Annotated in this window: 52 protein-coding genes and 1 tRNA gene (1 of these 53 running past the window's edge); 42 read left to right on the forward strand and 11 right to left on the reverse strand. The window is 56.0% G+C overall.

Annotated elements, in window-relative coordinates; all coding sequences use genetic code 11:
• The 5 genes from Q8R39_03800 to greA form a co-directional block, all read left to right on the forward strand.
• On the forward strand, window positions 1–646 hold a 646-nt coding region (locus Q8R39_03800), incomplete at its 5' end, for a hypothetical protein (GenBank protein ID MDP3735523.1).
• Window positions 647–735: 89 nt separating this feature from the next.
• Window positions 736–1,452 carry a DUF3105 domain-containing protein gene (locus tag Q8R39_03805; GenBank protein ID MDP3735524.1) on the forward strand — a complete coding sequence of 239 codons (717 nt, stop codon included), beginning with the start codon at window positions 736–738 and terminating at the stop codon, window positions 1,450–1,452.
• A gap of 194 nt (window positions 1,453–1,646) precedes the next feature.
• Window positions 1,647–2,594 (forward strand): trypsin-like peptidase domain-containing protein, encoded by a 948-nt coding sequence (locus Q8R39_03810; GenBank protein MDP3735525.1) that lies wholly within the window; start codon window positions 1,647–1,649, stop codon window positions 2,592–2,594.
• A 469-nt stretch (window positions 2,595–3,063) separates the two neighbouring features.
• The gene (locus Q8R39_03815; GenBank protein ID MDP3735526.1) at window positions 3,064–5,763 is read left to right on the forward strand and encodes an AAA family ATPase; all 2,700 of its coding nucleotides are present in this window, start codon (window positions 3,064–3,066) and stop codon (window positions 5,761–5,763) included.
• Between the two features lie 74 nt (window positions 5,764–5,837).
• Window positions 5,838–6,299, forward strand: a complete 462-nt coding sequence (gene greA, locus Q8R39_03820) for a transcription elongation factor GreA (protein ID MDP3735527.1) — start codon at window positions 5,838–5,840, stop codon at window positions 6,297–6,299.
• Between the two features lie 93 nt (window positions 6,300–6,392).
• Here greA and Q8R39_03825 read toward each other — a convergent pair whose 3' ends face one another.
• Window positions 6,393–7,682 carry a PLP-dependent aspartate aminotransferase family protein gene (locus Q8R39_03825; protein MDP3735528.1) on the reverse strand — a complete coding sequence of 430 codons (1,290 nt, stop codon included), beginning with the start codon at window positions 7,680–7,682 and terminating at the stop codon, window positions 6,393–6,395.
• Between the two features lie 106 nt (window positions 7,683–7,788).
• Here Q8R39_03825 and Q8R39_03830 point away from each other — a divergent pair, with 106 nt between their 5' ends.
• From Q8R39_03830 to Q8R39_03850, 5 genes are all read left to right on the forward strand, one after another.
• A complete protein-coding gene (locus Q8R39_03830; GenBank protein MDP3735529.1) occupies window positions 7,789–8,772 on the forward strand; it encodes a D-2-hydroxyacid dehydrogenase in 984 nt (327 codons plus the stop codon).
• Window positions 8,773–9,050: 278 nt separating this feature from the next.
• Window positions 9,051–9,401, forward strand: coding sequence for a hypothetical protein (locus tag Q8R39_03835; protein ID MDP3735530.1), 351 nt, complete (start codon window positions 9,051–9,053; stop codon window positions 9,399–9,401).
• A gap of 141 nt (window positions 9,402–9,542) precedes the next feature.
• The gene (lysS, locus tag Q8R39_03840) at window positions 9,543–11,183 is read left to right on the forward strand and encodes a lysine--tRNA ligase (GenBank protein ID MDP3735531.1); all 1,641 of its coding nucleotides are present in this window, start codon (window positions 9,543–9,545) and stop codon (window positions 11,181–11,183) included.
• A gap of 31 nt (window positions 11,184–11,214) precedes the next feature.
• The gene (locus Q8R39_03845) at window positions 11,215–12,591 is read left to right on the forward strand and encodes a S8 family peptidase (GenBank protein ID MDP3735532.1); all 1,377 of its coding nucleotides are present in this window, start codon (window positions 11,215–11,217) and stop codon (window positions 12,589–12,591) included.
• Between the two features lie 146 nt (window positions 12,592–12,737).
• The gene (locus Q8R39_03850; protein ID MDP3735533.1) at window positions 12,738–13,091 is read left to right on the forward strand and encodes a hypothetical protein; all 354 of its coding nucleotides are present in this window, start codon (window positions 12,738–12,740) and stop codon (window positions 13,089–13,091) included.
• 201 nt (window positions 13,092–13,292) lie between these two features.
• Here Q8R39_03850 and tsaD read toward each other — a convergent pair whose 3' ends face one another.
• Window positions 13,293–14,585 carry a tRNA (adenosine(37)-N6)-threonylcarbamoyltransferase complex transferase subunit TsaD gene (tsaD, locus tag Q8R39_03855; protein ID MDP3735534.1) on the reverse strand — a complete coding sequence of 431 codons (1,293 nt, stop codon included), beginning with the start codon at window positions 14,583–14,585 and terminating at the stop codon, window positions 13,293–13,295.
• Window positions 14,586–15,272: 687 nt separating this feature from the next.
• Between tsaD and Q8R39_03860 the strand changes: the two genes are divergently transcribed.
• Both Q8R39_03860 and Q8R39_03865 read left to right on the forward strand, forming a co-directional pair.
• Window positions 15,273–17,987 carry a cation-transporting P-type ATPase gene (locus Q8R39_03860; protein ID MDP3735535.1) on the forward strand — a complete coding sequence of 905 codons (2,715 nt, stop codon included), beginning with the start codon at window positions 15,273–15,275 and terminating at the stop codon, window positions 17,985–17,987.
• Window positions 17,988–18,065: 78 nt separating this feature from the next.
• Window positions 18,066–18,497 carry an HIT domain-containing protein gene (locus Q8R39_03865; protein ID MDP3735536.1) on the forward strand — a complete coding sequence of 144 codons (432 nt, stop codon included), beginning with the start codon at window positions 18,066–18,068 and terminating at the stop codon, window positions 18,495–18,497.
• A gap of 60 nt (window positions 18,498–18,557) precedes the next feature.
• Here Q8R39_03865 and Q8R39_03870 read toward each other — a convergent pair whose 3' ends face one another.
• Window positions 18,558–20,681, reverse strand: a complete 2,124-nt coding sequence (locus Q8R39_03870; protein ID MDP3735537.1) for a hypothetical protein — start codon at window positions 20,679–20,681, stop codon at window positions 18,558–18,560.
• 41 nt (window positions 20,682–20,722) lie between these two features.
• Entirely contained in the window at window positions 20,723–21,556 is an 834-nt protein-coding gene (locus tag Q8R39_03875; GenBank protein ID MDP3735538.1) for a hypothetical protein, read from the reverse strand.
• 148 nt (window positions 21,557–21,704) lie between these two features.
• On the opposite strand from Q8R39_03875, the gene Q8R39_03880 reads away from it, so the two are divergent.
• The 5 genes from Q8R39_03880 (at window position 21,705) to Q8R39_03900 (ending at window position 25,292) form a co-directional block, all read left to right on the forward strand.
• The gene (locus Q8R39_03880; GenBank protein MDP3735539.1) at window positions 21,705–22,478 is read left to right on the forward strand and encodes a hypothetical protein; all 774 of its coding nucleotides are present in this window, start codon (window positions 21,705–21,707) and stop codon (window positions 22,476–22,478) included.
• A 56-nt stretch (window positions 22,479–22,534) separates the two neighbouring features.
• Window positions 22,535–22,852: a hypothetical protein gene (locus Q8R39_03885; protein ID MDP3735540.1), complete on the forward strand. Its 318-nt coding sequence runs from the start codon at window positions 22,535–22,537 to the stop codon at window positions 22,850–22,852.
• Window positions 22,803–24,290 carry a S41 family peptidase gene (locus Q8R39_03890; GenBank protein MDP3735541.1) on the forward strand — a complete coding sequence of 496 codons (1,488 nt, stop codon included), beginning with the start codon at window positions 22,803–22,805 and terminating at the stop codon, window positions 24,288–24,290. The genes Q8R39_03885 and Q8R39_03890 overlap by 50 nt, the downstream gene beginning before the upstream one ends.
• A 36-nt stretch (window positions 24,291–24,326) precedes the next feature.
• Window positions 24,327–24,842, forward strand: a complete 516-nt coding sequence (rplI, locus tag Q8R39_03895; protein MDP3735542.1) for a 50S ribosomal protein L9 — start codon at window positions 24,327–24,329, stop codon at window positions 24,840–24,842.
• Between the two features lie 75 nt (window positions 24,843–24,917).
• Complete coding sequence (locus Q8R39_03900; GenBank protein MDP3735543.1) at window positions 24,918–25,292, forward strand: hypothetical protein; 375 nt, start codon at window positions 24,918–24,920, stop codon at window positions 25,290–25,292.
• 51 nt (window positions 25,293–25,343) lie between these two features.
• Here the strand turns inward: Q8R39_03900 and rpmA are convergent, their stop codons facing one another.
• Window positions 25,344–25,616, reverse strand: a complete 273-nt coding sequence (gene rpmA, locus Q8R39_03905) for a 50S ribosomal protein L27 (GenBank protein ID MDP3735544.1) — start codon at window positions 25,614–25,616, stop codon at window positions 25,344–25,346.
• Window positions 25,617–25,723: 107 nt separating this feature from the next.
• On the opposite strand from rpmA, the gene Q8R39_03910 reads away from it, so the two are divergent.
• Window positions 25,724–26,149 carry a hypothetical protein gene (locus Q8R39_03910; GenBank protein MDP3735545.1) on the forward strand — a complete coding sequence of 142 codons (426 nt, stop codon included), beginning with the start codon at window positions 25,724–25,726 and terminating at the stop codon, window positions 26,147–26,149.
• Between the two features lie 95 nt (window positions 26,150–26,244).
• Complete coding sequence (locus Q8R39_03915) at window positions 26,245–27,078, forward strand: aminotransferase class IV (GenBank protein ID MDP3735546.1); 834 nt, start codon at window positions 26,245–26,247, stop codon at window positions 27,076–27,078.
• 410 nt (window positions 27,079–27,488) lie between these two features.
• Here the strand turns inward: Q8R39_03915 and Q8R39_03920 are convergent, their stop codons facing one another.
• The 4 genes from Q8R39_03920 to Q8R39_03935 all read right to left on the reverse strand — a co-directional run bounded on the left by Q8R39_03920 (window position 27,489) and on the right by Q8R39_03935 (window position 31,167).
• Window positions 27,489–29,072, reverse strand: a complete 1,584-nt coding sequence (locus Q8R39_03920) for a hypothetical protein (protein MDP3735547.1) — start codon at window positions 29,070–29,072, stop codon at window positions 27,489–27,491.
• Between the two features lie 32 nt (window positions 29,073–29,104).
• Window positions 29,105–29,869 (reverse strand): hypothetical protein, encoded by a 765-nt coding sequence (locus tag Q8R39_03925; protein ID MDP3735548.1) that lies wholly within the window; start codon window positions 29,867–29,869, stop codon window positions 29,105–29,107.
• A gap of 107 nt (window positions 29,870–29,976) precedes the next feature.
• Window positions 29,977–30,705 (reverse strand): M15 family metallopeptidase, encoded by a 729-nt coding sequence (locus Q8R39_03930; GenBank protein ID MDP3735549.1) that lies wholly within the window; start codon window positions 30,703–30,705, stop codon window positions 29,977–29,979.
• A 312-nt stretch (window positions 30,706–31,017) separates the two neighbouring features.
• Complete coding sequence (locus tag Q8R39_03935; GenBank protein MDP3735550.1) at window positions 31,018–31,167, reverse strand: hypothetical protein; 150 nt, start codon at window positions 31,165–31,167, stop codon at window positions 31,018–31,020.
• Window positions 31,168–31,185: 18 nt separating this feature from the next.
• Between Q8R39_03935 and Q8R39_03940 the strand changes: the two genes are divergently transcribed.
• The 4 genes from Q8R39_03940 to ychF all read left to right on the forward strand — a co-directional run bounded on the left by Q8R39_03940 (window position 31,186) and on the right by ychF (window position 34,211).
• Window positions 31,186–31,256: transfer RNA gene (locus Q8R39_03940), tRNA-Pro, on the forward strand.
• A gap of 366 nt (window positions 31,257–31,622) precedes the next feature.
• Window positions 31,623–32,543 carry a magnesium transporter CorA family protein gene (locus tag Q8R39_03945; protein MDP3735551.1) on the forward strand — a complete coding sequence of 307 codons (921 nt, stop codon included), beginning with the start codon at window positions 31,623–31,625 and terminating at the stop codon, window positions 32,541–32,543.
• Window positions 32,544–32,762: 219 nt separating this feature from the next.
• Window positions 32,763–33,062: a hypothetical protein gene (locus tag Q8R39_03950; protein MDP3735552.1), complete on the forward strand. Its 300-nt coding sequence runs from the start codon at window positions 32,763–32,765 to the stop codon at window positions 33,060–33,062.
• Between the two features lie 72 nt (window positions 33,063–33,134).
• The gene (ychF, locus tag Q8R39_03955) at window positions 33,135–34,211 is read left to right on the forward strand and encodes a redox-regulated ATPase YchF (GenBank protein MDP3735553.1); all 1,077 of its coding nucleotides are present in this window, start codon (window positions 33,135–33,137) and stop codon (window positions 34,209–34,211) included.
• Window positions 34,212–34,353: 142 nt separating this feature from the next.
• Here the strand turns inward: ychF and Q8R39_03960 are convergent, their stop codons facing one another.
• Window positions 34,354–34,680 (reverse strand): hypothetical protein, encoded by a 327-nt coding sequence (locus Q8R39_03960; GenBank protein MDP3735554.1) that lies wholly within the window; start codon window positions 34,678–34,680, stop codon window positions 34,354–34,356.
• A 102-nt stretch (window positions 34,681–34,782) separates the two neighbouring features.
• On the opposite strand from Q8R39_03960, the gene Q8R39_03965 reads away from it, so the two are divergent.
• From Q8R39_03965 to neuC, 15 genes are all read left to right on the forward strand, one after another.
• Window positions 34,783–35,766, forward strand: coding sequence for a DUF5671 domain-containing protein (locus tag Q8R39_03965; GenBank protein ID MDP3735555.1), 984 nt, complete (start codon window positions 34,783–34,785; stop codon window positions 35,764–35,766).
• A 6-nt stretch (window positions 35,767–35,772) separates the two neighbouring features.
• Entirely contained in the window at window positions 35,773–38,394 is a 2,622-nt protein-coding gene (leuS, locus tag Q8R39_03970) for a leucine--tRNA ligase (GenBank protein ID MDP3735556.1), read from the forward strand.
• Window positions 38,395–38,681: 287 nt separating this feature from the next.
• On the forward strand, window positions 38,682–39,728 hold the full coding sequence (locus Q8R39_03975; GenBank protein MDP3735557.1) for a sigma factor-like helix-turn-helix DNA-binding protein: 1,047 nt from the start codon (window positions 38,682–38,684) through the stop codon (window positions 39,726–39,728).
• A gap of 254 nt (window positions 39,729–39,982) precedes the next feature.
• A complete protein-coding gene (locus Q8R39_03980; GenBank protein ID MDP3735558.1) occupies window positions 39,983–41,248 on the forward strand; it encodes a hypothetical protein in 1,266 nt (421 codons plus the stop codon).
• Between the two features lie 243 nt (window positions 41,249–41,491).
• On the forward strand, window positions 41,492–42,502 hold the full coding sequence (mltG, locus tag Q8R39_03985; GenBank protein ID MDP3735559.1) for an endolytic transglycosylase MltG: 1,011 nt from the start codon (window positions 41,492–41,494) through the stop codon (window positions 42,500–42,502).
• A gap of 214 nt (window positions 42,503–42,716) precedes the next feature.
• Window positions 42,717–43,550, forward strand: coding sequence for a prepilin peptidase (locus Q8R39_03990; protein MDP3735560.1), 834 nt, complete (start codon window positions 42,717–42,719; stop codon window positions 43,548–43,550).
• Window positions 43,551–43,696: 146 nt separating this feature from the next.
• Entirely contained in the window at window positions 43,697–44,353 is a 657-nt protein-coding gene (locus Q8R39_03995) for a type II secretion system protein (protein MDP3735561.1), read from the forward strand.
• Between the two features lie 256 nt (window positions 44,354–44,609).
• On the forward strand, window positions 44,610–45,200 hold the full coding sequence (locus Q8R39_04000) for a type II secretion system protein (GenBank protein MDP3735562.1): 591 nt from the start codon (window positions 44,610–44,612) through the stop codon (window positions 45,198–45,200).
• Between the two features lie 2 nt (window positions 45,201–45,202).
• Complete coding sequence (locus tag Q8R39_04005; GenBank protein MDP3735563.1) at window positions 45,203–45,727, forward strand: type II secretion system protein; 525 nt, start codon at window positions 45,203–45,205, stop codon at window positions 45,725–45,727.
• A gap of 151 nt (window positions 45,728–45,878) precedes the next feature.
• Window positions 45,879–46,379 (forward strand): hypothetical protein, encoded by a 501-nt coding sequence (locus Q8R39_04010; GenBank protein MDP3735564.1) that lies wholly within the window; start codon window positions 45,879–45,881, stop codon window positions 46,377–46,379.
• Window positions 46,380–46,665: 286 nt separating this feature from the next.
• Window positions 46,666–46,950: an Asp-tRNA(Asn)/Glu-tRNA(Gln) amidotransferase subunit GatC gene (gene gatC, locus Q8R39_04015; protein ID MDP3735565.1), complete on the forward strand. Its 285-nt coding sequence runs from the start codon at window positions 46,666–46,668 to the stop codon at window positions 46,948–46,950.
• Window positions 46,951–47,042: 92 nt separating this feature from the next.
• Window positions 47,043–48,476, forward strand: coding sequence for an Asp-tRNA(Asn)/Glu-tRNA(Gln) amidotransferase subunit GatA (gene gatA / locus Q8R39_04020; GenBank protein ID MDP3735566.1), 1,434 nt, complete (start codon window positions 47,043–47,045; stop codon window positions 48,474–48,476).
• A gap of 231 nt (window positions 48,477–48,707) precedes the next feature.
• A complete protein-coding gene (locus Q8R39_04025; GenBank protein MDP3735567.1) occupies window positions 48,708–49,262 on the forward strand; it encodes a hypothetical protein in 555 nt (184 codons plus the stop codon).
• Between the two features lie 103 nt (window positions 49,263–49,365).
• A complete protein-coding gene (locus Q8R39_04030) occupies window positions 49,366–50,472 on the forward strand; it encodes an N-acetylneuraminate synthase family protein (protein MDP3735568.1) in 1,107 nt (368 codons plus the stop codon).
• Window positions 50,473–50,649: 177 nt separating this feature from the next.
• Window positions 50,650–51,816, forward strand: a complete 1,167-nt coding sequence (gene neuC / locus Q8R39_04035; protein ID MDP3735569.1) for a UDP-N-acetylglucosamine 2-epimerase — start codon at window positions 50,650–50,652, stop codon at window positions 51,814–51,816.
• 99 nt (window positions 51,817–51,915) lie between these two features.
• Here the strand turns inward: neuC and Q8R39_04040 are convergent, their stop codons facing one another.
• Window positions 51,916–53,109: a hypothetical protein gene (locus Q8R39_04040; GenBank protein ID MDP3735570.1), complete on the reverse strand. Its 1,194-nt coding sequence runs from the start codon at window positions 53,107–53,109 to the stop codon at window positions 51,916–51,918.
• A 224-nt stretch (window positions 53,110–53,333) separates the two neighbouring features.
• On the opposite strand from Q8R39_04040, the gene Q8R39_04045 reads away from it, so the two are divergent.
• The 4 genes from Q8R39_04045 to Q8R39_04060 form a co-directional block, all read left to right on the forward strand.
• A complete protein-coding gene (locus Q8R39_04045; GenBank protein MDP3735571.1) occupies window positions 53,334–54,479 on the forward strand; it encodes an HAD-IIB family hydrolase in 1,146 nt (381 codons plus the stop codon).
• A gap of 182 nt (window positions 54,480–54,661) precedes the next feature.
• Window positions 54,662–55,234 (forward strand): redoxin domain-containing protein, encoded by a 573-nt coding sequence (locus tag Q8R39_04050; GenBank protein ID MDP3735572.1) that lies wholly within the window; start codon window positions 54,662–54,664, stop codon window positions 55,232–55,234.
• 172 nt (window positions 55,235–55,406) lie between these two features.
• Window positions 55,407–56,717 carry an aminoacyl--tRNA ligase-related protein gene (locus Q8R39_04055; GenBank protein MDP3735573.1) on the forward strand — a complete coding sequence of 437 codons (1,311 nt, stop codon included), beginning with the start codon at window positions 55,407–55,409 and terminating at the stop codon, window positions 56,715–56,717.
• A 182-nt stretch (window positions 56,718–56,899) separates the two neighbouring features.
• Window positions 56,900–57,671 carry the 5' portion of a rod shape-determining protein gene (locus Q8R39_04060; GenBank protein ID MDP3735574.1) on the forward strand. It continues 293 nt past the right edge of the window, so 772 of the gene's 1,065 nt are visible here — the first part of the coding sequence; its start codon is at window positions 56,900–56,902; the stop codon falls past the right edge of the window.

Below are 57,671 nucleotides of genomic sequence, written 5' to 3' on the forward strand. Positions count from 1 at the left end.
CGTTGATCTCATCCTCCGCACGTTCACCGGGCAGAACCTGAATTTTTGGACTACTGATAAGTACGATGTGTCCAAATGCGAGGCGGCGCAGGTGGGAGGGACGACACCGCCGCCACCGACCGAATCCCCGCCGCCTCCGCCACCACCACCGGCAGGAGATCCATTTCAGCAAAACAAAGAGACGCTCGCCCTGTTAAGCACCCTTCCTGCGGCACAATGGCAGGGCGCTACCAGTGGTAGTTGTTTTAACGCGGCTGGAGCGCAGGTGAGCGCTGTTACGAATCGTTCAGAATTGAGCGCCGGCGTGCCTCTGACGGTCTGCAGCAGTGGCTGCAATACGAGCCCGATAGCATGCAAGTCAGGCACGGCCACGCTCAACCCGAATGCGCTCAATACCCTTCTATTTCTTGCCCAGGAAGGCGTCGGTTTTACTGTTACTAGTATCTCCACCGGAAGTCATAGTCCAACATCGCAGCATTATGCCTTGAGAGCGGTGGACATAAGCGCTCCTTCGGTGAGTTATTCGGCCCTCTCTGCAAAACTTCAGACCATACCCGCGGTCAGTAAAGTGATCTGCGAGAACAGCAGCGGAGAAACGGCATGTACAGACTCGAGCGTCAATCATATTCATTTTGAGGTACGGTAAGGAGGTATCGCTTTTGTTTTTCTTGCGGGATAATGGCACGCGTGCGATACTAGTGGTACGGTGCCATGAGCCAGCCCTGTATACACCCTATGCCAGAAGAAGCGCAGCAACAAAATGGAGCGTTCGAGTCGACAGTTCAACCTCCCGTTGTCGAAAGTGCTAAACAAGTTTACGAGCGGCGCAGAGAGGCGAAGCGCGCTTCGCAGGCGGTAGGTGGCGGTCGCGATCTATCTGCCGCGAAACCAAAGCGCTCGATGCGCGTGTTCGTCTGGATCGTTGTGCTCATCGTCGTCGGCTACGGCCTGTATGTGCTCGTTTCGAATACTACGCCGCAGACCGAGGACATGAGCCGCACCATACCGGATCAGGGACGCCAGCATATCAGTGCTGGGGCAGAGCACGTGCCTTACAACTCAAACCCGCCGACCTCAGGGCCACACTATGACACGCCGGCCCATCCCGGATTTCGCGAAGAGGCGATTGCCGATGAAAATTTGGTACATTCTCTTGAGCACGGGCTGGTTTGGGTCTCTTATGATCCGCGCGTCGGGGAGAGTGTGCGCGAGGGGCTCCGTAAGTTTGGGAGCGAGTGGGTCGTCGTTACCGCGCGTGAGGCAAATGAGACCGATATTGCGCTTGCCGCGTGGGGCCGACTCGACGCGTTCAATCTCGAGCCTCGCGATGCATCGAACCTCGCGGATAGTGGGCTCGACGCAGTCACCGAGCAGCGCATCCGCGACTTTATCGCGCGGTACCGCGGCCGCGGCCCGGAGAAAATTCCCGCCGGGCAGCATGGAGGAATCTAACACGGCAGTGGCTGTACATGTGGAAGGTAGGCGGTATAGATTTTTGCTGTATTGACACGCGGTGCAGTATTCAATTTTCAATGAGCAATTTTCAATAAATTTTCAATGTTTCAATGACGCAATGACGGACGACGTCGTGTTTGAAAATTGAGTCATTGCAAAATTGATTGAAAATTGATAATTGAAAATTTTCGATGGAAGACCTCACTAAGACCCAACTCATTCTCCTCGCGCTCCTGGTATCCTTCGTAACCTCGATGGCAACTGGCATTGTTGCGGTAACGCTGATGGAACAGGCGCCGGAGCCGGTGGTGCAGACGATCAACCGGATTGTGGAGCGCACGGTTGAGACCGTGCGCGAGGCGGTGCCCGTTTCCGAGAAGAGCCAACGACAAGCCACGACAAACACAATAAAAGAAACGACGGTCGTGGTGAAGGAAGAGGATTTGATCACGAGCACGATCGCAAAAAACTCAGCGACACTGGTGCGCATCAGCGCGCGCCTGGGAGTCGCACGCGAGGATGAGTTCGTCGGCCTCGGCGTCGTTGTCGGAGAGTCCGGCATCGTGGCCACCGACGCCGCCCTGCTCCCACCTGCGCCGAGTGCGCTCCGCGCAACCTTAAGCGACGGTACGTCCTACTCGCTCATTGCTTTTCCTGGTACGGGCGATACAGGCATTGCTCTCCTCAAACTCAGCGAAACCGCGACGAGCTCGGAGAGCGTCCCGACGCCTGACCGAAAATTTGCCGCAGCCGTGTTTGCGGACGCCACAGCGCTCAAGCTTGGCCAAACCGTGATCGCCCTCGGCGGCGCGAGGCGCACCTCGGTCGCGATCGGCATTATCTCGGCATTAGTGACCGACGAAAATCAGAACGGCGTTTCGGGCGAGAATGAAACCGCTGCAGGGGGCACGACACCGGTGCGTCCCGTCGCTCCCGCGGTCGAGCGCATTGAGACCACACTCACCACGGGCGATATGCTCCCGGGCACGCCGGTCTTTAATATCTTCGGCGAGTTCGTCGCGCTCGCGGTTACCTCCCCGTCCGGCCCCGACACACGGGAATATATTGCGGGAGAGGGGCTTGCACGTTTGCTTGCCGCCGTCTCACCGGCCGTCCCGCGTTCGCTTGACAGGCGATAGTTCATGTTGCTACAATAAAGAGCGATAGACGTCATGAGTCCTAAATATTTAAAATTTATTCTGATAGTAATTTCTGGACTGATTATAGTACCTGCGGTTTGGGTACTAATAAACGGTTCGACTTCAACCAATTTGCAATCAAGTATAGCGTTACTTATTGCGCAAACACTTCTTGCGGTTATGCTTTTAATAAATGGGGCGATATTTCTAGAGAAGGGAAGAAATAAAAATCTCGGTTGGTTTTTATTTTTCGCGGCCGTGTTTTCTATAGCAGGTATTATCGCATCGTTCTTCAGCATAAGCGCAAGGGTCGATTCAATGCTCCCATGAAAAAGTTGCTCATTAAATATCCGCATTTCCAAACACGACTGTTGCTGCGCAGGCCAGGTCGTCGTGTTTGAAATTTTAAACTTTGGAAATTGGAATTTCATTGGGAATTGGTTATTGGTAATTAGAAATTGTGTACACCGTGCCTCCCGCATTTAACAACTTCACCCAAAAGGCCCGCGACGCGATCAAGCGCGCGCATGAGCTCGCGATCGAGCGTGGACAGAACCACGTGACGCCGATGCACCTTCTGGTCGCGCTCGTCTTGCAGGAAGAGAGCGTGATTTTCTCGATCCTCGAGAAGCTCGAGGTGGATATCATGCACCTCACCGACACGCTTACCGACTCGCTCGAGGGCCATGAGCAGGGCGCAGTGCTCGCGCCATCCTACCAGCTCTACCTCACGCCCGAGTTCGCGCAGATTCTCGAGCGCTCGGTGAAGCTCGCGGGGAGCCTCGGCGACGAGCTCGTCTCGACCGAGCACCTCTTCATCGGGGTACTCGAGGTGCCCTCGAAAGCGCGCGAGATCCTCCAGCGTTTCAACCTCTCTCAAGAGCAGGTGCTGCGGATCTTAAAAGACCTTCGCTCGAGCAAAACCCCGGAGGCGGCCTCGAGCGCAAAACAGCTCCGCGCAATCCAGAAATTTACGCGCTCGCTGACCCAGCTCGCGCGCGAGAACAAGCTCGACCCCGTCATCGGCCGCGACAATGAAATCGCCCGTCTGATTCAAATCCTCTCGCGCCGCACGAAGAACAATCCGGTGCTGATCGGCGAGGCAGGCGTCGGCAAGACCGCGATCGCCGAGGGGCTTGCGATCCGGATGGCAGCGGGCGACGTGCCGGATATGCTCAAAGACAAAGAGCTTGTCTCGCTCGACTTGGGGCTCCTCATTGCCGGTACCAAGTACCGCGGCGAGTTTGAAGAGCGCCTGAAGAGCATCATGCGCGACGTCGAGCGCTCCGAGGGCAAGGTCATTCTCTTTATAGACGAGCTTCATACCATTGTCGGCGCCGGGGCCGCCGAGGGCTCGATGGACGCCTCGAACATGCTGAAGCCCGCGCTCGCGCGCGGGGAGCTTCGGGTGATCGGCGCGACGACAACCCGCGAGTACCACCGCTACATAGACAAAGATCACGCGCTCCAGCGCAGGTTCCAACCGATCTACGTACAGGAGCCCTCGATCGAGGACGCGATTGCCATCCTCCGCGGCCTCAAGGAGAAGTACGAGATCTATCACGGCATCCACATTACGGACGACTCGATCGTCGCGGCGGTCGAGCTCTCAAGCCGCTACATCACCGACCGCTTTCTTCCGGACAAGGCGATTGATCTCATAGATGAGGCGGCATCCTCGCTCCGGATTTCGCTCGAGAATAAGCCGCCGGCGCTCGAGGAAACGCATCGTAAGATCATGCGGCTCGAGATCGAGAAAGAGGCGCTCAAGAAAGACCTCGCCAATGACCCGACTGACGAGAAGCAGGTACGCGGTAGGCTCGAGGAGATTGATCGCGAGATAGCCGATCGCAAGGAGGAGACGCGCGAGCTTGAGATGCGCTGGACGAACGAGCGCGAGACCCTGCTTGAGATTCGTGAGCGCAAGAAGCGAGTCGAGCAGCTCACAATTGAGGCGGATCGAGCGGAGGCGGGAGCGAACCTCTCACGGGCGGCGGAGATTCGCTACGTCGAGCTCCCGGCGCTCGTCGGCGAGATTGAGCAGAAAACGAAGCGTCTTAAAAAGCTCCAGAGCGCGCGCCGGATCCTCAAAGAAGATATTACCGAGCAGGAGATCGCGGACGTGGTCGCGCGCTGGACCGGTATTCCCGTTGCGCGGATGCTCGAGGAGGAGGCGGCGAAGCTCTCGCGGATGGAGGAGGCGCTCAGTCGACGCGTGGTGGGGCAGAAAGATGCGATTGGTAAAATCGCGGACGCGGTGCGCCGCTCGCGCGCTGGCATCGCCGACCCCGACCGTCCCATTGCCTCGTTTATCTTCCTCGGCCCGACCGGCGTCGGCAAGACCGAGCTCACCCGCGCACTCGCCGAGTTCATGTTCAATGACGAGAAGGCGCTCGTCAGGGTTGATATGAGCGAGTACATGGAGCGCCACGCGATCTCGAAGATGATCGGTGCGCCGCCGGGCTATGTGGGCCACGGCGAGGGCGGTACCCTCACCGAGACCGTGCGGCACCGGCCGTACGCGGTCATCCTCTTTGACGAGATCGAGAAGGCGCATCCCGAGGTGTTCAACATTCTCCTCCAGGTGCTCGACAACGGCCGGCTCACGGATGCCCAGGGGCGCACCGTCAATTTTAAAAATGCGATTATTATTATGACCTCAAACATCGGCGCGCAGTTTATAGACAAGATGGAGCGGCTTGGTTTCAGCGCGAGCGAGGAGGGTGACGGCGCGCAGTATGCGGATGCGAAAGAGCGCGTGCTCGCCGCGCTCAAAGACCATTTCCGCCCCGAGTTTCTGAATCGTCTCGACGAGATTATCGTCTTTGATATTCTGAATCCGGCGGTGATTGCCGAGATCGTTGATATTCAGATACAGAAAGTTCTTGATCGGCTCGCGACAAAGCACATAGGGCTCTCGGTTACTTCGGAGGTGCGCGCCTACCTTGCCCGGCAGGGGTACGATCCGCGCTACGGCGCCCGGCCCCTCAAGCGCGTCATCCAGAGCAAGATCCTCACCCCGATCGCCTCGCTCATGATTGGAAAGAATATGCTCGAGAGCGGCGAGATCACGGTTGCGATGAAAGGCGAGAGCGAGCTTGTGGTTGAGGCGAAGAAAAAGCGCACCGGGAAACGCGTGGTGCGCGAGAGCGAACCGGCGCTTGTGTAGAGGGTGGAAAGTAGAGGGTAGAACTTTGCGTACCACTTTCCACTCTCTACTTTCCACCTTCTACTCTTCAACAAATGGACAAACAACAACTCACCAAAGAAAAATACGCGGAGCTCGAGCGTGAGCTCACGGAACTTAAAACCGCTCGGCGACGTGAAGTCGCCGAGCAGCTTGAGTATGCGAAGTCGCTCGGCGATCTCTCGGAGAATGCCGAGTATCAGCAAGCGCGCGAGGAGCAAGCGCGCCTCGAGGAGCGCATTACGCGCCTCGAGACGATCCTCAAGCACGCGGTCATCATCGGCGACCGCCAGTCGAGTACGATTGATGTCGGCTCGACCGTCGTGATCCGAAAGAAAGGCGATACGGAGTCGCGTACGTTTCGCATCGTCGGCTCCGAGGAGGCGAACATGGCCGAGGGCAAGCTCTCGGACAGCTCGCCGATCGGTGCGGCGCTTATCGGCAAGAGCAAAGGCGAGCGTATCCGCGTCAGCACCCCGGGCGGCGAGGCGGAGTATGAGGTGATCGAGGTGAAGTAGCGCTCGTGCGAGCAGCATGCAACAAGCGGCAAGCATTGCGGACGACAAAGACGGCGCTCCGAGAATATGATTCTCGGGGCGAAGGGCGAATCCCTAGACAGCATCAAGTGCGGTTTCGATGTCCCACCACAGGTCCTCTGGATCTTCTATGCCGACCGAGAGGCGTATGAGATCATCTGGGATGCCGAGCCGCCTGCGCTCCTCGATCGGCATGCCGCGGTGGGTCGTATCTGCCGGTATGCACGCGATGGAGCCCGTGCAGCCGAGGCTCACCATCTGGGCAACAATGCGCAAGTTGTCTAAAAAGAGCCGTGCTGCCTTAACACCCCCGTGTACCGTAAATGAGATCATGGCGCCTGAAGAGCTGCACCGATTGTGCTCCATGACCTTGGCAGCGAGTTCGTTGGTTGCGGCATCAAATTCTGGATACCACATGTAGCGCACTTTCCTGTGTGTGCGTAGACGAGGCGCGAGGAAGCGGGCATTTTCTGTATGCTGTCGCATGCGCAGATAGAGCGTTTTGAGATTCTCCATGAGCTCTGATGCGTCCCGCGGGCTCATGATGGGCCCGTAGTGGGACCGTTTGGTCCGAATGAGCGCCATATCATTGCTCGAGCCTGCGGCAGCGCCCGCCGTCACCGTGCCGCTTCCATTCAGATACTTTGTGGCAGAGTAGACGCTGATATCAGCGCCAAGCTCGAGCGGCTGCTGGTAGATCGGGCCCAGAAATGTGTCGTCGACGACAACAAGAACTCTTCTACCGTATACGCCTGCACAATCTTTCGCGAGTGTGACGCAGAGCGGTATATCAGTGTGGGTGAGGAGCGGATTCCCGGGAGATTCGACCCAAATCATGCGGAGTTTTTCCGCTCCCCCGATGCGCGAGCAGACTCTTAGTAGATCTGCTTGGGTAGCATAGGAAGGGAACGGAGCGCTTTTGATGTCCCACTCTCGATAATCTCCCGTGAAGAGTCCGTACGTTCCGCCATAGAGTGGAGCGCTGAAGATCAGTCCATCGCCCGGGCGGAGAAAGGCGCGGCACACCGTATCTATGGCTGCCATGCCGCTTGAAAAAAGCACCGCTTTTTCAGCACCTGCGATGACGACCGATAGGCGGTCTTCCAGAACCTCGAAATTCGGGTTATTGTACCTGGTGTAGAATAAGTCGCCGGGACCATCGCGCGCTGGCAGCGCTCCAGCAAGGCGATCGAACATTTCTTTGCTCGCAGCAGCAGACGGCGAGCCAAATGACGTGGTCTGGTAGATCGGCAAAACGTGTGCGTATTCCGACCATCCTGCTTCAAAACCGCCGTTTTGTATATAGGTCTCTGGATGGACTTCTCGCTCTGCCCCATTGGGCTTCTTTATTTTTCTGCCAAGCATCGGTATACTCCTTGTTCAGCCGTTGTTGTGTTTTGAAGGTTACTGAACAGTATCTCATCCGCCCTCAGTATAGACGAAAGAGGGGTAATTGTATAGACCAAGACATATGAAAATTCTCATCATTCCTTACGCCACTGAATCACCGGGCGTGCCGCTCGGGCCGCATACTTTTCGCGAGGTACATCTGCGGCAGATCGAGGAAGCGGCAGCGGGGAGAGCGGAGGTTGTCGTAGCGCTCCCCGAGGACGCGACAGTAAACCTCGCCGATGTTGACGTAATCGCCGGGTTTCCGAGCGCGATGCCTGACTTTGCAAATGCTCCGAACCTCCGGTGGGTACACTCGTTCTCGGCCGGCGTCGACCGCGTGCTCACGCCCGACATTCGAGAGCGCGATATTCTCCTCAGCAACTCCTCCGGCATCCACGCGACGCCGATCGCCGAGCACATCCTCGGCTTCCTGCTCCTCTTCACTCGCGGCTTCTATCGAACATTCAAAAACCAGGCCGCGCATGTCTGGCAGAAGGACGAGACGCTCGGTGAGCTGCGCGACGCACACGTGCTCATTGTCGGCTTAGGCGCGATAGGCGCGGAGACCGCGCGCCTCGCGGCGGCCTTCAGCGCGCACGTGAGCGCGGTGGCTCGAGGGGCGCGGGAGAAATCGGCTTTTGTGGAGCGCATAGGCGTCACTGCCGATATGGACGCGATGCTGCCGGAGGCGGATTTTGTCGTTATCACGCTCCCGTACACGCCGGAGACGCACCATTTTTTTAGCGCGGAGCGGTTTGCGCTAATGAAGCCGAGCTCCGTCATTATAAACATCGGCCGGGGTGGCATTATCGACCAGGCGGCGCTGATCGATGCGCTCAACGCGAAGAAAATTTTTGGCGCGGCGCTCGACGTGACTGATCCGGAGCCCCTGCCGAGCGATAGCCCGCTCTGGGGTATGGAGAACGTGATCATTACCCCGCATCACTCGGGCCTTTCCGGAGAGTACATGAATCGAGCGGTCTCGCTTTTTTGCGACAACCTCCGGGCGTTTCTCGATGGCTCTCCGCTCCCGACTGAAGTCGATAAAATAGTGGGGTATTGAACCGCTCACGCCTTTTATTTTTGTGCTCGTGCTTCGGTCTTTTCGAAATGGTGTCGCCTCGCTTGACGCAAAATGCAGAACTCGGCCTCCCTTTTGGGAGGCCTCAGACAGCTGCATTTTTCTACTCGGCTCGCCATTTCCTAAACACCTCTCGCAATGCACAAAAATAAAAGGTGCGAGCGGTTACTTGCAGGTAGTTTACAAAAGTGGTTTTTTTGTTATCTTCTATATCAGAGGTATCGGACTGGCAGCTATAGGGCCATAAAGGAGACGACGTCATGAGTGTTTGGCGGATTGAACTCGACGAGATGATGAGTGCGCGGATTGAAGGCCTTGCTCGTGCGCTGGGTACGTCGGTGACGCCGTTGGTGCATGAGCTTTTACAATCCGCGCTCCGTGCCCGCAATCAAACCGAGGCGATTTGGCTCAAGGGCATTGACGAACACACACTTGGGACGGGGTTATTCATTATTCCCGACGTCATGAAAGGCGAGATCGGCGCAGTGCAAAAGATTATAGTGCCTGACCTCACCTATGAAGATTGTGTACGTCGGGGACAAGCCGCGATTGCCTTCAAGTGGGTGCCGCATACGGTGCAAAGTTACGAGGACATTATGAAGAGCACCTGACGCGGGTCTGCCTGCCAGTAGGCAGGTCTGCTTTTTGGCCCATAGAGACAATGTGCGAGAAAGAAAAAGGCGTATCGGGACACCGATACGCCTTTTGTGGATTGGGTCAGGTGAGTGAGAGCGTGGTACAATATATCGCGTATGTTTTGGCCTGATCGAATGAGTGATGAGATTTTGCATGACGCCCGCTCTCGGGAGAAGCTTGCGGCGGGTAGCGTTCTTGTCGTGCGCGACGAGAAGACGATGTCCGGCAGAGTTCACGTAGGGTCGCTCCGGGGCGTTGTGATTCATGGGATTATTGCGGAGGTTCTTGCCGAGCGTGGGGTGAGCGCGCGCTTTTTCTACGAGATCAATGACTTTGATCCAATGGATGACATCCCCGCATCGCTCGAGCGCGCGCGCTTTGAGCCGTACCTTGGTAAACCACTCGTCGATATTCCGGCGCCGGACGGCACATCGAAAAATTTTGCCGAGCAGTTTGCGGATGACTTTATCGGAGTGATTACGGAACTGGGGTTCGCTCCGGAGTATGTACGATCAAGCGAGGCATATCGCTCCGGCCGCTACAACGACGCGATCCGCGCTGTGCTCAAGAACGCTGAGGCAGTCCGCGAGATTTACAGGCGGGTCTCCGGCTCCGAGCGGCCGCTAGGTTGGCTACCGCTCCATGTGCTCTGCGAGCGCTGCGGCAAAATTAGCACGACCGAAGCGAGCGATTTTGACGGCGAGACTGTTGCGTACCACTGCTCTCCGACGCACGTCGAGTGGACCCGAGGGTGTGACGTGCGAGGGCGGATCTCCCCCTTTGACGGCAGGGCTAAGCTCCCGTGGAAAGTCGAGTGGGCGGCGAAGTTCTCTGTCTTTGACGTCGCGGTTGAGGGGGCAGGGAAGGACCACGCGACCAAGGGCGGCGCGCGCGATGTCGCGGACAGCATCTCGCACGAGGTATTCCGCCGCGAGCCGCCCTTTGACATCCCCTACGAACACCTGATTATCGGCGGCCGGAAAATGTCCTCGTCAAAGGGCGTTGGTGCCTCAGCGCGGGCGGTCGCGGACCTTCTGCCGCCGGAGCTCCTCAGATTTCTCATGCTCGCGAAAGAGCCCCGCGAGGCGATCGAGTTTAACCCCGAGGGCGACACCATTCCCGCACTCTTTGACCTCTTCGACCGCTACGCCGGGCACTATTTTGGCACAAAAGACGATGATTATGCGCGCGCGTTCCTCCTCTCGCACGCTCCGGCGCTGCACGCCGAGCTTCGCGACGTTTTCCGCCCGCGCTTTTCGCATGTGGCGTTCGTGGTGCAGATGCCGCACATGGATCTCGCACGCGAGACGGAGCATCTCAAAGGCACCGCGCTCTCGGAAGAAGACCAGGAGGAGCTTCGATCCCGCGCTAAGTATGCAAGACACTGGCTTGCGCAGTACGCAAGCGAGCAGTACCGCTTTGCACTTACTGAGACGCTCCCTGAGGAAGCGCGGGGGTTCTCACGTGAGGTGCGCGCAGCGCTCCAAGATGTGCTCGAATATATCGAGACACACGCGGCGCTTGATGGCGATGCCCTGCACACGGCACTCCACGACATCCGTTCGCACCACGAGCTCGCACCCAAGGAATTCTTCGGCGCGCTCTACACGATTTTTCTCGGCAAAAATTACGGCCCGAAAGCCGGCTGGTTCCTCAGCGCGCTTGATCGTGAACTCCTCCTCTCGCGCCTCGCGGAGAGCGCACTTGACAACTCCGCCGGTGTTAGTAGTATAGGGTTACTTATTAGCTTAATTTAATACGACGGTGGTCTGCCACTGCTCCTCTGTTATGAGTATTTTTATTCGTTCTTCTTCCGCTGTCCGTGTCGGGGGTACGTTCGTTTTGGTCGGCCTCCTCGCCCTCGCGCCGGTAGCCGATGCAGCAACGTTTTTTATCAGCAGCACCATTACGCGCACGCTGGAGCACCTTGAGGGCGTGCGTGAGGACATTCGCGTTGTGGCGGCGGAAATGTTCGACAACGTTGCGGCGCAGACTGTTTCGGTCGGCGATTTCGTGCAGGACGAGGTGGTGGTGAAGTACAAGAATGACTCTGAGCCATTTCGAGTCCTGAAGGTTCCGACAGGACAGGCCCAGAGACATGCTCGTGCACTCTCATCGCGTGCAGACATTGCGTATGCTGAGCCAAACTATGTCGCGCATGCATTCTGGGCGCCGAACGATACCTATTACGGTCTCCAGTGGCACCTCGATAATCCGACCTATGGCGGCGTGGAGGCAGAAGATGCATGGCAGGCGCTTGGCGCGCCGGGTACTCCCGGGGCTGGTGCAGTCGTCGCGGTGGTGGACACCGGCATTGCGTATGAAAACTTCAAGAAAGGCGTCAAGCGTTACTACCAGGCCCCCGATCTTGCCGCAACGTGTTTCGTTCCGGGTAAGGATTTTATAGAAAATGACTTACACCCGAATGACGACAACTCGCACGGCACACACGTCGCTGGTACAATCGCGCAGAGCAGCAATAATGGAAGCGGCGTTGCCGGGCTCGCATTTAAGACCTGCCTCATGCCGGTGAAAGTGCTTGATAAAAATGGTTCTGGTAGTTACACGGCCGTTGCAAACGGCATTCGCTATGCTGCGGACCAGGGCGTAGACGTGATCAACCTCTCACTCGGCGGGCCTGCTTCAAATGTGTTGCGTGACGCGGTTGCCTATGCACACGGGAAGGGCGTGACCATCGTCGCTGCGAGCGGAAATGACAATGGAGCCGTTGGTTATCCCGCTGCCTACGATGACTACGTGATCGCGGTCGGCGCGACGCGCTACGACGAGACGCGCGCCCCCTACTCAAACTATGGCGCCTCGCTCGATATCGTGGCGCCGGGCGGCGACCTCGGCCTTGATCAAAACGGCGACGGGTACAGCGACGGCGTGCTGCAACAGACGTTCAATCCGAACACGAAGCGCACGAATGCCTTCGGTTACTGGTTTTTTAATGGCACCTCGATGGCCTCGCCGCACGTCGCGGCAGTGGCGGCCTTGGTGATTGCGAACGGGAACGCGAGGACTCCGGCCGATGTCCGCGCGGCGCTCGAGAGCACTGCGGACGACCTCGGCACTGCAGGTCGCGATGACCAGTTCGGCTACGGCATTGTGGATGCTGTGCGAGCACTTGGGTGGAGTACGACTACACCGCCAGCGCCGTAAGACTGGGCATAGTTTTTAGAAATGATATTACACTTCCGCAGGGCCGAAAGGCCCTGCGGAAGTTGACATTTTGACATACTTATGGTAGTTTCTGTTTGGACATGTTCGTAGTTCAGAACCCGCTGTCTTAGAGAAGGAGCAGTCAAATGGAGCAATTCAGGCAACAGGAATTTCTGATTGCGGATCTCGCGGAGAATGGTAGCAAGATCATACGCGAGAGCCACGGTGATTACTTGGAGAAAACGAGCGGAGGGAAATGGTGTGGTTGTTTTTGGGGCATGGTCGTCGTTGGCTATTACGGCCAGGCGGCGAAGGCTTACAAAAAAATCATCGAGTTCGAACAACAAACCGACAACTTTCGGTCGGGAGCCGTCATCGCCGAAGAGCTTCAAATTCCTCTGGGGCTTATTGAAAAAACCGAGCTTCTGCATCTGAATCTTCTGCCGGCTATAGATATTATCGCCAAACTTCGGGCCGGAGAGCTTGAGTACACGCCCTAGCGTGTCGCGTTGCTTCGTCCTTTTTTTTAGCCGCCTCACCTGCTATACGATATGCAGGCGGGGCGGTTTGTTTTTGAATACAATCATAATCGCGGATGCGTATCGCGTTGGATCTACAATAATTCACGATCGTAAATTATCGTAAATTTTATGCGGTGCACTTGTGCTATCGCTTATATCGGTGAGCACTTACGTTGTCCCTTATGAGCTCAGCCGAAGGTTGCCTTGCGCGCGAAGTTTTGGATTGACACGGAACGAGTCGAGGCCGAGCTTCGCAAGGCGAATGTGCGCCCCGGCCGCGATCATGATGGCGTTGTCGCCGGTTAGGGAAGGGTTCGGGAGGAGGAGCCGAGTTTTCGGGCACTCGAGCATGAGGGAGCGTTCAAGTTCTCGGCGCAGGTGCATGTTTGCCGCGACCCCGCCGCCGAGGAGCACCGTGTGTGCACCGAAGTGTTGTGCGGCGCGAAGTGTTTTTGCGACCAAGACCTCGACTACCGCATTCTCAAACTCGAGCGCCATCATTTTTGTTAATAACGTGTCCGATGCCGTATGTTGAACTTTTTTATGTAACACGCGGTGTTGGACAGGTGCCTTGAGTAGGTAGAGGACGGCGGTTTTGAGGCCGGAGAAAGAAAAGTCGAAATCGGGGGAGTGAAGCATTGGACGTGGTAACCCGATTTCTGATTTCTGATTTCTGATTTCTGATCGACGTTTCCTGGCTTTTTCGGCGAGACGGGAGATTTCGGGGCCGCCGGGATAGGGGAGGCCGAGCATACGGGCGACCTTATCGAACGCCTCACCAGCCGCGTCGTCGCGCGTTTCGCCGACCACTCGGTAGTCGAGCCAATCGCGCATGAGCACGAGCTCGGTGTGCCCGCCGGAGACGAGGAGAGCGAGGGCGGGGAATTTAGGGACTAGTAACTGGTAACTGGTAATTGGGGACGGCACGTCGTTTCGGTGCAGAAGCGCCGAAACGACGTGCCCCTCCATATGGTTGATTGGTATTACCGGCACGTCCCAGAGGACCGAGAGCGCGCGGGCAAAGTTGATCCCGACCCAAAGCGCAGGTTCGAGTCCGGGGCCGTAGGTAACCGCGATGGCGTTAACCGGTGGTTTTCTCGACACAATTTTTGGCAATGCGCTCAGTAGTTGTTGCAGTAGTTCCCCCTCACGTTCAAGTATCGTACGAAGTTTCCGTATCTTGTTGTCATAATTTTGAATTTTGCATTGTAATTTTTTATTTTGCTTTTTTATTTTTTCATTTTCAGGAATGGTTGCCTCACTGAGCACCGCTTCAAGCAGCGGCACCAGATTCTTCGCGTGCTCCCTCTTTGCCAATGACGGAAACACTCCCCCGAACGGCGCGTGAAGCGCGACCTGCGAATAGAGGCTGTTTCCGAGTAGCGAGAGTCGCGCGCGAGTCAAACCGCCGCGTGTCCCGATGAGGCAGACGGCGGTTTCATCGCAGCTTGTCTCTACAGCGAGAACGCGCATGTGCCTCACGCTAACACGCCCTCAGCGCGATGGTCAAAAAGGAGGACTATGCAAGTAGCGCGTCCACGACATCCTTCACGGCCGCGTCATCGGTGCGGCCCCTGATTCAGTTATACCGTCGCAGTCTTCGCTCTCGCGGGCACCACGCGGTTTATCTATACCCACCATGTCACCAAAACGAATGGCACAAACAGTAAAAAGCATTACAGCCAGAGCATTGATCTTGTTTCTTGACTTTAGTTAACCACGCGCATACCGCGCAGCTTGCTCGGCGGTTCGTGATTTGCAATAACCATGCGACCGCATGGTTATTGCAAATCACCAAACACCACACAAATTGAGCACAGCGCCAGAAACAAACATGCGTGTGCTATACTTTTCTTGAAGCAGTAAGCAGTAAGCAGTACGCACGAAGCAGTACGTGCGCCATTCGTAACCGTGAATTACTAAATTGCCGACGGAGACATCCGATGTCACACCACGACGACGCTCCAATTTCCAACCAACAATTTCCAAACAAATTCCAATGATTCAAATCTCAAATCTCAAACACATCGCAGTCCGTGTTTGGAAATTGGAATTTGTATATTGAGATTTGTTTGGAGCTTGTTTTTTGGAATTTGGAAATTCAGACTGGAACGGGGGACATCGGAGTCTCGGACCTCGTAATTCACAGTTCGTACGACTATGCCATCTTTTTCTGATCGCACTCCCGAAGACATCGCGCGAGAGCTTGACGCGGACCTTGCGCGCGGGCTCTCCATGGACGAGGCCGCGCGGCGGCTTCGCTCTCACGGCGCGAATGTCTTTGAAGCGCGGCCGCGCGCGACGTTTGGGAGCGTTGTTCTCGGGCAGCTCAAGAGTCCGCTTGTCGCAGTATTGCTCCTTGGCGGCGTTGCGACGATTATTCTCGGCGAGTTTCTCGACGCGCTCGTCATCTCTATCGCGCTTGCGATCAATGTGTTTATCGGGACGCTCCAAGAGAATCGCGCGTCCCGCGCGTTCGATCGCTTGACGGCCTCGCAAGTACAATACGCGACAGTGATCCGAGATGGCAGGCACGGGGTCGTCCGTGCGGCGGACCTGGTGACGGGCGACATCGTAGAGCTTGCCTCGGGGGCTGCTGTGCCCGCTGACGTGCGACTCACGAGCGCGAGCAATCTTCTCACCAACGAGGCGGCGCTCACCGGCGAGTGGGCACCGGTTGTTAAGGACACGGAGCTTCGAGCGGAGGGCGTGCCGCTCATTGAGCGGAGCAATATTGCGTGGATGGGGACGCTCGTTGTCAGCGGTCGGGGTGCAGGGATTGTCGTCGCGACGGGCGCTGAGACCGAGCTCGGCAAAATTGCAGCGGAGCTCATCTTGCCCGAAGAGCGTCCGACCCCGATGCAGGTGAACCTCCGCCACCTCGCGCACTTCATGCTCATGGCGGTCGTTTGCTCTCTTGTTTTTATTGTCGCGCTTTCACTCGTGCGGGGGAGGGCGTTCGTTGATGTCATACTGTTATCAGTCGCGGTTGCCGTTGCAACGATGCCTGCCGGGCTTCCGGCAGCGGTCACGGTTGTGCTTGCCATTGGCATGGAGCGAATTTTACAACGCGGCGGTCTCGTGCGGAACTTGATTGCCGCGGAGACCCTGGGGAGTACGACAGTGATCCTTACTGATAAGACGGGGACATTGACTGAAGGCACGGTTGCGCTCGAGGCACTCTACCCCGCAGAGCTCCTTGAAGAGAGTGACCGAGCCGGGCTTCAAGCGGCTGAGAAGACGGCGCAGCCGCTCCTCCGCACTGCGATCCTTGCTGCCGAATCGTTTATTACCGAGTCCGAACGTGAGCCGGAGAAATTTATCGTACACGGCCGGCCGCTTGAGAAGGCAATCGTCGCCGCAGGCCTTGCCGAGGGGGTGAGTCGCGTTGACCTTGAACGCCTGACTCCACGACTCGATGTGCTTGCGTTTGACTCGACACTCCGTTTCAGTGGCTCACTACACGCGTTTGGGCGCGCGGGGGGTACTCGCGGCAAGGAAGCGAGCCGATTTTCGGTGGTTGGCGCGCCGGAGCTCATCCTCGAACACGCCCAGTTTCTCGAGCGAGGTTCTCGGAGAGTGCGCATGAGTGCGGCGTATCGAGCGCGCGCTCTCGGAGAACTCGAGCGTCTCGCGCGAGGCGGCCTTCGGGTTGTCGGCATCGGCTACCGCAGCGTCTCGTGGATAGAGATCCCGGACGGGAATCGTGCTGTGAGGGGCGTTGGGGATGGGGCAGAGCCGCATCTCCTTCAGAGTCTCGTGTTTCTTGGCCTTATTGCGCTCCGCGATCCGCTCCGGAGCGATGCCGCCGCGGCGGTCGAGACGGCGCACAGCGCAGGTGCGCGCGTCATTATGGTGACGGGGGATAATATCGAGACGGCGCGCCGCGTTGCGTATGAAGCCTCTGTTGCACCTCGGGGTGCGATCGCTCTTACAGGCGCGGACGTGGAGAAGCTCACGGACCTTGCGCTCGGCGAGGCGCTGGAGCGGACAGAAATTTTTGCGCGGATGCTCCCGGAACACAAACTGCGCCTCGTGCGCGTGCTCAAGAATCGCGGGGAGGTCGTCGCGATGACCGGTGATGGCGTCAACGACGCCCCGGCGCTCATCTCCTCGGATATCGGCATCGCGCTCGGCAGTGGCACGGATGTGGCGAAGGAGGCGGCCGATATCGTGCTGGTCAATAACAGTTTCTCGGTGATCATCGCGGCGATTGAGGAGGGCAGACGAATCATTGACAATCTGAAGAAAATCGTGGCGTACCTCCTCTCGACGTCGTTCAGCGAAGTGATTGTGATCGGCGGCTCGCTCATCGCAGGAGGGCCCTTGCCGCTTCTCCCTGCGCAGATCCTCTGGACGAATATAATCGAGGAAGGGTTTATGAACTTCGCCTTTGCCTTTGAGCCGAAAGAACCTGACTTGATGCGCCGCAGCCCCCGCGAGAGCACCGCGCGCATCGTGGTGACGAGAGAGATGCGCTGGCTCATTGCTATGATTGCTGCGGTGACGGGGGCGCTTCTCCTTGCGCTCTACTTTCTCTTTCTCCGGCTCGATCTTCCGGAAGCGAGATTGCGTACGCTGATGTTCGTCGCCCTCTCGATTGACTCCATCTTTTTCTCATTTTCTTTGAAGAACCTCCGCGAGCCGGTCTGGAAGCTCAATCTATTTTCAAATCGTTACCTGCTCATGGCGCTCACGAGTTCAATCACGCTCCTTTTCACCGCGCTCTTTTTTCCGCCGGTACGCACGCTCCTCTCGCTCGTGCCTCTCGGGGCCCCCGAGCTCCTCTTCCTCCTCGGCGTCGGTCTCGTGAACCTTGCGACAATTGAGGTTGGCAAGTGGTTTGTCTTTCGGCGCAGGCGAAGACAGAAATGAAAAATTTGACAAAGGAGTATCCCCGGCTATTCTAGTGGAAGCATACTGCGCCCTGATGAGGGCAATAAAGGAGGAGTTATGGCTTGCCCGTTTTGTCTCGTAGACCCGGAGCGGACAGTAGTACTTGAAAGGCGAGCGTTTGCTTTTGTCGCACTGAGTAATCCTCGCCTCATGCCGGGCCACCTTCTGGTTATTCCGAAGAGGCATGTCGAGCAAATCATTTGGCTTAGCCCTCTCGAGATGCTCGATTGTTTCTCTCTTATGCAGGCATATGAGGCACAGATTATCGCCTACCTTGGGGCAGCCGGTTGCGATATGAGGCAGCACTTTCGTCCTTTTCTTTCGGAGAGTGAGTACAAAGTAGACCACGTCCACTTTCATTTGCTGCCGAGAAATCTCGACGACGAGCTCTATCAAAAAAGTCTTCGCTACGAGAGCGAGGTGTTTCAGTCCCTTGGGGAAGCAGAACGAGCGCTCATGGCGCACTTATTCCGTCCCCGTCCAGGGTAATAGCACTAGATGCCACACCGGCAGGATTTGTCCTGCCGGTGTCTATTTTTAGGATGCTTATTACAGAATGCTCTCTGGATTGACATCGATCGCAAAGGTAGGTGAGAGAGTGCTGAGGAGCCCGAGGAGTGCCTCGTCCGGCCAGAGAGCGCGGGGGATTTTGAGGAGAGCGTGCATCTGCGTGTTGCCGCGCGGTGTGTTTGTCGGCGCGGGGTAGATGACCGGCGTATACGCGGCGAGCATCGTTTTGATGTGCTCCATGTCTTTTATGAGCGCCTCGCGCGCTCCGGCGCGCGAGATTTTCACCAGCGTCGTGAACGGCGGATAGCCGAAGCGTTTGCGCTCCGCAAGCTCTTCGCGGATAAAGTCGCTCGTGTGGCCGGAGAGCGCTTGAGAAAAAAGGCGGTGTCCGGGGCTTCGGGTTTGAATAAGAAATGTTTTGAGCGCGCGCGAGCGGAGGGTGAGGAGGAGGTGAAAGACGCGCTCATTCATGCGGAAGTCGGGAAGGGCAAGGAGCGAATCGAGCGAGGCGACGACGATATGCTCGATATCGTCGGTGAGGTAAGGGAGCGTCATTTCGGTTGAGATGAGAATGCCAGCTCGCGAGTCGAGAAAGGTGCGCACCGCTTTTTCGGCCTTCGGAGCGCTCGGCGTGCTGTCCCCGTCTACTCGCGTGATGGGTACTTCCGGCACACGAGCGCGGACCGCATTTGCAACGATCTCCGTGCCGACGCCGAGCGCAACGAGCTTCCAACCGCCGCAATTCACGCATGTCTCGTGCGCGTCGCGCTCAAGAGAGCAGCGGTGGCAGCGGAACAGAGGCCTCGCTTCGCTCGGCTCTCTGTTCTCTGGAAACCCTCGGTTTCCAGCCCCACCAGCAAAGTTTCTTTCTGAAACTTTGCTGGTGGGTGCTTTCCTCCACGGGGAATACTCGGGTTTCCCCGGACCCCCTTCCTCTGCCTCGGAATTGAAATTCCGAGGCAAGAAGACATTGCGCCGCGGCGCGCTGTGGAGTACTACCGCGGCGGAGCAGCGGCGGCAGAGCACGACGCGCTCGCAGTCGCCGCAGACTATCGTCGGCGCGAGCCCGCGCCGCGCGGTGAAAATAAGCACGCGCTCCTCTGCCTCGGTACTCCGGTGGATCAGCGCCTCTGCTTCCTCGGAGAGCATCGCGCGGCGGGAGGCACTCGCCCTGCCTTGTGGCGGCGCGTTCTTTTTTTTCGCCATGTCAACAAGTACCATCCGCGCGGCGGTGAGCGGTCGGAGCGTGGGCGGGACCAGAGCGTGCGCCTCTCCCGACTCGGCGCGGTAGAGCGTCTCAGCACGGAGCAGTGCAGAGCCGAGCACGAAACGCGCACGGGCGGCGCGGCACACCTCCTCTGTCGCGCTGCGTATGTCGAGGAAAGGCCGCGCGAGGTGCTTGTAACTGCGTGACCCTTCCTCCTCGAGTATATAGACAGCACAGTCTCGCCTCGGGAGGCTGAGTGCACTACCCGTCCCGACGATGAGTAGTGGGTGGGGCTCCTCGAGTGCTCGGCGCCAGAGCGAGACAAAAGATGAGCGCGGCTTGATCTCGCCGTGGATCAAGATGGAGTATTGCTCGATCCCTTTTGAGAGCGTGCGCGCGAGACGACGCGCGAGATAGACGGTCGGCGCGAGCACCATGACCGACTCCTCTTTTACGAGAGCCTCGCGTATGAGGCGCCGATACACTGCCATTCGCTCGTCCTCCGGCGCTTGCACGATTTCTGGTTCAGGCGGGGCGAGCATCGTTCCCGTGACTGTTGCAGAAGACGCAAAGGGAAAGAGAACGTTTGCGTTTTTGGTCGGCGCGCCCGAGATCTCCCGCGCATGTTCGAGAACCGGCTTGGGGATAAGGTCAAAAATGACGCTCCCCGTCGTTGTGGCGGCGAGGCGCGCAGTCTTTGTTGCCGCGGCGATGAAGGAAGGGAGGAGGAAACGCGCTGCCTCAAGGCTCTCAATGCGACGGAGCTCGTGCTCGAGCGAGCGGATGCGCGATTTTGCGCCGCGCACGTCTTCGACTGCGGTTACAATTGCCGGGATCTTTCGCGCTCTGAGCGGCACCGACACGAGCATGCCAGACGATACTCGCTCGGAGGTAAAGTAGGTGAGGGTTTCTCTGCCGACCGCCTTTGCGATGGGGATGACGTCGAGGACATACATGGTGTACACAATTTCTAATTTTCAATAACCAATTTCCAAATTTACAACCCCGCGTTGTGTAATGTGATTGAGAAAATTTTTGGTCCGTCGCCGATGTAGAGCGTCGCAGTGTCAGTGTTGGAGCGCACAAACCGAGGCGATTCACCGAAATAGATCGACTGGAAGTTACGCTCTGGTGCTGCGGTGATTTCAAGCGCATAGACGCCCTTGCCTATGGCGATGAGGAGAACGTCGTCGCGCCCAGGCGCAAACGCCAAAGCGCGTGGTGGCTTGGTGACGTTTGAGAGAAGCGTAATCGTGCTTGCGCACGCACCTCCTTCACAGAATCCGACGGGGAGCGCTGTCTCATCGCCACGCCACTCCGAAACGAGCTCACGAGTGGTAGGATCGTACCACACCGCGAGAGCCCCATCTGCGGAGCGCAGCGGAGCAGCCTGTGTCGGCACGAGGAATGTAACGAGCGCGTTTTGGGCTACGATATATTTTTCTGTTCCTGGATCGAGCGTGACGTGTGGAAAATCCTGCGCGATCGTAAACGCGTGGTAGGAGCGCGTTTGCGTCGTGCCGTCAATGACGACCTTCTTGAACCAGGGCGAGGTCCCCGGTGCTCCAAGGAGGAGCATGTGCTCACCTTCCGCCAGGCTCTCACAGAGCTTTTGCTCGTTCGCGCGGCTTGTCTTTGCTTGTGTATCGTCTACATAGAGTACGGAGGCCGCCAGCGGCGCGGTCACGCAGGCTTTTCCGCGCGTTATGCGCGCGAGGCCGCCGCGCCCAACCCGCCAGCCGCTCTGAAAAAGCGCGGCGAGACCAAGGATAATCCCGAGCGCAAGCGCGATTGCGCTTATGAGAACCGTAGGGTTTTTCGGTATCCGCATGATGCACCCATGATGGCATATTTTTGGGCTTTTGCGAAGCGCGATAAATTCGACGGGCGTTTGACGTGTGAACCCTGGTGTGTTACCATAATTTAGGCTTGAAAACGTCCCTGTTTTTTGTTCACAATGAAATCTAAAGGAAGAGAGAATGGCAGTGCCCACAGCACCCTATCGCTTTCGCATGAGTGAGCGGGCCATCTACGCGGAGATTTTCTTTCCAAAGAAGGTCGTGTACATGAGCCGAATTTATCTCGCGCTGGAGGCAAGTCTCAAAGAAAGTGTAGTGAAGCGTGACTTGACAACGAATGCAGCGAGCCTGTTGGTCGAATTGCAGGACTACACCAATCTCTTCGATCCCAATCAATACAGAAGGACCCATCCCCGTACTACAGCGATCACGGTCGCGGAAGCGCATCAACGCATCGCACGATATCGAAGTGTGATCGCTGGTTGGTCAATCTATGAAGTTGATGGCGTCTACAGGAACCCGCGTCGTGACCAACCGGACGATGAGTTGACACAGGTGGTGCGGCTTGTCTTTCGTCCGGAGAATCATATCAGGAGGAGCGTACGACGGCTCATCGCAGAGCGGTCTATGGGTGACGTCCTGCAAGCCATGATTGCGTGGGCGATTAGCGACTCATACCTGCTCGCAGAGCAGTTTTACTGGCATGAGTCGGAAGAGCAAAAGTTCATGACGCGACACGAACCATGGCCCCAAGCGAAGCGTGCTTTCGCCCTTCAGTACTACAAACCTATCATGCGCCAGCTCGCCAAGTGGATAGACGACTGTGCTCTCTTGGTGTTTGGATTTCTCGTGCGCAGATTCTGGCGTGAAGTTGTACGGCGCGGAACGCGGGAGGATGAAATTTGGGTGACCAGCTTCTTTAACCTCGGGGTAAACAGGGTTGTGCGGCAGTGATGTATTCGGTATAGTGCTAGAGGAAATGATGAACACTACATTCATGAGGAGGTTCTATGGCATTACCAAGCGTGATCGAGATTCTAGTGAAAGACATAGCACTGGAGTTTGACCATCCAGAAACAAGGGAAGAGCCGCCGGAGGTTTACCTGACGTCGCTGCTCATGGCGATTATCGAAGACCTTGGTGGTTCTTCGGCTAGTACGCATTATACTGTTGAAAAAGCAGACTACCTCGATATCATCGCTGAAGCAAAATCTGCTCTAGAGAGTTCGCAGCTCCCACAAACTTTTCTCAAGAGGGTAGAAAAGGAACGAAAGATTAATGGCCGCAGACAGTACTACGCAGCGTACAAACGGCGTCAGCGCGCGTAGAGTGACACAGCGTCGCATCATTATGGAGCCGGCTTCCTTTGAGGAGCCGGCTTTGTTTTTTCTTTTGAGTGAAGATAATCGGGAGAATTCAATAGAAGACTGTAGTTTGCCGTACCAGAAGTTTGTGCGTATACTATTTATCATGCGACTTTATGAGAATGGGACAAAAGGAGCCCTGTTTCTCCCCGCGCTTGCCGGCATCCTGATGCTTGCCGGCGCGTTTGTTGCGGGTACCTATGTCGGCGTGACGAACCGCCCCGCGATAGAGGCGGCGGTTGGAGTTAAAAACAAAGAAGAATTAAAGCCGGAGACGGTTGATTTCGAGCCCTTCTGGCGTTCGTGGAATACTATCAACGAAAAGTACGTCTCGGGCAATGGGGCAGACGACCAGAAAAAAGTCTACGGTGCGATCAAGGGATTGACCGATTCGCTCGATGATCCCTACTCGGTCTTTTTAGATCCCGAGGAGTACAAGCTCTTTCAGGAGACGCTCACCGGGAACTTCGGCGGCGTCGGCATGGAGATCGGGATGCGCAACGACACACTCACCGTGATCGCGCCTCTCAAGGGTACCCCTGCCGAGCGCGCTGGCATCCGCACCGGAGACAAGGTGGTTGAGATAGACGGCACGCCGACCTCCGGCATGTCGCTTGAGAGGGCTGTCTCGCTCATTCGGGGGGAGAAAGGTACTGCGGTGAAGCTCACCGTGGTGCGCGAGGGTGAGAAAAAGCCGCTCGAGTTTACAATAGTGCGCGACGTGATCGAGATTCCGACGATCGAGACCGAGAGCAAGTCTGGGAGCGCTGCTCTCACTCCGGGCGAGGGAGGGGAGCGTGTCGGAGAGCAAACGCGCGGCGTTTTTATTGTCCGCCTTTTTAACTTTACCGCGACGTCTCCCGACTTATTCCGCCGCGCGCTCCGCGAGTTTATCGCGCTCGGCACGACGAACAAGCTCATCCTCGATCTTCGGGGGAATCCGGGCGGTTTTCTCGACGCCGCCGTGGAGGTCGCGAGCTACTTTCTGCCTGCGGGAAAAGTGGTCGTGAAAGAGGAGCTCTCAGGAGGAGTCGAGGGCAGGGTACACCGCTCGCAGGGTTACGACGTGTTTAATGATAATCTGCAAATGGTGATTCTCGTCAACAACGGGAGTGCCTCAGCCTCCGAGATCGTCGCCGGCGCACTCCAGGAGCACGGCATCGCGACGCTTGTTGGAGAGAAGACATTTGGCAAAGGCTCCGTGCAGGAGCTGATTGGCATCACCGATGACACGGCGCTCAAGCTCACGATTGCCCGCTGGCTCACGCCAAACGGCGTGTCAATCTCTGAGTCAGGGATCACGCCGGATGTCGTTGTCGAGATAACGGAGGAAGACATCGAGGCCGAGCGCGATCCACAACTTGATAAGGCGATTGAAATTTTAGGGACGAGTAATCAGTAACTGGTAATCAGTAACTAGGGAGCGACGTGAGATCGTTTGGGCGTTGCACGTCCCCAGTTACCAGTTGCTAGTTACCAGTCCCTCAAAATTATGCGCGTCATTTTTTTACAAGACGTTTCGAAGATCGGCCGAAAGTTTGACGTCAAGGACGTTGCGGACGGCTACGCGCGCAATTTTTTGCTGCCGCGAAAGTGTGCGGTACTTGCAACACCTGATGCCGAGAAGCGGCTCGCGGCCGAACGCGCGCGATCCGAGGCAAGTCGCGCGCTCGCGGGAGAGCTCCTCGCACAAAATATCCGCGCGCTTGAGGGCGTAAAGATCGAGCTTACGGCGAGAGTGAACGTTCGAGGTCATCTTTTTGCGTCGGTCGGGCAGGAAGAGATCGCGACGGCGATAGCCGCCGCGCGCCGCGTAGAAATTCCCCCCGAGCTCATTCAACTCGAGAAGCCGATCAAAGAGGTGGGGGAGCATGCGCTCGCCGCGCGGAGCGGCGAGACGATAGCCCACTTTGTGCTCAGTGTAAAACCACTCGAGCAAAAAAAGGGTACTTGATTTATTCAACGCGCCACGATACTATTTTAGCGGATGTAGGTGGTATTTCGTCGCTTACTCTGAAAGGAGAGGGGCATGGTTGCTTTGCTCGAAGACGTGCTACGGGATGAAGAAGTACAGGTGGCAGTAGCCGAAAATGCGACGGCAGAGGGTGCACTGGAGGTCGCACAGGAAATACCGGACGAGATTTCCCTCGAGCTCACTTGGCGAGATATTCGGCGAGGTCAGCCCGTTGATCCTCTGGCGTGCGCTTTTGCTCTCGCGGCACGGCGGGCATATGGCGGGCCTATTTCGGTCAAGGCGAATGGTCTCTGGCTCAAGGGCGCATGGTTCTTGGCTTCTCCAGAAATGATGCGTTGGGTTCGCCGTTTCGATCATTGCGCATGGCTTCGTCCATTGTCTCTTTTGTGGCTCCGGCCCATCCGTGTCACCCTGAGACGGATGACATAAAAAACAAGCACCCCGTCTCACATAAAAATGGATGGGGTGCAGCTTTTTTTATCAAACCACATGCGCAATCTTCTTACTGATCGTTCGTCCGTCAAACCGCTTGTGGCGTTTGTCGCGGAACTCGACATGGCCGTCCGCGAGCGCAAAGAGCGTGTGGTCGTGGCCGATGCCGACGTTCTCTCCGGCGAGAATTCTCGTGCCGCGCTGGCGCACGATGACCGCGCCGCGTCGGGCGCGCTCTCCGGCGGAGAGTTTTATGCCGAGGTATTTTGGTTGTGAGTCGCGGAGGTTTTTTGCGGAGCCGCCGGCTTTACGATGGGCCATGGAGTTGAGCTTTTAGCTGTTAACTTATAGCTTTTAGGAGACAACGAACAGTACGGACGCAATGCGGCGTCCCTCTAAAAGCTAACAGTTATAAGCTGGTGTTGACTATGCACGATATCATTCAAAAAATCAAGCGATGGGCGGAGACTCCTGAGATCACTACCGTGGCCATTATTATTTTCGTCGGACTTGCGAGCTTCGGCCTCGGGCGGCTCTCCGCGCTTGAGACACTCCGCGAGCCGGTGCGAATAACTGCGAGCGTAGCAGAAACGGTCGAAACTGCGGGACATCGGATGGCCCGCAGTTTCGATGGCATTGTCGGCGTATCGGAGTCGGCAGGATCGGTGCGTACTACCGTGAACTTCGATACCGGAGGAAAAGTCCTCGGCTCGAAAAACGGCACAAAATATCACTTCCCGTGGTGTTCAGGCGCGCAGCGCATCAAGGAGGAAAATAAGCGCTGGTTCGATTCTGTCGCTGCCGCTCGCGCCGCGGGCTACAGTCCAGCCGGAAACTGCAAGGGGCTGGAGTGAGTTGTCAGTATGATAGTGTTGAGTGTGGCGACTCGCTTAAAAACTACGGATAATTATACTGGACCGAGACGTTTATGTAGCGGAATCATACATGTATGAAGACCCATTTCTTAAACGGAGCGTTGGTGTCCGACGAAAAACTTTTTATTTCCCCGCGAGACATAGGATTTTCTCGTGGGTTTGCGGTATTTGATTTCCTCAAAACATATCCGCACCACCGGCCGTTTAAGCTCGAGGAGCACCTTGATCGTCTATATAACTCTGCTCGCCTCATCGGTCTTGAGGTACCCTGGAGCAAAGAGGAGATGGAAGCTTGGGTGATGAAAACTCTGGCCGCGAACCAGACGAGCGAAGAAAAATTCATCAAAATAATTGTCTCCGGCGGAGTATCAGATACTATGTTTCCTCGGGCACGCCCGACGATCATTATTATGGTGGATCCCGCTGTGCAATACCCCACGGAGTGCTATGAAAAAGGCGTGGGTGTGATCACGGTGAAGCACGAGCGATATAATCCAGCCGCAAAGTCGAACAACTACATTGAAGGGGTAAAACAAACTCAATTAGCAGCGAAGGTGGGCGCGGTGGAGCCGGTATACTATTCAGACACGCAGGTGTTTGAAGGCTCAAACAGCAATATATTCACAGTGATCGGCAATAGTCTTTTGACGCCGCGGACAGATATTTTAGAGGGTGTGACGCGGAACGTATTGCTCCAGATACTGCGCCTACCTATCCCTGTGCAGGTAAAAGATTTTACCATGGATGAATTTTGTGGCGCTACGGAGGCATTTTTGACCGGCAGCGGAAAGGAAATTACGCCGATAACATCGGTGGATGGTAAGCCGCTCGGAGACGGCACCGTGGGCCCTATCACCAAAGACGTCATGCGCCAGTTCCGCGAGTATACGCTTTCAGATCTCTGGTAGTGCTGCAATTTTTCTCTGGCGGCCGTACGGTATGTGATATGAGAGACACCCACTACGAATCTGCGTGACTTTTTATTCAAAAAAGGTTATAATCAATTTAGAATTTAGAGTAAAGACTCTCCCGAAAAAAGGAGGAATGTTACATGCCGTGTGAAGGTATGGAAATCCGAGACAGGGGGCGTGGCCCGGAACTTTCTCGAAACAATAAGGGGTGTACGGGGTTGGGAAATTTAAATAACAGAATCTGCATTAGTTATTATGGCTTGGGTATTCCTGGCCTGCACCTGATACTGGTTACCGAGAAAAAGGTATCGGTCCGGGTAGATTCTGCTCCTGTTGATCGTAAAATCCTATAGACAAAAGGGTTGATAAAGTAGAACGGCGATGGTAGAGACCATCGCCGTTTGTTGCTATTCTTGCGTCACACGCGCACCAGCTCGTATTGCTTCGTACCATTTAGGTAGCGCGAAGACCCACGAGGTGAACGGACGACAGTTCCAGTATGGGAGCGATTGCGAGATGGCAAGCAATTTGCGTAGTCGCTGCGCTTTGCGCATGTCTGCCCCATTCGCAAGCGTCGCAAAGACCGCTTCGAGCATTTGAGGTTCGTACTCTGCCGCAAGGGTGCATCGTATTTTTTCTGCATCCGTGGTAGGGTACCCGTTTGCTCTCTTGAGCAGCTCATGATGACGGCTGATGAGGTTTTTGACGTGCACGGCGAGATCTCGCCCGTGTGTGCCGATGAGGGGGTGCTGTAATAACAAAGACTCTGCGCTCTCCTCACGTAATTGTTGACATTCTGCTTCTGCGGCGGCAACGACTCCACGCCACGCTGCTGCGAATGACGTCCCGTCAATCCAGTCAGTTTTAAACGCATCGCGTAGATACTCTGGCAGTAAAAATCGATGCTGCACTGCGCTGAGCGCATCAAGTGCACCGACGTGCAATCGCAGGATCGGATGGAGCGCGAGCTTGCCGCCTGTCATTATCAATAGCAGGGACGCGAGACGGACTGACTTTGGAGCATAGGAAGATCCCAGCGCCATAAGCACCATGGGGCAGCGCATGCGCAGTTCGAGGAAGTTTACCAGCGCTTTGCCGACAATGGCTCGTACCGAGCCGTGTCGAGCCGCTTCTCGCACCAGATCCTCCGCCTTTCCCGCCTGGGGGTAGTGCAGATCGACCCGATACAACGCCTCTTCTTTTTCGACGACCGCATAGTAGGGCAACTCGCCATTCTCGAGCGGGAGAATTGTTTCTCCCGGACCTTTCACCGCCTCATTGTACGCTTCCCGAGCGTCCTTGTAGTGCCGTAGAAACAACTCGAGGATGCGTAGGGGAATGGTACCGTTTTGAACCGAAAAGTAGTCGACGCTTGTCGTCAGAGAACACTGAGAGCCCCATTGTTCAAGGAGGGAGCGTAGAAGGCCGATTGATGCGTCTGCCCAGCTTGCGGTCTTGTATAGTCCGTAGTTGAGCAGATGGTCAAGGACGGCGATGCGCGGACTATTGTGCGGCTCCGCAATGCTCTCGAGCAGATTGCGACGTATCGGTTTTCGGAGAGCGTTCAGCTCCTTGTAGAAATCAACGACAGGGACGCCATGCGCGACGCGCTCCTTCTTCGCGTGCCAGAGGCCAAGCCAATCACCGACGGTTAAACCCGCAACTATCGCATCAACGGGACGTTTCTCGAAATGCGCGAGTCGCTCGAAGTGTATGCCGTGCTCCACAAAGAGCTGCGGATTGATCGGCATACGTCCGAGGAACAGTGCGGCTTCCATACTTGCTGTCCACCGCGTGACATTGCCGTCCTGCGTGTATGCCTCTGGAGTGACGGCGATCGGCTGTCCACTCCGAGTCGGTGGTCGAGAGAAGAAATCACTGCTGTGGATAGTGTGCAGGACTCGATAGCCGAGCTCCGTGAGGAGCCGTAGCTTAAGAGGCGCGTCCCATGCGATATTTTGATCACCCGACAAAACAGTCTGTTCGATCACTGCCTCCTCCCTTTCTATAGAGCGTTGCTCTCCTAAAGCTCTGTGGGCTGACAACTGACGGGTGCTGACCCCTTGAGGAAAATGCCCTGGCCTTCATCGATGAAGACCGTGAGCATGTGTTCGTGCATTTTGACCTCCACTGTTTTTTTCCGCACGAGACCTCCCTTGCAGATGAGCCAGGCAGCGGCACAGGCGCCTGTGCCGCAGGAGCGCGTCTCCGCCCCTACGCCGCGTTCAAATGTTCTGGCATAGAGTATGCTGCCACCATCCCGATGGACAACAGTACAGTTTATTCGATTACTGCTAAAGAATGTGCCCCATACGGCGAGCGGTGCCTCCCAAACGTTGCGCACTATTGTGACCGCATGTGGCTCCCCGAGCACTGAATAGAGGCGAAAAAGAGGAAAGTGCGCTGGCACGTGGAGGCCATTCTCGAATCGCGTCGGGATTTCCACAATGTCAATGGGGACCCAGAATCCCCCAGTACTCCGCTCGAGGGAGATAGTCGTACGGTGCGTCTCGATAATTGGTCGCAGACCACTTCGGCGGAGCAGCTCGCCAACGACACGCGCTCCGTTACCGCACATCGTAGAAACCGTGCCGTCTCTCTCGAGGATAGTCATCGCGACACTCGCGTCGGTCTCCGTGGGTGTGAGGACAAGGGCGGAATCGAAATTCCATAGATTTCGCTTTCGTATTCTTTTGTCAAGGAACAGACGGGCATCAAGATCAGAGGGCTGATCCGACCACAGGATGAGAAACGTATTGCCATTTGCTTCACCTCGCCACTGTCGCATGATTCCTCCGTTCAGTATGTTTGTAACAACCGGCTCAAGCGGTCCCTGGTCTGACTGCCGAACAGTACACCGCTCTCGCAAGTGCGAGCGATGTGCTGTATGAGAAGTCAGCCGGTATGTTCCATGCTGTCGTAGCGTGCGTTGTGCTCACCTAAAAAGGCAGCCCAATATTGGTCTCCATAGGAAAAATGCCACCACTCGGACGCAAGATTCACAAAACCCGCACCGGTCATCGCATCAAAAAGAAGACGACGATTTTTTTGCGCTGCGGCAGTGATGTCGCGATGCCACGTGAACGCCCGGTCATCTATCGCGTCCACTGGCGTCCCCATCGGCAGCTCGGTGCCGTTTTTTGACCTCACGAGCGTGAGATCAATCGCACCGCCCGTCGTGTGCGGCGGACAGAGGTCCGGGTCTGCGATAAATTGCGTTACTCTCTCCCACAGCTCTCGTCCGGCGAGGCCTTCTGTGCGCGCTACATCTTTTTTGATTTTTTCAAAATGCGCGCGCTGTAAGGAAAGCGGACGGAATGCGTCTGTGACTTTGAGCATGATTTTCCCGTCGCTCACTCTTATAATTGCCCGCGCGGCATCTCCGAAGCGGCGCGCTGCATCTTGGCGCAACAAGAAACGACATTCGCCAGCACCGTTTACCGCGGCTGCTGGTCTGAATTGATATGGCCACTCCGTGTCAGGCAATTGTTGCCGAACGTCAATCAGCGGCTCACCGCACTCCTTGATGGGGAACGCTGTTGTAAGCATTTCGGGGATATACCAAAATGCCCTCTCTTCCATGGGAAGGGTCCAAAAGTTATGAAGATTTGTGACCGTTTGCATACAAATGCATAAAATGATCCCGGCCTTCTCTTTTGGAGAAGGCCGGGATTTGAGCTTCTGAATTGACTTTGTTTATCGATGCCTGATTGCTCGTACAACCCCAACTTTCTCCTTGGGAATAAGGAGAGTAAAGTAAATGCCACAAACCATCCACATCGCTGTGGCTATATACGAGGTTGCCGCTGGTGTGTCGTCTCTAGACATGTTGAATTTGAGTATAAAGGAACGATAATTTTTGTCAAGTTTTTGTATGCCTGTGGATAACGTATCGATTTGTCTCGCTCTCGGCGTGGGTATCTGGCCGCGACAGCTCTACTCGATCAGCGCGCGGATGTCGTTTTCGGTGAGACGGCAGGAGAATGCGCCGCCCTCCTCGAGGAGGCCATCGAAGCATTTGCGTGCTGTCGTGCGTAGGAGTCGTGCATTGCACGAAACAGTTTTTTTATCTACGCTAGGGAGCATAGCGCCTCGAGCGCACCACGGGCCGTCGTATAGTGGCAGTACACAAGGCTGGGGGTCTTGTTGTGGGAGTTCGATTCTCCCCGGCCCGAACGAGGCCGAGCATCAAAAGATGCGCGGGCGAAGTGAGGGACGGGGAGAATCGAACGCGGAGGGGGTCGGGGAACCTGCTGCGGCCGTGGAGGAAGGCAACGAACGAGCGGAGCGAGTGAGTGTTGGAAAACCGTGGGTTTCCAAAGAGTGAGATAGCGCAGCGTCTCCCCGGCCCGAAACAGTAAAATTCTAAAAAACAGGCTTCAAACAAGTTCCAAATCTCAAAGCTTCAATTTCCAAACCCGAACGTTTGCCGTGTTTGAGATTTAAAAATTTAGAAATTGAGATTTGCTTGGAAATTGTTTTTTTGGAAATTGGAAATTCGTTCTCTAAAAGCTACAAGCTAACAGCTAAAAGCTCGTTCCATGATTACCTTTTACTACCGCACGCTCAAGGAATCACGGCTCGCCGCCCTCCCCGAGTTTCGCGTCGGCGCGTGGGTCTACGTCGAGGCGCCGACCCAAGATGAGCTCGATCGCCTCTCGCGCGAGCTCGGGCTCGACCGCGGACTCCTCACCGACGCGCTCGACCCCTTCGAGGTGCCGCGCGTCGAGCACGACGAGGGCGTCGTCTACGTTTTTACTCGCGTGCCCGATAGCGACGGAGACGAGACGGTGACGGTGCCGCTTTTGATCGCGGTCGGCGAGCAGTTCGTGCTTACGGTCTCGGGTCGCACGCTCCATCTCCTCGAAAGAATACTCTCCGGGAAGATTGACGTCTTTACAACACAAAAGACGAAGGTGCTGCTCCAGATACTCTTCGAGCTTATGCATTCGTATCAGTCGTCGCTCACGGCGATCAACCGTCGCGTGCGCGCGACAAGCGTCAGTCTCGCTCGCGTTTCGAGCGATGACATCCGCCAGTTTGTGGTGTTCGAGATCACGCTCAATGATTTTCTCGATGCTCTCGTACCGACCGGCGCGCTGCTTCGGAATATCGGCACCGGAAAGTTTTTCGGACTTTTTGAAGACGATCGCGAACTCATGGACGACCTCGTGCTCGCGACGGGACAGGGGATCGAGCTCTGCCGGGCGAGCTTGAAGACCATTACGAACATCCGCGGCGGCTACTCAGCGATTGTTACGAATGATCTTAATCGGGTGATCAAGCTTCTCACCGCGCTCACGATTGTGCTCATGATCCCCAATTTAGTCGCGAGTCTCTACGGCATGAACGTGGCGCTGCCGCTTGGCGAAAGTCGCGGCGCTTTTTGGATTATCATGCTCGTGATCGCGTTTGTCTCCGCCGGGGCACTCGGCCTCTTTGCGCGGAATCGGTGGTTGTAACCGAATTGTCTGCGTGATAGCTTGTATATTGGAACAACGTGCGCGCATATTGTCCGTGATGTTATCTGGTATGCGTCGTTGCGGGTACACACGCGAAAGGACCTTATTGTGAGCCTCGCAGGAGTCAGGCAGCGGGTTCGATGTGGTGCGGCGTACACTTTTGTAGGGAGGGTTCGCAGAAACATTCTCGAGCGTGTCAGACATGCTACCGCGCTCTGCATGCTGGCCTACGTCATCGTACTGCAGGTAACAAAGACGAGGAGTAAGTGGATTAGACGCAGTCCACAGCTGCTTCATGCGCTCGCCATCGAAAATGGTGCTGGTGAGACACGATTTTATTATGTTCACTATGCACACCTTGCCCTTCCTGGCACCTATTGCCTCCTCTTGTGTAAGGGGCGGGCAATAGGATTCTGGCGGGAGGCGGACGTGCGTTTTGTGGTTCTTACATGCCGCGCGATGACGGGAATATGGATACCCTATCGCTACATTCCACCACGGGAAGAGAAGACAGTATGAGATAATAGTTTGTACGATGTACCACCTTGTATCGCGGGCCTCCATAGAGAGGCCCGCTCGTTAGTATTACTTATGCTCTCCATTGGCATCGTGGGTCTTCCGAACGTCGGCAAGTCAACGCTCTTTAATGCGCTGACTAAAAAACGCGTGCCTGCGGAAAATTATCCGTTTTGCACGATTGATCCGTCGGTCGGCGTGGTTGCCGTGCCGGATCGGCGACTCGAGCGGCTCGCGGCATTTTCAAAATCGGCGAAAGTGGTTCCTGCCGCGGTTGAGTTTGTGGACATTGCAGGGCTGGTGAAGGGGGCAGCAGAAGGCGAGGGGCTCGGCAATCAGTTCCTCGCGCATATTCGTGAGGTGGACGCGATCGCGCATGTCGTGCGTGTGTTTGAGGACGCGAATATCACGCACGTCGAGGGCAGGATTGACCCGGTGCACGACATCGAGATCATTGAGACCGAGCTTGCGCTCGCGGACGCGGAGACGGTCCGGAAGCGTCGCGCCGGGACTCTGCGCGAGGTCAAGCGCGGGGAGAAGGCGGCGCTTGCGGAGAGCGTCGTGCTGGTGCGGCTTGCCGAGGCGCTCGACAACGGCCGACCAGCCGCATCCATTCTGGTTGCGAAAGACGAAGCGCCGCTTCTCGGCTCGCTCCATCTTCTCACGATGAAGCCCATGCTTTTCGTGCTCAACACGAAGACGGGAAGCGAGAGTGCATCGTTCAGAGTAGCGCAGGAGTTTTTAGCCTCGCGCGGGAATCACGCTGTCATAGTTGACGTCGGCGTCGAGCAGGACATGAGCGATATATTACCGGAGGAGAAAAACATAATGCGCCAGGCATTCGCGCCGACGAGCGACGGGGTAGACGGACTTATTCGCGCCGGCTACGAGCTGCTTGGACTTATTACTTTTTTTACAACCGGCGAGGATGAGACCCGGGGCTGGACGATCCGTCGCGGTGCGAATGCTCCCGAGGCGGGTGCCGCGATCCACACTGATTTTCGCGAAAAATTTATCCGCGCGGAGGTCATCAATTGGAAAGTGTTACTCGACGCCAGCTCCTATGCCGCCGCGCGTGAGCGCGGTCTCCTGCGCACGGAAGGGAAGCTCTATATCGTCGCGGACGGGGATGTGATTGAGTTCAAGATTTGACGCCGATGCGAACCGGATCGTAGCGGATATTATGCGTGGATCGAAGGTAAAAAAATTTGGTTGCGCGGGCTTGTTTGTTCCCGAGCAAGCACCTTCGCAACACCTTAATGGGAACTCCCTACACCGTCTCTGGCGTAGGGAGTTAGTCCGTCTCGTCGTTCGGCCCCTCCATGCTTTTTGAGCCATGGGGGTCGTTTTTACCTTCGATGATCATGCGCTCTGCCTCGGCACACTGCGGGCAGAGATAGCGGCGATCGGAACTTTTGGTGAATGTGGCGCGTGTGAGCATGCTCTCGGCGAGTGAGCGTCGTTTATACGGAGTACTGCAGCCGTCACAGAGTGCAATGCGGAATTGTTTTTGCCGCTTGTGCACGATATAGGCTACGGCAGCCCCAACGACGCCTATAAACACTAACGCTACAAGCAAAAACAGTGGCCGAAAAAAAAGTAGTTGGAGTAGCGGGTCCATCGTCTACAGCTCCTCTGTGCCATTTTTTTATCCTCTCTACGCATAATGTGTCATCTGGGCGACTTTTTTGCAAGTGGGATATGTACGGTGTATAATGGACGCATGAAACATCGCACATCGCCCAAAGACTTTTTCCTCTATCTTGCCGCGCTCGTTGCGCTCTACACAGTGGTCGTGAGCGTGCTCAGGCTGTGGTTTGAGATTATCAACACGATATTTCCTGACCCACTCGAGTACCACTACGGATTTGCCGACGGCACGCTCCGCGCCGCGATGGCGGCGCTTATCGTCGTCTTTCCGCTCCACCTCTACCTCGCGCGCCTCTGGAATGCTCTCATGCGTCGCGAGCCAGAGAAGAGCGAGCTCTGGGTTAGGAGATGGTTCGTTTACCTCACGCTCTTTGTCGCAGGAGTCACGCTCGCCGTTGACCTCATTGTGCTTATTGATCGATTTCTCGGCGGGGAGCTTACCACGCGCTTTGTCTTCAAGGTGATTGCCGTATTCATCGCGGCAGGAGCGGTTTTCGGCTACTTTCTCTATGATCTGCGGCGCGATGTCGCGCGGCCCGATCGGCGGCTCAAGCTCTTTGCTGTCGCGGCGTCATCTGTCGTCCTTGGTTCAATTATCGGCGGATTTCTCGTAATCGGTTCGCCGAAGGAAGCGCGCGACCGGCGCTTTGATGACCAGCGGACGAGTAATCTCCAGGAGATTCAGTGGCAAGTTATTGAGCACTGGAGGCAGCGACGCTCTTTGCCCCCGGACCTTGCGGCTCTCACGGAAATTTTCGGCTATGTGCAGCCGCTTGATCCCGCAACAACCCGTCCGCCGTATGAATATCGCGTCACTGGACCGAACTCATTTGAGCTCTGCGCGATGTTTAGCTTGCCAAGCGGGAGTGCCTCGCCAAAGGGCGCCCCGTATGCCCGCTACCCCGCTGCCCCCGAGCCGGCCTCGATCTATGTGGACCGCGTGGACGAGAAATTTTTCGTGAAAGGTTCTTCGTGGGAGCACGAGGCGGGGAGAGCATGTTTTGAGCGGGTGATTGAAATCGTAGAAAAAGCGGAGACAGACGTAAAAAAGAGGTAAAGAGGAATGCGTTCATATAATCACATAGCTATTGAGCCGAAGTGGCAGAAGAAATGGGGGGAAGATCGGCTGTACGAAACTCCTGGTGCTGTTTCGGGGAAAGAAAATTACTACCTCCTTACCGAATTTTCCTACCCCTCCGGCACGCTTCACGTGGGACACTGGTACGCGTTTGCCGTGCCGGATATTTTAGCGCGAAAAAAAAGAATGGAAGGGTACAATGTGCTTTACCCGGTCGGCTTTGACGCGCTCGGGCTTCCTGCCGAGAATGCGGCGATCAAGCGCGGCATTGATCCGCGGCAGTGGACCTACGGGAACATCGCCCACATGCGCGAGCAGCTCCGCTCGATGGGTAACTCGTTCGACTGGTCGCGCGAGGTGGTGACCGCCGACCCGGAATATTACCGCTGGACACAGTGGCTTTTTCTGAAGCTATTTGGCGCTGGGCTTGCGGAGCGAAAAAAGGCGCCAGTCAATTGGTGCCCGAGTTGCGAGACCGGTCTTGCGAATGAGCAGGTGCTCAAGCAACAGCGGACAGCGAACGACGGACAACTAATTACGGTATCTGTATGCGAGCGATGTGAGACTCCGGTTGAACAGCGGGAGCTGGAGCAGTGGTTTTTGAAGATTACGAAATACGCGGATCGGTTGCTCGATGACCTTGCGGGGCTCGACTGGCCCGAGGAGATCAAGGAGGCGCAGCGGAATTGGATAGGGCGCTCGGAAGGAGTCGTGATTAAATTCGAAATCCGGAGCACGAAATCCGAAACAAATTCAAAATCAGAAATTCAAAATTCAAAACACGCCCCAGTTACCAGTTACCAGTTACCAGTCCCTTCCGTCGAAGTTTTTACAACGCGTCCCGACACACTCTTTGGCGCGACGTATCTCGTGCTTGCGCCGGAGCATGCATTCATATCAGAAATTAAAGATCAAAAATCAAAATTACAATTTCAAATTCAAAATGGAGAAGAAGTAGAGGCGTATATTGAACGCGCGCGAAACAAAACTGAGCTTGAACGCGTGGTGGAGCGAGGCGAAAAAACGGGCGTTGAGCTTAAGGGCATCACGGCGGTCAATCCTGCAAACGGCGAAGAAATTCCAGTGTGGATTTCTGATTATGTGCTCGCGCACTACGGTACCGGGGCGATTATGGGCGTCCCTGGGCACGATGAGAGAGATTTTGCATTTGCACGATTACACGATCTTCCCATTAAGATGGTTGTGTGTCCGCACTATCCGACACCGACCTGTCCGGTGCTCGACCATGCGTATACGGGAGAGGGGCACCTCGTCGGCTCTGGAGAGTTTGACGAACTGCCGAGTGGTGAGGCGCGCCGCGCGATTACCAAGCACGTCGGGGGGACCATGACCGCGACGTACCGCTTACATGATTGGCTTATTTCTCGTCAGCGGTATTGGGGCTGTCCGATACCGATTGTCTATAATCCGGAGGGGAAGGCGCACCCGGTTCCGGAAGAACACCTGCCGTGGCTTCTGCCCGATGACGTTACAGATTTTACGCCGAAAGGGACGTCGCCCTTGGGTACGTCGCAAGAACTTGTCGCCCGCACCGAGCGCATCTTTGGAAAAGGCTGGCGGCCGGAGATAGACACACTCGATGCGTTCGTTGACTCATCGTGGTATTTTTTGCGCTACCTTGACCCGCATAATGATCGCGAATTTGCATCGCGGGACGAGCAGGCGCTCTGGATGCCGGTTGACCGTTACTCCGGGGGCGCGGAGCATACGACGATGCACGTTCTCTATTCGCGATTTTTTTATAAGGCAATGCACGACCTCGGGTTGGTCGCGTCGCGAGAAGCGCGAGGAGGGTCTGACCCTCCTCAACAGCCAAGGAGGGTCAGACCCTCCTTGGCTACTTCAGAACCGTACGCGGTACGGATGAACCGCGGTCTCGTGCTCGGCACCGACGGCAGGAAGATGAGTAAGCGTTGGGGCAACGTAATAGATCCGGATGCGGAGGTCGCGCGGGTTGGAGCGGATGCGGTGCGAATGTATCTTGCGTTTATCGGCCCGTACAACGAGGCGGGGCATTACCCGTGGCAGACGGGGGGACTTATCGGAATGAGAAGGTTTCTTGAGAAGGTGTGGAAACTAAAATCAAAAATCAAAAATCAAAAATCAAAATTACAACTCAAAAGTGAAAATGTTCGTCAACTCATCCACAAAACTATTCGGAAAGTTGGCGATGATATCGAGGCGTTTAAGTTCAATACCGCGCTCAGCGCATTGATGATATTGGTCAACGCGTTTGAGAAAGAGGAGGAGGTCGGGCGAGAGCACTACGAGACGCTGCTCGTGCTCCTCGCGCCGTTTGCGCCGCACCTCGCGGAGGAGCTCTGGGAGAGCATGGACCAGAGGGGCTCGATCCATAGTGAGCCGTGGCCTACTTACGACCGCCAACTGCTTGGGGTCGAGCAGCGCATCGTGGTACAGGTTGACGGCAAAGTGCGCGCGACGTTCGAGAGCGTCGAGGATCTCGACGAGGCGGCGATTGTTGCCCGCGCGCAGGTGCTCCCAGCCCTCGAAAAGTACCTTGCGGGTAGGAAAATCCGGCGTACTATCTATATCTCCGGCCGTCTGCTTAATATCGTGCTCGAGTGACGCGTCGTCTGTCCGGCACGTCTCTACTTTCCACTTTCTACTCTCCACCTTCTCGCATGTTTGACTTGCAAGGACAAGAATGGTAGTGTAGGGTATATATTGTGGGCAATGGTCAAGCAAACACATGCCGAATTTCCAAGCTCCAGATGCACAATTTCCAAGCAATTTCCAAATCTCAAAGCTCTAATTTCCAAACCTGAACGTTTTCCGAGTTTGAGATTTGAAAATTTGGAAATTGAGATTTGCTTGGAAATTGGTTACTTGGAAATTGGAAATTTATTCGTGGTATGCTTCAAAAACAAACTATAAAACTTGGCTTTCGTCCCGCAGCGGTGGGCCGCCGGATGCTTGAGGTGCTTCCGGAGCGCTCGCGCGATGTTCTGGTAAGCCGTTTCGGGCTTGCGGAAAACCCCGAGCGCATGACGCTCGAGGCGATTGGCGATGTCTACGATGTCACGCGCGAGCGTATCCGCCAGATCGAGAACCACGCGATCGCTCTGGTGCGCAAGTCGGATGCGCTCCGGCGTGAGGGCGTCGTGTTTGATGAGCTCCACAAAACGATTGACGAGCTCGGCGGCCTCGTCGCCGAGCGCGAGCTCCTTCCGCTCCTCGGCCGGGACGAGAGTGCGCGCAATCACATCCATTTTCTCCTCGTGCTCGGTGATCCGTTCGTGAAGCTCAAGGAAGACGATGAATTCCACCATCGCTGGCACGTCAGCACAGCGCGGGCAGAGGCGGTCGAGACAGCGCTCCGTGCCTTGGCCGAGCGGCTAGAGAGAAGCGACCTCGTATCAGACTCAGAGCTCGTTAGTATGTTTCTCGAGGAGCTCCGTAGCGCCTCAGTGCTCGAGCCGCGGGAGGATGTCGCGCGCCGGTACCTCGGCGTCTCAAAGATGATCGGCCGCAATCCCCTCGGCGAATGGGGCCACGCGCGCTCGAGCGGTGTGCGCGTGAAGGGCGTGCGCGACTTTGCCTATCTGGCGATCCGCCGGCATGGTTCCCCCATGCACTTTACGGAAGTTGCGCGGGAGATCACGCGGCTCTTCGGCCGCGCGGCGCACGAGGCGACGTGCCACAATGAGCTCATCAAAGATTCGCGGTTCGTGCTTGTCGGCCGCGGGCTCTACGCACTCTCCGAGTGGGGCTACGCTGGCGGCGTCGTACGCGACGTGATTCGCGCGGTGATTGAGCGCTACGGCCCCCTGCCGCGCGCTGAGCTTGTCGAGAAGGTGCTGAAGGAACGTTACGTGAAAGAGAACACCGTCGTCGTCAACCTCGAAAACCCGAAGTACTTCAAGAAGAGTGCGGAGGGGATGTACACATTCGTTTCGTAAAAGTGATGAGAAAGTGTGCGCCGCTCTTTTGGTCTTCGGTGCTGTGTAGTCGTGCGTGGTTCGAATTTTCAATTTTCAATTTTCAATTTTCAGTGAATTTCCAATGATTCAATGACGGGCGGCGTCGTGTTTGAAAATTTGGTAATTGAAAATTGATTGAAAATTGAGCATTGAAAATTTGGTACGCTGTGTGAGGCTCACGGCTATGTCGCATTTTGAAAGCGCCCACGTTCAGGACATTTTTTGTTCTTTCTATGCTCCAGCAACCCAACCTCTTCGCCGTCTTCCAGAATGAGATCGTCGCGAAGATGCTCGACATCTTGTTCGTCGCGGCGCCGATCTGGCTGCCGATTCTCCTCTTTGCCATCTTCTGGCGCCTGTGGACGGTCTATACGTTCATCTGGGCCGAGCACAAGCAAGGACATACACTCCTTGAAATCAGGCTCCCCCGCGAGGTCTCACGGACCCCGCTTGCGATGGAGATCATACTCTCGACGCTCCATATAACCTCAGGGGAGAGCACGTTCATCGAGCGCTACTGGCTTGGCAAGCGGCGTCCGTGGTTTTCGCTCGAGATCGCCTCGATCAGGGGTGAGCTGCATTTCTTCATCTGGACGCGTACTTTTTTCAAGCCGATTGTCGAGAACGCAGTTTATGCGCAGTACCCGGAGGTGGAGATCTACGAGGTCGAGGATTATGCCTCCGAGCTGCGCTACGACCCCGAGACGATCTCTGCATGGGGCATTGAGTTCATGTTCACGAAGCCGGATCCGTATCCGATAAAAACATATGTTGACTATGCGCTCGACAAGCGCGGCGAGAAGGAAGAGTTCAAAAGCGACCCTATTACCGCGCTACTTGAGTACTGTGGCTCTTGCGAGCAGAGCGGGCAAATTTGGATTCAAATTTTGATTCAGTCGCACAGGAGAGACAAGCCGCAGGTAGGGACGCTCTTCGGAAAAACGACGTGGAAACAGGAGGCAGAAGCGCTTGCGGACAAAATTTTGCGGCGTGATCCGAAGACGAAGATCCCGATTACAAGGATCAAGGTTGGAGAGTTCGCGTTCCCCGGCTCGCCGATCCTCACCGATGCCGAGAAGCATGTGGCAGAGTCGATCCTGCGCAGTGTCGACAAGCTTGCGTTTAATGTCGGTATCCGCGGCATCTATATAGACAAGACGGAATCATTCAAACCAGTTTATATCCTGGGGCTTATCGGCTGCCTCAAACAGTTCAATACGGTCGAACTCAACGGTTTTGCGCCGGCGCTCCGCTGGGGCTATGGGTTCACCTACCCGTGGGAATTCGAGAAGCTTCGCTTGCCGCGTCATATGCGCAGATTGATCCGCTATTACCGCGAGCGCGCCTATTTTCATTCGCCCTATCGTCAGCGGCCGCTCGTCATGACGACCGAGGAGCTTGCGACTCTCTACCACTTCCCGGGCGGCGTTGCGATGACGCCGACTTTGGGACGTGTGATGTCGCGTAAGGCCGAGCCGCCGGGGAACCTACCGACCTAATGCATCTGTATCTTGTATTTGGCATACAGAAGATTGAAATTGAAATGAACATAGGAATTACGCGTCTGTCATGTTTTTCTGTCCAACATCCGATGTCCCCCATCGTGCGAAAATTCCAAGCTCCAAAAAACAAGCTCCAAACAAATCACAATACTCAAAATCAAATTTCCAAACACGGACTGCGGCGTGTTTGTGATTTGAGATTTGAATCATTGGAATTTGTTTGGAATTCGATCTATCCGTATGTTTCGACTTGAAATGTTTCTCCGCTTCCTAAGGCGTATAACCCCTCGCACGCTCCGCTGGCTTTGGCGTGATCCGCCGCATTTTGCTGCCACGGCAGCGGTGCTGCTCTCACTCGTCGGGTATCTTTTTTTTGTCCGGGCACCTGCACACTTTCCCGTGGGGTCGATCGTGATGATCCCGAAGGGCCTCACGCTTCATGAGGCGGGAGTGGTGCTCGAGAATGCGCAGGTCATTCGTTCGCCGCTCCTCCTGCGCCTCGTCCTCGCGCTCTCGGGGAGTGAGCGCGCGGTGATAGCAGGAGATTACTTTTTTAGCATGCGAAGCAATATCTTCGGCATTGCACGGCGTATCAGAGGCGGCGAATACGGACTTGCTCCGGGACGCGTGCTGGTACAGGAAGGCGCGACGCGCTCCGAGATCGCCGAGATTCTTGCCGCCAAATTTGGGCGCTTCGACCCCACGCGATTCATCGAAATTACCCTAGGCGCGGAGGGCTACTTGTTTCCGGACACGTACTTTTTTCTTCCGACCGTGAGCGCGGAGGAGGTGGCGCGAGTGATGCGCGAGCAGTTTGATGCGCGTATCGCTTCTCTTGCACCGGAGATTGAGGCGTTCGGCAGGCCGCTTGCGGACATTATCACCATGGCATCGCTCATTGAGAAAGAAGCGCACGATCTTGAAACCATGCGCCGCATCGCAAGCGTTCTGTGGAATCGGATGGAGGTGGGCATGCCGCTTCAGGTGGACGCAGCGTTTCTCTATATTAACGGCAAAAATACGTTCGAGCTTACCCACGACGACCTCGCCACCACGTCGCCCTATAACACCTACAAGCACATCGGCCTTCCCCCGGGGCCGATTGCAAGCCCGGGACTCGGGGCCATTGAGGCTGCCGTGACGCCAGTTGAGACCGACTATCTTTTTTACCTTTCAGATCGCTCGGGGCACACCTACTTCGCCCGCACCTTCGACGAGCACAAAGTGAACAGACGGTTGTACCTTGATTAAATTAGGCCCCGTCCATAAATAGTTCCCCTACTATCGTGCTGCATAGCATGGCCTGATGCAGCTTGGCGTGGAATGAGCGAATCCGAAACCCGATTGGGATACAATAATGACGAGTACAGATACTTTCACACCGTAATGCATGGTTGCGTAAGGTGAGTGAGTAATTATAGAATTTATAACTGTATAGACGCGTGAGGTATTGTGTGCACGGCGCATGGGTTTTCTTTTGGTTATTTTTACGTTCGTCTTCGGCGCGATTGTGGGGAGTTTTCTCAACGTGGTCGCGCTGCGGTACAATAGCGGCGTGACGCTCGGAGGGCGCTCGCGGTGTTTTTCTTGCTCGGCGATCCTCGCATGGTTTGATCTTGTACCTGTTGTGAGCTTCATCGCGCTCCGCGGCCGGTGCCGGAGGTGTGGGAGCGCGATCTCGTTGCAGTATCCGGTTGTAGAGCTGATAACGGGGGTTGTATTCGCGCTCGTTTTGAATCATGAATTAGGAATCATGAATTATGGAGCCGCGTTTTCGGCATACTTCATACTCCATACCGCCTACTTCATGGCGATATTCAGTCTCCTCATCGCGATTTCCGTCTACGATCTCCGCCACAAAATTATCCCGAACGGGCTCGTATACCTTTTCTCCGCCCTCACATTTTCAAAACTTTTGATAGAACTTGCGTCGTCAAATCCCCAGCTACTAGTTACTAGCTACCAGTTACTAGCGTCCGGTCCTCTCCTCGCCGCTCCGTTTGCGGCCCTTTGGCTCCTCTCAGGTGGCCGGTGGATGGGGCTCGGCGACGCGAAGCTCGCCCTTGGCATCGGCTGGCTCCTCGGATTCTCCACGGGGATTGCTGCGCTTGTGCTCTCCTTCTGGATCGGCGCGGTTGTCTCCCTCGGCATTCTTCTCGCCGAGCGCGCGCGTTTGTTTTCGTCGCGCGAAGATTTTACAATGAAGAGTGAGATTCCGTTCGGGCCGTTTCTCGTGGCGGGAACTTTTTTAGCGTGGTTTTTTGGACTTGACGTAGCAGCGTTGGTATGGTGGTTTTAAGTGAACGAGCTGTTAGATTTTAGAAGCTTTGAACGACTACGTCGCAACGCGCGCCGACCATAGTCTCCCTAAAAGCTAACAGCTATAAGCTAAAAGCTTGTGGTCGGAAGCCGACTTTTAACACTGTTCTTCATGGCCTCTTTATTATGTGCACCAGATATAAACGAGAACATCCACGGGGCTTTACCCTCCTCGAAACCCTCATCGCGATTTCGATTTTCGTGATCATTGCCGGCACGCTGATCAGCCAGAACCGGATTTTCCAGAGCAATGTTGAAACGGGCAACCTTGCCTACGAGATCGCGCTTGCGATACGCGAGGCGCAGGTCCTCGGTCTCGGCGTGCGGCAGTTCGGCGGTGTGTTCACCACGGCATATGGCATACGTCTTGAGGAACCGAATACCAATTCCGCTTCGTTTATACTATTTTTGGATCGTACGTCGGTGAGCAATCCTGCCTCGAATGTGCGTTATGATGGTCCTACTATTGACCCCACGGTGGAGACGTTCGAGCTTCGCGGAGGAAACCAGATTGTTGAAGTGTGCGGCACAAGATTTAATGGATCGTCGCACTGCAGTACCCTCAGTGGTGGGCCGCTTCGGTGCCTGACTATTGTATTTCAGCGACCTGACCCTGCCGCAAAGATCGGCACTCGTATTGGCGGCGGTGGTCCTCCGTGTGGTAACACTGGCGGATCATTTCAATTTGATGGCCTGCGCGCGAGTGTCCGCATCCGCTCGCTCGGCGACGTAGACTATACCGTCGAGGTGACGGATACGGGGCAGATTTCGGTACGGCAATGAGCGTAAAATGTAACGTGCAAAGCGAAAAGCGGAAAGTGTAAAACAACACAGTAAAATTTCAATTTCTAACCCGCAAGCTCCAGATAAACTCCAAGCTCCAACCAACAATTTCCAAACAAATCTCAAATTCCAATACTCCAAATCTCAAACACGCACGTCGTGTTTGGGGATTGGATTTTGATTAGGGTGATTTGTTTGGAGACGGGTTTTTTGGAAATTGGAGATTCACTGCGTCCTTTAGACGAGCAGACCATCTATGACATTTCTTTTCAAAAACGATAGCCGCGGTTTCTCCCTCATCGAGCTTCTCGTCGCGTCTAGCATTTTTATCGTCGCGTCGTTTATCGGCGTGTCGTCGACCTTGGTGGTCGTGGATGCGAACCGGAACGCTCGCGCGATTTCGATTGTGATGAGCAATCTCGATTTCGCGCTCGAAGAGATGGTGCGCAACGGCCGGACCGGCATCAGTTACCACTGCGGTGGGGGAGATTTTACTGTGGAGCAGGATTGCCCGGACCTGCTGGCGGGCGACAGCACGTTTGCGTTTTTCGAGACGCGCACGGACGCAACATGGGTCTATCGCCTGTGGCCGCACCCGAATGGGAACCCCGGCGACTGGGAGATGCAAAAGTCGAAGAATGCAGGCGTGAATTTTAGCGCGGTCACTTCGCCTGAAATCGTGATAAAGTTGCTCCGATTCTATATCACTGGCACCACGGTCGCTGACCTCGAGCAGCCGCAGGCCTTGATCGTGATAGATGGCTTTGTCGAGCCGACGGGGCATCCCGAGCTCCGAGCAGACTTCGCGCTCCAGTCCACGGTTGTGCAGCGTATTCCCGACATTTAACTATGCGTTTCCACTTTCCTAAACGTGGTTTCACTTTGATTGAAACGATCGTCGCACTTGCGGTACTCCTCGCCGCGATTACCGGGACGCTGACGCTGTTCACCCAGGGGCTCGAGGTCACCGGCCTTGCCCGCGGCACGATCACGGCATTTTATCTGGCGCAGGAGCCGATCGAATACATCCGCCGCGTGCGTGACGAGAACCGCCTTGCACTTATAGTGAATGGCGAGGTACGCGACTGGCTTCTTGGTGTCCGTGCGGCGTGCGTCGACGGCGCTCCGTGCACCGTAGATGTTGCGAACGATACGATCGTGAGCTGTGGAGGGGTCTGTTCTGTACTTCTCGCGCGTGCCGACGGTATTTATAATTATGATACCGGCGCACCGAGCGGCTTCACACGCACGACGACTGTTACGGAAACGATTATTGGCGCGCGACGGGAAGCGCTGATCGACGTTGTTGTGTCGTGGAACCGCGGGAACATAGCGCGATCATTCCGACTAAAGGAGACGATTATGAATTGGTAGTGCGGTCAATTTTCAATTTTCAATGAGCAATTTTCAATAAATTTTCAATGTGTCAATGACTGAGTGGCGAACGACGTCGTGTTTGAAAATTGGTTCATTGAAAATTGATTGAAAATTAGAAATTGAAAATTATCATATTACAGACCTATATATGCGCATTTTTTGCAGTAAAATTCATACGAGCGTGATACCGCGGTGTACGTCCTGCGGCTTCACCCTCCTCTTCGCGGTACTTACTTCCTCGCTTCTGATGATCATCGGTTTTTCCGTTTTTCGTCTCACCCTGAAGGAGGCGCAGCTCACGACAACGGTGAAAGATTCACAACGCGCTTTCTACGTTGCGGACGTCGGCATCGAGTGCGCGCTCTACTGGGATTTTCAGACGGTCCGGAGCGCGTTCGATCCGACCGATACCGTACCGCACGACATCGAGTGTATCGGCGTGTCGCACACGATTACCGGCAACGGCGGGCCGGCGCAGATCTTCCCCCCCTTCCCCTTCGCGACCGCAGACTATTGTCTTGAACTCTCGGTCGAGAAGCAGCCGGGTCCGCCGCCAAAAACGATTTTGCAGTCCCGGGGCTTTAGCGACTGCAACCCGTCGAACCCGCGACGGGTTGAGCGGGCGATTGACGTTACCTATACGAATTAGGGACCGTGGATTACGAAATCCGAGACTTCGATGTCCCCCGTCGTACGAAAACTCCAAGCTCCAACCCACAAGCTCCAAACAAATCTCAATACACAAATTCCAATTTCCAAACACGGACTGCGACGTGTTTGGAAATTGGAATTTGGTTGGAAATTGTTGGTTGGAAATTGGAGCTTCGTCGTGGTCTGACATCGGATGTCTCCGTCGGCAATTTCGTCGTTCACGGTTTAATGACTCATCCACCCTTTACTTTCCACCCGCTACTTTCTCGTGCTACCGTGTACCTATGATTGATCGCATTGAAGTGGAACGTCTCGCGGCGCTTTCGCGGATCGCGATTACGCGCGAGGAGGCCGAGCGCCTCGGCAAAGATATTGAAAAAATTATTCACTACGTCTCTGAAATTCAAGAGGCAGGGATTGACGTCGAGCCGGAGCCGGAGACGGGTGTCGTGCATAACGTGCTGCGTGAGGATGGCGCGGCGCACGAGGGTGGTATGTTTTCCGAGCGGTTGCTTGGGGCGGCGCCGCGGCGGGAGGGGAGGTTTGTTAGGGTGAAGAGAATTTTATAGCGCGTGCCTTGTATTTTGTATCGTGTATCTCGTATTTTTTATACGGCGCACAAGATACAAAATGCAAGATACAATGCGGCACTTCAGTTTTTATGTCAATCACCATAAACGATCTTACCGTCACCAAAGCACAGCAGCACCTTGTCAACAAGGACTTTTCCGCGCACGAGCTGGCGGAGGCATACCTTAAGGTCATAGAAGAGAAGAATGAATCGCTTAGAGCGTACATCGAGGTGTTTGATGACGTGCTTTTGCAGGCGGATGCGGCAGACGAGACGCTGGCGCGGGAGGGGGAGCGTGCGCCTGCGCTCACCGGCATTCCGATTGCGGTGAAGGATAATATTTTGATTGAAGGTCGCCGCGCGAGTGCCTGCTCTCGGATGCTCGAAGAGTATGTCGCGCCCTACGACGCCACGGTGACTCAGAAGCTGAGGGCCGCGGGCACGATTTTTCTCGGCCGCACAAATATGGACGAGTTTGCGATGGGGAGTTCAACTGAGCGATCCTGTTATGGCCCGACTCGAAACCCGCTCGATCCGACGCGCGTGCCCGGCGGCTCCTCGGGTGGCAGCGCGGCGGCGGTCGCAATGGGCGGCTGTCTTGCGGCGCTCGGATCGGACACCGGCGGCTCGATTCGCCAGCCAGCAAGTTTCTGCGGCGTCGTGGGGCTCAAGCCCACCTATGGGGCAGTCTCGCGCTCGGGCCTCATAGCGATGGGTTCTTCGCTCGATCAGATCGGGTCGATCACAAAGACCGCTCGCGATGCGGAGCTTTTTTTTGCTGTGTCGCGCGCTCGCGATCCGCTTGACAGCACGACGCTTCTCGATGATGTCGCGCCTGATCGCGCCAGCGTGGCGCCGCGTGTTATCGGGGTGCCGCGGCATTTTATGGAATTTGGGCTTGACCCTGCAGTCGCGCGTGCTTTTGAGGACGCTCTCGAGCGCTTCCGCGAGCTCGGCTACGAGGTGCGCGACATTGAACTGCCGCATGTGCGCTACGCACTTGCCTGCTACTACATCATTATGCCCGCCGAGGCGTCAACGAATCTCGCGCGTTACGATGGCGTGCGCTATGGGCTCCACGTGGACGGTGAGAATCTCCTCGACGACTATATGCGTTCGCGTTCTGCCGGTTTCGGCGAAGAGGTGCGGCGGCGCATTATCCTCGGTGCCTATGTGCTTTCCGCGGGCTACTATGATGCGTACTATAACCGCGCGGTTGCGCTGCGCCGGATGATTCGGGATGAATGCGCGCGGGTTTTCGAGAGTGGCGTCAGTGTCATTGCGACGCCGACAACGCCGACGCCCGCCTTTCGGCTGGGCGCGAAGACGAGTGACCCCGTTGCGATGTACCTCGCTGACCTCTTCACCGTGCCAGCAAACATCGCGGGTCTTCCAGCACTCTCTATCCCGATGGGCGATGTACCATACGAGGGCGCGACGCTGCCGGTGGGACTTCAGTTGATGGCGGGGCATGGGCAGGAGAGCACACTTTTTGATGCGGGCAAGGCATTTCTCGGAGAGTAAATCAACGATGCAAAGCGCAAACAACAACACAAAATTTTCAAGCTCCAGTCCACGTAAACTCCAAGCTCCAACCAACAAGTTCCAAACAAATTTTAAATTCCAATGCATCAAATCCCTGCCTGCGGCAGACAGGTTAAATACGAATGCCGTGTTTGGAAATTGGATTTTGAGTATTGAAATTTGTTTGGAGACGGGTTTTTTGGAAATTAGAAATTGGAAATTGCGCACGCTATGCCTTCTCTCAACCCCGATTTCATCTTCTACCACCTGTACGCCGTTCTCTCCGATCCGTCGTTGCTCTCTCCTGTCAACCTGCTCCGGGCGATTGCGCCGTATTCAATCGGGCTGTCGCTCATATTGGCAACACTCATTACGTATTCGATTATTCGAATCACGCAGATGCGCACGGAGGAGCGCGAGATCCTGCGCGTGCATCACGAGGAGGTTCACCGCGCGAGAGCCGGCGCGGTGCGCAATGAAAAATGGCAGCGCGTGCTCGCGCATATCGCCTCACCGAACCAGAGCGACTGGAGGCTCGCGATCCTTGAGGCCGACATTATGCTCGAAGAGATGATGAGCGGATTGGGTTACCACGGCGAGACGCTTGCGGATAAGCTGAAGTCGGTCGAGAAGAGCGACTTTCTCACGATTGAGAGCGCGTGGGAAGCGCATCGTATCCGCAACGAGATTGCGCATGCCGGCGGCGACTTCCTGCTCTCCGAGCGCGAGGCAAAGCGCGCGATTGATCTCTACCGGCAGGTGTTTGATGAGTTTCGGTGTATCTAGAAAGTAGAAAGTGGAGGGTAGGTGGTAAAGACTGGCAAGTGGTGCGCAGTGGGCCTGTTAAGACGTGACTTCTTCATATAATGAGGGGTTTTAGAGACTAGGTATGGCGGTGCCAATTTCTATTGCAGGCAGTGCCAAAACCATCGGCGGCGATGGCGTTTTTGTTATTGCGGAAATTGGGAAGAATTTTATCCAGACGGAAGAAGAGCGGCCGCGGGAGGAGTATCTCGCGAACGCAGTCGCGCTCATTGACGCGGCGGCGGAGGCGGGGGCGGATGCGGTGAAGTTTCAAACCCATGAACTTGAGGACGAGTTCATGCCCGGGCTTACGGTCGTCTCGCCGCATTTTAGCGGCTCTGACCGCTACCGCTGGATTAAGCGAAATATGGAGGCGACGCCGCCTGAGTTCTGGCATGCAGTCAAGGCGCGCGCTGAGGAGCGCGGGCTCGTGTTTTTCTCGACGCCGATGAGCCGCAGGGCCGCGGAGAGGCTCCAGAGCCTCGGCGTCCCTATTTGGAAACTGGGGAGCGGCGACGTGCAAGATTACGCGACCCTCGACTTCATAGCGAGCACCGGAAAACCGCTCATCATTTCAACCGGCATGGTGGGGCTTGCGGAGCTGAGCGAGCTTGTCGCGCACATTCGCTCGCTCAGGGTTCCACTTGTGGTGCTTTATTGTATCAGCCAGTACCCGGCACCTGCGGAATATTTTAACCTTGCCACGATTGAGAGCTTGCGCGAGGAGTACCCCGACGTTGTTATCGGCTTTTCTGATCACTCACTCGGAGAGAGCATTGCTCTCGCCGCGGTGAAGCTCGGCGCTCGGGTCATTGAGAAACATTTTTCGTTTTCTCGCGAGCTGTGGGGTGCGGATCATAAAGTGTCGATGACGCCTGACGAATTCGCGCTCATGGTGCGTGCGATCCGATCTGGCAGTTACAAAAGCATCGACCCGTCCCCCTACTATGGTTCGTGCGATCGTGAGCTTGAGGGCGCGAATAATAAATTCCGGCCGTATTTTAATAAGGCGCTCGTCGCCGGTTGCGACATGCCGGCAGGTACGGTGATTACAAAAAAAATGATCTACGCGATGCGGCCGAAGATGTATATCGACGGCCTCGCGGCGAATAGGTTTTATGAGGTGGTGGGGAAGAGGGCGGCGCGCGACATGAAGAAATATCAGCCGGTCAAGACGGACGACCTTGCGTGAATTTTCAATTTTCAATTTCTAATTTTCAATCAATTTTCAATTACTCAATTTTCAAACACGACGTCGTCCGTCATTGAGCCATTGACACATTGAAAATTTATTGAAAATTGATAATTAAAATTGGAAATTATTATAAGCACGGTGTCTGGCTTTTTGATACCTGGCATTGTTACGCATATGCGTAAAATCTGTTTCGTCATCACCTCCTTCATCCACTACGCCCGCAATCTCCTCATCCTCGAGGAGCTCTCTCGTCGCGCGGACGTCGAGCTCCACGTCGTCGTCGGCGGCACGGCGCTCCTCACAAAGTACACGCCGCGCTACGCGCAGGTCAGAGCGATGCTTGAGCAGGACGGAATTGAACATATCCACGAGCTTTATTTTGCGCTCGAGGGCGACAACAGGGTGGTGAAAGCGAAGACCGCAGGCCTCGGTATCGTCGAGTTCGCAACGATGTTCAATGATTTGAAACCCGATCTGGTCGTCGTGCGGGGGGATCGCTTCGAGGTGCTCTCGGCCGCGACCGCCGCGGCGTACATGAATATCCCGCTCGCACACATCGAGGGCGGGGACATTACCGGCACGCTCGATGAGAGCGTGCGGCATGCGATTACGAAACTCGCGCACCTTCACATCGCGACGAATGAGGCGGCGCGGGAGCGACTTCTCAGGATGGGTGAGGACCCGCGCTCTGTGTTCAACTTTGGTAGTCCCGATGTCGAGGTGGCTCGGACATTCGCTCGTGCGGAGAGTGGCGCGAGTGAGCTCTCGACGACGGGGAGCGGTGCCCTATTTGACCCGGGGGAGGATTTTGTGATGGTGATGTACCACCCGGTCTGGAGCGAGGCGCTCGAGGGCGGCACGCTCGCGCGCCGCACCGAGGAGTTGCTCGGCGTGGTGCATACGCTCGGCATCCCGACGCTCTGGTTTTGGCCAAACGCCGATGTCGGGAGCGAGGAAATTTCGCACGCCCTCCGCGTCTTTCACGACCAGACGGAGGGGCATCGTATTCGTTTTATGCGATATCTCCCGCCGCGCTCCTTCATCTCGCTCCTGGCGCGCTCACGACTTCTTGTCGGCAATTCGTCGGCTGGCATTAAAGAGTGCTCATACCTCGGCATTCCTGTGGTGAACATTGGCTCGAGGCAGCGTGGCAGGATGCGCGCGGAGAATGTGTGTGATGTCACCGAGGAGTCGGACGCGATCCGCTCTGCGATCGAGGAGCAGCTTGCGGCAGGCCGCTACGCGCCCTCCGAGCTCTACCACGCTGATGGAACGGCCCAGAACATCGCTGCCACGCTCGCGAGCGCTCCGCTCTGCACGGAGAAGCGATTTTTTGAGTGACTATTTTTCAAGGGCAAAAAATTGTACCGCCCCCAGCGAATGCTGGGGGCGGGGTTGTGAGAGTGTCCGTCAGGGTACTGGTACTTGGCGGGGATGTTGTTACACGCCCGCGATTTCGCGGATCGCGGCGACCATCTTGTCTACCGCTGCGCCTTTGTAGTCGGGCTTGAGGTAGACCGCTTCCTGTCGTGCGCGCATCGGGGCGAACCCTTCCGGCGTGAGCAGACGCACGATCGCCGCGGCGAGCGCCTCTGGCTCAGGATACAATTCTTCGTACACTGCCTCCTCGACGCCGCGAGCGACTGGCGGCCAGGCGCGAAGGTCTGGATTGCGCTTAAACGCCGAGCGGGTAAAATAGTTCAGCGCTGATTTTCGCTGATAGCCGGCTTCTTTGGCAATCGTCGAGGCACTGTGCACCACGATGTCGCAGCCGGGGATCAGGAGTGAGGCGGCGAAGAGCTCTTGCGAGATGCGCCGGTCATTCCGCAGGGCGGCATACTTTTCGTGCTGCGTGTGTTTTGGGTGGAGGAGCGCAGGTGACGCGACGAGCTGCCCGTTGTAATAGATCTCCTTAAGGAGCTCAATATACGCTTCGGGATCATTTTGGTCGCCCGGGTGTGGGGAGAAAATAATGAGGGGGCTGAGATTGAGGACGGCTGGTTTGAGCACTGCCGTGCAGACACCCTTGATGAAGTCGCAGTTCACCTGGAGGTCCTTTCCTCCCGGGCAGAGGATGAATGGCTCTCCATCAGCAACGTTAAGCGTCGCGCGTATCCCTTCACGCGTCGTTACAGGAAACGCCGCCGCTTCCTCAAGCGGGTTGCCGGCAAGAAAGACGCGCGCTTTCGGATAGCGTTTCTGTGCCGCCGCGACCTCGTCCGCGTTCGGCGCAAAGGCGAAGCTCACTTCGTCGGCAACCTTGTCGTCAAACCAGTAGCGGTTGCCCATGTCAGTGTCGAGGTAGACACCGTACTGGACACCCGGCGGTTGTCTTTTGGCACGTGCGTCGAGAATGCGATCGCGAGCCTCGTCTGCAGCCCAAATTTCCTCAGCGGCGAGCGCTTTCGAAGACGAAACGCCGGTGACAACGAGCGTCGCTGCCGCAGCGTCTTCCGCAGTGAGCGAGAAGGACCAGGTATCAAGATCAAGTGGCGGCGCGCCGTGGGCGCAGTGCATGGATATCTCACAGACGATCCCCTCCCGTGCAAACGCCTCCTTGAGTTTATTTCCCGCGAGTTCAAGCGCTACGCTCGGTGCCTTGTCGTGGGCTACCAAAACTAACTTTTGCTTCATTGCCATTACAATATCTCCTATTGGCGAAGAACTATCAATAGCCGCGCCGGTTTCGAGTGTTTGACGCGGCGGTTGCACGACTGGTATTAAAGTAAGCACGAAGATTGATGTATGTCAAGTTTACCGAAACCGAAATGCAGCATATCTTCATTCTAAGGCGTTTTTCAAAAATGAAGATACGCCCGTATCTTGTGAGCATCTCGCGCAGTAAAATAGAATAGAGTATGTCCCACGAAGCTTATTTTTTCGATCTCGACGACACGCTGACGCGGAGCAAGACGGAGATCGCGCCGGAAATGTTCTACGAGCTCCTCGCGCTTGCTCGGAGCGTGCCGGTGATCGTCGTCTCTGGCGCGACGCGGCAGCAGATCGAGAAGCAGATACCGCATGTCAGCGTTTTGCCGCGCGGTATGATTCTTGCGCAGAACGGTAATGACGCGACGGAGAGCGGCGGTGCCGCATTCTGGCACGCTGCGCTTAGAGACACCGAGAAGCAGGAGATACTCACGCATGTTCGCTCGGCTGCCGAGCGCATGGGGACCCCGGTCAATCCCGCGACGCTCGAGGATCGTGGCTGCCAAATTTCCCTGAGTTTCGTCGGTCACAATGCGCCGCGCGAGGAGAAGGTGCGATTTGACCCGGATCGCTCGCGGCGGCGCGAGCTCCTCGCGGCTTTGCCATTTCGCTCAATGATGTGTACCGTTTCGATCGGTGGGACGACTTGCCTTGATTATACGCGCCGTGGCGCCCAGAAAGGCGACAACGTCCGCCGGCTCATGGAACGAGAGGGCTGGCGGAGCGCACTCTATGTGGGCGACGCGCTCGTGCCGGGCGGGAACGACGAGTCCGTAATCGGCGTCTGCGATACGCGGCAGGTGAGCGGGCCGCGCGAGACGGCCTCGGTGATCCGCGAGCTTTTGGGCCGTTCCGAGCGCACGGTCGCGGTTTCTGGCTATTTTAATCCCGTGCACCGCGGGCATGTCGCGCTTCTTGAAGCTGCACGAGAGCTCGGCGACCGGCTCGTTGTCATCCTCAACAACGATCTGCAGGTGCAGGTGAAGGGGAGCGTGCCCTTTATGAGTGAGAGCGAACGCGCGGCGATCATCTCTTCGCTTCGCGCAGTGGATGAGGTGGTCATTTCTGTAGATGAGGATCGCACCGTCCGCGAAACACTTTCGCGCGTTCGTCCGCACATTTTTGCAAACGGCGGCGACCGCGCGAGTGCCGCAGATATTCCAGAAGCCCGGGTCTGCGAGCGGCTCGGCATCGAAATGGTATTTGATGTAGGAGGCGACAAGGTACAGAGTTCGTCGTGGCTTATTGGCACTGCTGCGAAACATATGCGTAACACCGTCATCCAAGATACATAAATTGACACCAATTTTATGCGATCGCATAAAATTGGTGTCAATTTATCCATTTATCCATTCGGCGTTTCGCATCGTCCGCGAGTCATTGGAAATTGAACTGCGGAGCATTGAACTGCGAGGGAAACTCTGGTAGTCTTTTGTGCATGATGCGCGATCAGTATGACACCTCCATGGGATCTTGTGTGGTGACCGTCGGCTCGTCCGTGCCTGACTTCGAGCTCGCCGCCTATCACAAAGATAAGATTGTTACCCTCAAGCGCGCTCAGTATCGCGGCAAGTGGCTTATTCTCTTTTTCTACCCAGCGGATTTTACGTTCATCTGTCCGACCGAGCTTGAGGAGCTTGCCGAGCACTACGCGGCATTCAAGAAGGAGGGTGCGGAGATTGTGTCCGTGAGCGCGGACACGGTCTACGTACACAAGGCGTGGCACGATCAATCGGCGGCGATAGGGAAGATCACGTTCCCCATGGCTGCCGATCCGAAGGGGGTACTTGCGCGCACCTTCGGCACATATATCGAAGAAGGGGAGGACGCCGGGCTCTCGCTCCGCGGCACGTTTATCATAGACCCCGACGGCGTGCTCCGCGCGATGGAAATTAACGACAATTCAATCGGCAGGAGCGCGAAAGAGCTTTTGCGTAAACTTCAGGCGGCGAAGTTCGTCCGCGAACACGGTGGGCAAGTCTGTCCCGCAAGCTGGGAACCAGGGGAGAAGACGCTGAGGCCGGGGCTCGGGTTGGTGGGAAAGATTTGAGAAGGGCGTGGGAGAGTTAGAGAGTGGAGACGATTTCGCCCTGCCATCAAAAAGACGGCAGGGCAGTTCCAGGACGGATTTATAGTAGGGGTTATTCCTATCCCTCCCCTCGTGTGTGCCAATTCGCGCAATTTTGACCGCAGGGCGCATTTTTTGTACGATATGTCTTATCATGCGATTCTCGGAACTTTTTACGAAGACGCGGCGCGAGGCACCGAAGGACGAGCAGGCAAAGAACGCGGTGCTTCTCTCGCGCGCGGGTTTTATCTACAAAGAGATGGCGGGTGCCTATACACTCCTGCCGCTCGGTCTTCGGGTGATCCGGAAGATCGAGGGGATCATTCGCGAGGAAATGGAGCGCGCGGGGGGCAACGAGGTGCTCTTGACCACGCTTCAGAGCCCCGCGGTCTGGGAGCGCACGGGTCGCTGGAGTGACGAGATAGTTGACAACTGGTTCAGGACCGTGCTCAAAGACGGCTCGCCTCTCGGGCTCGCGCACACGCACGAGGAGCCGCTTACTGCTCTTCTTACGCACTATATCTCTTCCTACCGTGATCTTCCTCGCCTGATTTTTCAATTTCAGACTAAGTTTCGCAATGAGCTGCGTGCGAAAAGCGGCATCCTCCGTGGCCGGGAGTTTGTAATGAAGGATTGCTATTCGTTTGCGAGGACTGAGGCAGAGCACGCGGTTCTCTACCAACGCATGAAGGATGCGTACACGCGCATTTTCGAGCGCGCGGGGATTGGCGAGCATACTTACTTTACGAGAGCGTCCGGCGGGAGCTTTTCGCGTGCGTCCGAGGAATTTCAAACTCTGACGGATGCCGGTGAGGATACAATTTATATCGAGCCCGACACGCACACGGCGATCAACGCCGAGGTACTCGACGAGACTCTCCTCGCGGAGCTCAATGTCCCACGCGAGCGGCTTGTTGAGAAAAAGGCGATCGAAGTCGGCAATATCTTTCCGCTCGGCACGAAGTTCTCGGAGCTCTTGGGGCTCGTTTTTACGGACGAGAGTGGCGAGAAGCGACCTGTGGTGATGGGATGCTACGGCATTGGGGTTGGGCGGCTCATGGGCACGGTCGCCGAGGTACTCTCGGATAATCGTGGGCTCGTCTGGCCCCGGAGTATCGCGCCGTTTGACGCACACCTTGTTAGAATTCGGAATTCTAAATTAGAAATTTCAAGCGAGTCACACATCCATAAAGCCCAAATCACAAACGATGTGGTGGCTGAGGCAGACGGACTGTATGCTGCGCTACAAGCGCATGGAGTGAGCGTACTCTATGACGATCGCCAAGATGTGAGCGTTGGTGAGCAGTTTGCCGATGCCGACCTTATCGGTCTACCGTATCGGATCGTGGCGAGCGAGAAAACGATGGCAGCAGGGAAGTATGAGATGCGGGAGAGGAGGAGCGGGGCAGTTGATCTTATTGGAGGGGATGAGTTGATAAGGCGATTGGCAGGCCATCGAGATTGAAGCTTAAATGTCAAAGCTGTAGAGCGTAAAGCTCAAAACGAAGAGCGCAAAACAACAGCGCAAAAGGCAAAGGACGTTTTTTGTTTGGGGCTGTTGTTTTGCGCTTTACACTTTGCGTTTTGCACTAAGCATAGGCATTAATTTGGCATTTGAACTTTTGGTTTTGTAATTCGCACTATGTTATGTTCCACTCCTACTTAGAACACACCAGTCGCTTTTTATCGAATGACATCGGGATCGATCTTGGCACCGCTAACACGCTCGTGTATCTTCGCGGCAGGGGCATCATCTTGAATGAGCCGTCCGTCGTTGCGCTTAATCAAAAAACTGGCCGCGTGGTCGCTGTCGGCAACGACGCACGAGCGATGCTTGGGCGCACCCCGCCGCATATCGCGGTGGTGAAGCCTCTGGTTGACGGCGTGATCTCCGATTTTGAGGTCGCCGAGGAGCTCGTCGGTTATCTCATCAGTCGAGCGCAGCAGAACTCGCGAAAGCCCCTTGGCCCGCGGGTCGTCGTCGGCGTGCCATCAGGCATCACGAATGTCGAGACCCGCGCGGTGCGCGATGCAGCAAGAAACGCTGGCGCGCGCTCGGTTCATATTATCGAGGAGCCGATGGCCGCGGCGCTTGGCATACGGCTGCCGGTACGTGAACCGGTGGGGAGCATGATCGTTGACATCGGCGGCGGCACGACGGACATCGCCGTGATCTCGCTTGGCGGCATTGTCGCTGCGCGCAATATCCGCGTCGCGGGCGAGAAGCTGAACGCCGATATCATCGGCTACGTGCGCGATGAGTTCAAAATGCTCGTTGGCGAGAAAACGGCCGAGGACATTAAGATATCGATCGGCACGCTGCGTGAGGAGGAGCACGAGCGAACTGAATCGCCGGTGCGCGGGCGCGACCTCATGACCGGTCTTCCGCGTGAGATGATGATGACGGCGTCCGACGTGC

This window comes from bacterium (assembly GCA_030697645.1).
In the GTDB taxonomy this organism is placed as follows: Bacteria; Patescibacteriota; Minisyncoccia; order Phycocordibacterales; family VMGT01; genus JAUYPI01.

Excerpts from the sequence above, each read along its gene's own strand:
- Q8R39_03805 (MDP3735524.1), top strand. The coding sequence starts at position 736 with ATGCCAGAAGAAGCGCAGCAACAAAATGGAGCGTTCGAGTCGACAGTT.
- Q8R39_03810 (MDP3735525.1), top strand. The coding sequence starts at position 1,647 with ATGGAAGACCTCACTAAGACCCAACTCATTCTCCTCGCGCTCCTGGTA.
- greA (MDP3735527.1), top strand. The coding sequence starts at position 5,838 with ATGGACAAACAACAACTCACCAAAGAAAAATACGCGGAGCTCGAGCGT.
- Q8R39_03825 (MDP3735528.1), bottom strand. The coding sequence starts at position 7,682 with ATGCTTGGCAGAAAAATAAAGAAGCCCAATGGGGCAGAGCGAGAAGTC.
- Q8R39_03830 (MDP3735529.1), top strand. The coding sequence starts at position 7,789 with ATGAAAATTCTCATCATTCCTTACGCCACTGAATCACCGGGCGTGCCG.
- Q8R39_03835 (MDP3735530.1), top strand. The coding sequence starts at position 9,051 with ATGAGTGTTTGGCGGATTGAACTCGACGAGATGATGAGTGCGCGGATT.
- lysS (MDP3735531.1), top strand. The coding sequence starts at position 9,543 with ATGTTTTGGCCTGATCGAATGAGTGATGAGATTTTGCATGACGCCCGC.
- Q8R39_03845 (MDP3735532.1), top strand. The coding sequence starts at position 11,215 with ATGAGTATTTTTATTCGTTCTTCTTCCGCTGTCCGTGTCGGGGGTACG.
- Q8R39_03850 (MDP3735533.1), top strand. The coding sequence starts at position 12,738 with ATGGAGCAATTCAGGCAACAGGAATTTCTGATTGCGGATCTCGCGGAG.
- tsaD (MDP3735534.1), bottom strand. The coding sequence starts at position 14,585 with ATGCGCGTTCTCGCTGTAGAGACAAGCTGCGATGAAACCGCCGTCTGC.
- Q8R39_03860 (MDP3735535.1), top strand. The coding sequence starts at position 15,273 with ATGCCATCTTTTTCTGATCGCACTCCCGAAGACATCGCGCGAGAGCTT.
- Q8R39_03865 (MDP3735536.1), top strand. The coding sequence starts at position 18,066 with ATGGCTTGCCCGTTTTGTCTCGTAGACCCGGAGCGGACAGTAGTACTT.
- Q8R39_03870 (MDP3735537.1), bottom strand. The coding sequence starts at position 20,681 with ATGTATGTCCTCGACGTCATCCCCATCGCAAAGGCGGTCGGCAGAGAA.
- Q8R39_03875 (MDP3735538.1), bottom strand. The coding sequence starts at position 21,556 with ATGCGGATACCGAAAAACCCTACGGTTCTCATAAGCGCAATCGCGCTT.
- Q8R39_03880 (MDP3735539.1), top strand. The coding sequence starts at position 21,705 with ATGGCAGTGCCCACAGCACCCTATCGCTTTCGCATGAGTGAGCGGGCC.
- Q8R39_03885 (MDP3735540.1), top strand. The coding sequence starts at position 22,535 with ATGGCATTACCAAGCGTGATCGAGATTCTAGTGAAAGACATAGCACTG.
- Q8R39_03890 (MDP3735541.1), top strand. The coding sequence starts at position 22,803 with ATGGCCGCAGACAGTACTACGCAGCGTACAAACGGCGTCAGCGCGCGT.
- Q8R39_03900 (MDP3735543.1), top strand. The coding sequence starts at position 24,918 with ATGGTTGCTTTGCTCGAAGACGTGCTACGGGATGAAGAAGTACAGGTG.
- rpmA (MDP3735544.1), bottom strand. The coding sequence starts at position 25,616 with ATGGCCCATCGTAAAGCCGGCGGCTCCGCAAAAAACCTCCGCGACTCA.
- Q8R39_03910 (MDP3735545.1), top strand. The coding sequence starts at position 25,724 with ATGCACGATATCATTCAAAAAATCAAGCGATGGGCGGAGACTCCTGAG.
- Q8R39_03915 (MDP3735546.1), top strand. The coding sequence starts at position 26,245 with ATGAAGACCCATTTCTTAAACGGAGCGTTGGTGTCCGACGAAAAACTT.
- Q8R39_03925 (MDP3735548.1), bottom strand. The coding sequence starts at position 29,869 with ATGCGACAGTGGCGAGGTGAAGCAAATGGCAATACGTTTCTCATCCTG.
- Q8R39_03930 (MDP3735549.1), bottom strand. The coding sequence starts at position 30,705 with ATGCAAACGGTCACAAATCTTCATAACTTTTGGACCCTTCCCATGGAA.
- Q8R39_03935 (MDP3735550.1), bottom strand. The coding sequence starts at position 31,167 with ATGCTCCCTAGCGTAGATAAAAAAACTGTTTCGTGCAATGCACGACTC.
- Q8R39_03945 (MDP3735551.1), top strand. The coding sequence starts at position 31,623 with ATGATTACCTTTTACTACCGCACGCTCAAGGAATCACGGCTCGCCGCC.
- Q8R39_03950 (MDP3735552.1), top strand. The coding sequence starts at position 32,763 with ATGCTGGCCTACGTCATCGTACTGCAGGTAACAAAGACGAGGAGTAAG.
- ychF (MDP3735553.1), top strand. The coding sequence starts at position 33,135 with ATGCTCTCCATTGGCATCGTGGGTCTTCCGAACGTCGGCAAGTCAACG.
- Q8R39_03960 (MDP3735554.1), bottom strand. The coding sequence starts at position 34,680 with ATGGACCCGCTACTCCAACTACTTTTTTTTCGGCCACTGTTTTTGCTT.
- Q8R39_03965 (MDP3735555.1), top strand. The coding sequence starts at position 34,783 with ATGAAACATCGCACATCGCCCAAAGACTTTTTCCTCTATCTTGCCGCG.
- leuS (MDP3735556.1), top strand. The coding sequence starts at position 35,773 with ATGCGTTCATATAATCACATAGCTATTGAGCCGAAGTGGCAGAAGAAA.
- Q8R39_03975 (MDP3735557.1), top strand. The coding sequence starts at position 38,682 with ATGCTTCAAAAACAAACTATAAAACTTGGCTTTCGTCCCGCAGCGGTG.
- Q8R39_03980 (MDP3735558.1), top strand. The coding sequence starts at position 39,983 with ATGCTCCAGCAACCCAACCTCTTCGCCGTCTTCCAGAATGAGATCGTC.
- mltG (MDP3735559.1), top strand. The coding sequence starts at position 41,492 with ATGTTTCGACTTGAAATGTTTCTCCGCTTCCTAAGGCGTATAACCCCT.
- Q8R39_03990 (MDP3735560.1), top strand. The coding sequence starts at position 42,717 with ATGGGTTTTCTTTTGGTTATTTTTACGTTCGTCTTCGGCGCGATTGTG.
- Q8R39_03995 (MDP3735561.1), top strand. The coding sequence starts at position 43,697 with ATGTGCACCAGATATAAACGAGAACATCCACGGGGCTTTACCCTCCTC.
- Q8R39_04000 (MDP3735562.1), top strand. The coding sequence starts at position 44,610 with ATGACATTTCTTTTCAAAAACGATAGCCGCGGTTTCTCCCTCATCGAG.
- Q8R39_04005 (MDP3735563.1), top strand. The coding sequence starts at position 45,203 with ATGCGTTTCCACTTTCCTAAACGTGGTTTCACTTTGATTGAAACGATC.
- Q8R39_04010 (MDP3735564.1), top strand. The coding sequence starts at position 45,879 with ATGCGCATTTTTTGCAGTAAAATTCATACGAGCGTGATACCGCGGTGT.
- gatC (MDP3735565.1), top strand. The coding sequence starts at position 46,666 with ATGATTGATCGCATTGAAGTGGAACGTCTCGCGGCGCTTTCGCGGATC.
- gatA (MDP3735566.1), top strand. The coding sequence starts at position 47,043 with ATGTCAATCACCATAAACGATCTTACCGTCACCAAAGCACAGCAGCAC.
- Q8R39_04025 (MDP3735567.1), top strand. The coding sequence starts at position 48,708 with ATGCCTTCTCTCAACCCCGATTTCATCTTCTACCACCTGTACGCCGTT.
- Q8R39_04030 (MDP3735568.1), top strand. The coding sequence starts at position 49,366 with ATGGCGGTGCCAATTTCTATTGCAGGCAGTGCCAAAACCATCGGCGGC.
- neuC (MDP3735569.1), top strand. The coding sequence starts at position 50,650 with ATGCGTAAAATCTGTTTCGTCATCACCTCCTTCATCCACTACGCCCGC.
- Q8R39_04040 (MDP3735570.1), bottom strand. The coding sequence starts at position 53,109 with ATGAAGCAAAAGTTAGTTTTGGTAGCCCACGACAAGGCACCGAGCGTA.
- Q8R39_04045 (MDP3735571.1), top strand. The coding sequence starts at position 53,334 with ATGTCCCACGAAGCTTATTTTTTCGATCTCGACGACACGCTGACGCGG.
- Q8R39_04055 (MDP3735573.1), top strand. The coding sequence starts at position 55,407 with ATGCGATTCTCGGAACTTTTTACGAAGACGCGGCGCGAGGCACCGAAG.